This window comes from Pseudomonas sp. NFACC32-1 (assembly GCF_900101215.1).
Taxonomy (GTDB): Bacteria; Pseudomonadota; Gammaproteobacteria; order Pseudomonadales; family Pseudomonadaceae; genus Aquipseudomonas.
In genome coordinates this window covers 1-55,265 of the sequence record NZ_FMUL01000012.1, presented here as the reverse complement: position 1 = coordinate 55,265, position 55,265 = coordinate 1, and the positions used below count along the sequence as shown (strand labels likewise).

The 55,265-nt window shown below is 62.9% G+C and carries 53 protein-coding genes (1 of these 53 running past the window's edge); 32 read left to right on the top strand and 21 right to left on the bottom strand.

The features are described from left to right. From BLP99_RS18240 to BLP99_RS18225, 4 genes are all read left to right on the top strand, one after another. Positions 1–2,276, top strand: the 3' portion of a protein-coding gene (locus BLP99_RS18240) for a hybrid sensor histidine kinase/response regulator (protein ID WP_072395902.1). 109 nt of this gene lie to the left of the window's left edge; 2,276 of the gene's 2,385 nt are visible here — the last part of the coding sequence; the start codon falls outside the window, past its left edge; its stop codon occupies positions 2,274–2,276. 74 nt (positions 2,277–2,350) lie between these two features. After that, positions 2,351–4,000, top strand: a complete 1,650-nt coding sequence (locus BLP99_RS18235; protein WP_092181317.1) for an acyl-CoA dehydrogenase family protein — start codon at positions 2,351–2,353, stop codon at positions 3,998–4,000. Between the two features lie 123 nt (positions 4,001–4,123). Next, positions 4,124–5,623 (top strand): AMP nucleosidase, encoded by a 1,500-nt coding sequence (gene amn / locus BLP99_RS18230; protein ID WP_165887859.1) that lies wholly within the window; start codon positions 4,124–4,126, stop codon positions 5,621–5,623. A 138-nt stretch (positions 5,624–5,761) separates the two neighbouring features. After that, complete coding sequence (locus tag BLP99_RS18225; protein ID WP_176776517.1) at positions 5,762–6,328, top strand: pseudouridine synthase; 567 nt, start codon at positions 5,762–5,764, stop codon at positions 6,326–6,328. Here the strand turns inward: BLP99_RS18225 and BLP99_RS18220 are convergent. Both BLP99_RS18220 and BLP99_RS18215 read right to left on the bottom strand, forming a co-directional pair. Beyond that, positions 6,323–6,532 carry a DUF2788 domain-containing protein gene (locus BLP99_RS18220; RefSeq protein ID WP_039594082.1) on the bottom strand — a complete coding sequence of 70 codons (210 nt, stop codon included), beginning with the start codon at positions 6,530–6,532 and terminating at the stop codon, positions 6,323–6,325. The genes BLP99_RS18225 and BLP99_RS18220 overlap by 6 nt on opposite strands. 277 nt (positions 6,533–6,809) lie before the next feature. Beyond that, on the bottom strand, positions 6,810–7,289 hold the full coding sequence (locus tag BLP99_RS18215) for an Lrp/AsnC family transcriptional regulator (RefSeq protein WP_072395908.1): 480 nt from the start codon (positions 7,287–7,289) through the stop codon (positions 6,810–6,812). Positions 7,290–7,701: 412 nt separating this feature from the next. Between BLP99_RS18215 and BLP99_RS18210 the strand changes: the two genes are divergently transcribed. Further along, the gene (locus BLP99_RS18210) at positions 7,702–8,670 is read left to right on the top strand and encodes a DUF6515 family protein (protein WP_076406212.1); all 969 of its coding nucleotides are present in this window, start codon (positions 7,702–7,704) and stop codon (positions 8,668–8,670) included. 45 nt (positions 8,671–8,715) lie between these two features. On the opposite strand, the gene BLP99_RS18205 is transcribed toward BLP99_RS18210, so the two are convergent. Further along, on the bottom strand, positions 8,716–9,609 hold the full coding sequence (locus BLP99_RS18205; RefSeq protein WP_072395912.1) for a cation diffusion facilitator family transporter: 894 nt from the start codon (positions 9,607–9,609) through the stop codon (positions 8,716–8,718). A gap of 28 nt (positions 9,610–9,637) precedes the next feature. Continuing rightward, a complete protein-coding gene (locus BLP99_RS18200) occupies positions 9,638–10,057 on the bottom strand; it encodes a hypothetical protein (RefSeq protein ID WP_053151726.1) in 420 nt (139 codons plus the stop codon). Positions 10,058–10,311: 254 nt separating this feature from the next. Here BLP99_RS18200 and hrpB point away from each other — a divergent pair, with 254 nt between their 5' ends. Continuing rightward, positions 10,312–12,828 (top strand): ATP-dependent helicase HrpB, encoded by a 2,517-nt coding sequence (gene hrpB / locus BLP99_RS18195; protein ID WP_092181311.1) that lies wholly within the window; start codon positions 10,312–10,314, stop codon positions 12,826–12,828. 45 nt (positions 12,829–12,873) lie between these two features. Here hrpB and BLP99_RS18190 read toward each other — a convergent pair whose 3' ends face one another. Next, on the bottom strand, positions 12,874–13,953 hold the full coding sequence (locus tag BLP99_RS18190; RefSeq protein ID WP_072395916.1) for an endonuclease/exonuclease/phosphatase family protein: 1,080 nt from the start codon (positions 13,951–13,953) through the stop codon (positions 12,874–12,876). Between the two features lie 88 nt (positions 13,954–14,041). Then, positions 14,042–14,704 (bottom strand): YciC family protein, encoded by a 663-nt coding sequence (locus BLP99_RS18185; RefSeq protein ID WP_092181308.1) that lies wholly within the window; start codon positions 14,702–14,704, stop codon positions 14,042–14,044. A 178-nt stretch (positions 14,705–14,882) separates the two neighbouring features. Between BLP99_RS18185 and BLP99_RS18180 the strand changes: the two genes are divergently transcribed. The 3 genes from BLP99_RS18180 to BLP99_RS18170 all read left to right on the top strand — a co-directional run bounded on the left by BLP99_RS18180 (position 14,883) and on the right by BLP99_RS18170 (position 16,903). Then, entirely contained in the window at positions 14,883–15,650 is a 768-nt protein-coding gene (locus BLP99_RS18180; RefSeq protein ID WP_072395920.1) for a DUF2076 domain-containing protein, read from the top strand. Between the two features lie 139 nt (positions 15,651–15,789). Further along, positions 15,790–16,269 carry a LabA-like NYN domain-containing protein gene (locus BLP99_RS18175; RefSeq protein WP_072395923.1) on the top strand — a complete coding sequence of 160 codons (480 nt, stop codon included), beginning with the start codon at positions 15,790–15,792 and terminating at the stop codon, positions 16,267–16,269. Positions 16,270–16,291: 22 nt separating this feature from the next. Next, a complete protein-coding gene (locus BLP99_RS18170; protein WP_072395925.1) occupies positions 16,292–16,903 on the top strand; it encodes a 3'-5' exonuclease in 612 nt (203 codons plus the stop codon). 116 nt (positions 16,904–17,019) lie between these two features. Here BLP99_RS18170 and BLP99_RS18165 read toward each other — a convergent pair whose 3' ends face one another. Continuing rightward, positions 17,020–17,472, bottom strand: a complete 453-nt coding sequence (locus tag BLP99_RS18165; RefSeq protein ID WP_072431388.1) for an Lrp/AsnC family transcriptional regulator — start codon at positions 17,470–17,472, stop codon at positions 17,020–17,022. Positions 17,473–17,633: 161 nt separating this feature from the next. On the opposite strand from BLP99_RS18165, the gene yedA reads away from it, so the two are divergent. Beyond that, on the top strand, positions 17,634–18,527 hold the full coding sequence (gene yedA, locus BLP99_RS18160; RefSeq protein WP_072395936.1) for a drug/metabolite exporter YedA: 894 nt from the start codon (positions 17,634–17,636) through the stop codon (positions 18,525–18,527). Positions 18,528–18,585: 58 nt separating this feature from the next. After that, positions 18,586–19,923, top strand: a complete 1,338-nt coding sequence (locus BLP99_RS18155) for an RNA helicase RhlE1 (protein WP_092181305.1) — start codon at positions 18,586–18,588, stop codon at positions 19,921–19,923. A gap of 108 nt (positions 19,924–20,031) precedes the next feature. On the opposite strand, the gene BLP99_RS18150 is transcribed toward BLP99_RS18155, so the two are convergent. Then, positions 20,032–21,273, bottom strand: a complete 1,242-nt coding sequence (locus tag BLP99_RS18150; RefSeq protein ID WP_092181302.1) for a TIGR03862 family flavoprotein — start codon at positions 21,271–21,273, stop codon at positions 20,032–20,034. A 203-nt stretch (positions 21,274–21,476) separates the two neighbouring features. After that, positions 21,477–22,397 carry a histone deacetylase family protein gene (locus tag BLP99_RS18145; protein ID WP_092181298.1) on the bottom strand — a complete coding sequence of 307 codons (921 nt, stop codon included), beginning with the start codon at positions 22,395–22,397 and terminating at the stop codon, positions 21,477–21,479. A 73-nt stretch (positions 22,398–22,470) separates the two neighbouring features. On the opposite strand from BLP99_RS18145, the gene BLP99_RS18140 reads away from it, so the two are divergent. The 3 genes from BLP99_RS18140 to BLP99_RS18130 all read left to right on the top strand — a co-directional run bounded on the left by BLP99_RS18140 (position 22,471) and on the right by BLP99_RS18130 (position 24,603). Then, positions 22,471–23,040 (top strand): GNAT family N-acetyltransferase, encoded by a 570-nt coding sequence (locus BLP99_RS18140; protein WP_072395944.1) that lies wholly within the window; start codon positions 22,471–22,473, stop codon positions 23,038–23,040. Between the two features lie 103 nt (positions 23,041–23,143). Next, entirely contained in the window at positions 23,144–24,013 is an 870-nt protein-coding gene (gene tesB / locus BLP99_RS18135; RefSeq protein WP_072395946.1) for an acyl-CoA thioesterase II, read from the top strand. Next, entirely contained in the window at positions 24,010–24,603 is a 594-nt protein-coding gene (locus tag BLP99_RS18130) for an HAD family hydrolase (protein ID WP_072395948.1), read from the top strand. Before tesB ends, BLP99_RS18130 begins: the two co-directional genes overlap by 4 nt. Positions 24,604–24,624: 21 nt before the next feature. Here BLP99_RS18130 and BLP99_RS18125 read toward each other — a convergent pair whose 3' ends face one another. Both BLP99_RS18125 and ypfJ read right to left on the bottom strand, forming a co-directional pair. After that, complete coding sequence (locus tag BLP99_RS18125; RefSeq protein ID WP_072431384.1) at positions 24,625–25,572, bottom strand: alpha/beta fold hydrolase; 948 nt, start codon at positions 25,570–25,572, stop codon at positions 24,625–24,627. After that, positions 25,573–26,457, bottom strand: a complete 885-nt coding sequence (gene ypfJ, locus BLP99_RS18120) for a KPN_02809 family neutral zinc metallopeptidase (RefSeq protein ID WP_072395952.1) — start codon at positions 26,455–26,457, stop codon at positions 25,573–25,575. Between the two features lie 186 nt (positions 26,458–26,643). Here ypfJ and BLP99_RS18115 point away from each other — a divergent pair, with 186 nt between their 5' ends. Both BLP99_RS18115 and BLP99_RS18110 read left to right on the top strand, forming a co-directional pair. After that, the gene (locus BLP99_RS18115; RefSeq protein ID WP_072458843.1) at positions 26,644–27,420 is read left to right on the top strand and encodes an IclR family transcriptional regulator; all 777 of its coding nucleotides are present in this window, start codon (positions 26,644–26,646) and stop codon (positions 27,418–27,420) included. Positions 27,421–27,499: 79 nt separating this feature from the next. After that, positions 27,500–28,378, top strand: coding sequence for a DMT family transporter (locus BLP99_RS18110; RefSeq protein ID WP_072395974.1), 879 nt, complete (start codon positions 27,500–27,502; stop codon positions 28,376–28,378). A 90-nt stretch (positions 28,379–28,468) separates the two neighbouring features. Here BLP99_RS18110 and BLP99_RS18105 read toward each other — a convergent pair whose 3' ends face one another. Beyond that, positions 28,469–29,806 carry an MFS transporter gene (locus BLP99_RS18105; RefSeq protein WP_072458842.1) on the bottom strand — a complete coding sequence of 446 codons (1,338 nt, stop codon included), beginning with the start codon at positions 29,804–29,806 and terminating at the stop codon, positions 28,469–28,471. Between the two features lie 3 nt (positions 29,807–29,809). On the opposite strand from BLP99_RS18105, the gene BLP99_RS26440 reads away from it, so the two are divergent. The 3 genes from BLP99_RS26440 to BLP99_RS18095 all read left to right on the top strand — a co-directional run bounded on the left by BLP99_RS26440 (position 29,810) and on the right by BLP99_RS18095 (position 32,770). Then, positions 29,810–29,956, top strand: coding sequence for a hypothetical protein (locus BLP99_RS26440; RefSeq protein ID WP_176776515.1), 147 nt, complete (start codon positions 29,810–29,812; stop codon positions 29,954–29,956). 132 nt (positions 29,957–30,088) lie between these two features. After that, a complete protein-coding gene (quiC, locus tag BLP99_RS18100; RefSeq protein WP_072395997.1) occupies positions 30,089–31,990 on the top strand; it encodes a 3-dehydroshikimate dehydratase QuiC in 1,902 nt (633 codons plus the stop codon). A 102-nt stretch (positions 31,991–32,092) separates the two neighbouring features. Further along, entirely contained in the window at positions 32,093–32,770 is a 678-nt protein-coding gene (locus BLP99_RS18095) for a TetR/AcrR family transcriptional regulator (RefSeq protein WP_072458841.1), read from the top strand. A 137-nt stretch (positions 32,771–32,907) separates the two neighbouring features. Here the strand turns inward: BLP99_RS18095 and BLP99_RS18090 are convergent, their stop codons facing one another. The 4 genes from BLP99_RS18090 to BLP99_RS18075 form a co-directional block, all read right to left on the bottom strand. Then, a complete protein-coding gene (locus tag BLP99_RS18090) occupies positions 32,908–33,759 on the bottom strand; it encodes a shikimate dehydrogenase (RefSeq protein WP_172834634.1) in 852 nt (283 codons plus the stop codon). A 2-nt stretch (positions 33,760–33,761) separates the two neighbouring features. After that, entirely contained in the window at positions 33,762–34,205 is a 444-nt protein-coding gene (gene aroQ, locus BLP99_RS18085) for a type II 3-dehydroquinate dehydratase (protein WP_072396011.1), read from the bottom strand. A 299-nt stretch (positions 34,206–34,504) separates the two neighbouring features. Further along, positions 34,505–35,584: a tRNA (uridine(54)-C5)-methyltransferase TrmA gene (trmA, locus tag BLP99_RS18080; protein WP_092181295.1), complete on the bottom strand. Its 1,080-nt coding sequence runs from the start codon at positions 35,582–35,584 to the stop codon at positions 34,505–34,507. After that, on the bottom strand, positions 35,581–36,876 hold the full coding sequence (locus BLP99_RS18075; protein ID WP_092181292.1) for an NCS2 family permease: 1,296 nt from the start codon (positions 36,874–36,876) through the stop codon (positions 35,581–35,583). The genes trmA and BLP99_RS18075 overlap by 4 nt, the downstream gene beginning before the upstream one ends. 213 nt (positions 36,877–37,089) lie before the next feature. Here BLP99_RS18075 and BLP99_RS18070 point away from each other — a divergent pair, with 213 nt between their 5' ends. The 5 genes from BLP99_RS18070 to BLP99_RS18050 all read left to right on the top strand — a co-directional run bounded on the left by BLP99_RS18070 (position 37,090) and on the right by BLP99_RS18050 (position 42,235). Further along, entirely contained in the window at positions 37,090–37,536 is a 447-nt protein-coding gene (locus tag BLP99_RS18070) for a DUF4879 domain-containing protein (RefSeq protein ID WP_072396100.1), read from the top strand. A 126-nt stretch (positions 37,537–37,662) separates the two neighbouring features. Continuing rightward, complete coding sequence (locus BLP99_RS18065; protein WP_072396017.1) at positions 37,663–38,229, top strand: DJ-1 family glyoxalase III; 567 nt, start codon at positions 37,663–37,665, stop codon at positions 38,227–38,229. Between the two features lie 288 nt (positions 38,230–38,517). Continuing rightward, positions 38,518–39,051, top strand: coding sequence for a (2Fe-2S)-binding protein (locus BLP99_RS18060; protein ID WP_072396019.1), 534 nt, complete (start codon positions 38,518–38,520; stop codon positions 39,049–39,051). Beyond that, on the top strand, positions 39,048–40,037 hold the full coding sequence (locus BLP99_RS18055; RefSeq protein ID WP_072396021.1) for an FAD binding domain-containing protein: 990 nt from the start codon (positions 39,048–39,050) through the stop codon (positions 40,035–40,037). Before BLP99_RS18060 ends, BLP99_RS18055 begins: the two co-directional genes overlap by 4 nt. Further along, positions 40,034–42,235 (top strand): xanthine dehydrogenase family protein molybdopterin-binding subunit, encoded by a 2,202-nt coding sequence (locus BLP99_RS18050; RefSeq protein ID WP_092181289.1) that lies wholly within the window; start codon positions 40,034–40,036, stop codon positions 42,233–42,235. The genes BLP99_RS18055 and BLP99_RS18050 overlap by 4 nt, the downstream gene beginning before the upstream one ends. Before the next feature lie 86 nt (positions 42,236–42,321). On the opposite strand, the gene BLP99_RS18045 is transcribed toward BLP99_RS18050, so the two are convergent. Beyond that, on the bottom strand, positions 42,322–43,548 hold the full coding sequence (locus tag BLP99_RS18045; protein WP_072396025.1) for an MFS transporter: 1,227 nt from the start codon (positions 43,546–43,548) through the stop codon (positions 42,322–42,324). Between the two features lie 516 nt (positions 43,549–44,064). Here BLP99_RS18045 and BLP99_RS18040 point away from each other — a divergent pair. From BLP99_RS18040 to BLP99_RS18030, 3 genes are read left to right on the top strand one after another with little or no spacing between them, the layout of a single operon-like run. After that, entirely contained in the window at positions 44,065–45,504 is a 1,440-nt protein-coding gene (locus BLP99_RS18040; RefSeq protein ID WP_072396036.1) for a cytochrome ubiquinol oxidase subunit I, read from the top strand. Between the two features lie 3 nt (positions 45,505–45,507). Then, on the top strand, positions 45,508–46,515 hold the full coding sequence (cydB, locus tag BLP99_RS18035; protein WP_053151661.1) for a cytochrome d ubiquinol oxidase subunit II: 1,008 nt from the start codon (positions 45,508–45,510) through the stop codon (positions 46,513–46,515). 21 nt (positions 46,516–46,536) lie between these two features. After that, positions 46,537–46,701, top strand: coding sequence for a DUF2474 domain-containing protein (locus tag BLP99_RS18030; RefSeq protein ID WP_072396102.1), 165 nt, complete (start codon positions 46,537–46,539; stop codon positions 46,699–46,701). A gap of 39 nt (positions 46,702–46,740) precedes the next feature. Here BLP99_RS18030 and BLP99_RS18025 read toward each other — a convergent pair whose 3' ends face one another. After that, a complete protein-coding gene (locus tag BLP99_RS18025) occupies positions 46,741–47,865 on the bottom strand; it encodes a methyltransferase (protein ID WP_072396039.1) in 1,125 nt (374 codons plus the stop codon). Positions 47,866–48,046: 181 nt separating this feature from the next. Then, the gene (locus tag BLP99_RS18020; protein WP_092181286.1) at positions 48,047–48,760 is read right to left on the bottom strand and encodes an autoinducer binding domain-containing protein; all 714 of its coding nucleotides are present in this window, start codon (positions 48,758–48,760) and stop codon (positions 48,047–48,049) included. Positions 48,761–49,055: 295 nt separating this feature from the next. Between BLP99_RS18020 and BLP99_RS18015 the strand changes: the two genes are divergently transcribed. Then, positions 49,056–49,832: a ferredoxin--NADP reductase gene (locus BLP99_RS18015; protein ID WP_072396057.1), complete on the top strand. Its 777-nt coding sequence runs from the start codon at positions 49,056–49,058 to the stop codon at positions 49,830–49,832. Between the two features lie 41 nt (positions 49,833–49,873). Here BLP99_RS18015 and mscL read toward each other — a convergent pair whose 3' ends face one another. Further along, complete coding sequence (mscL, locus tag BLP99_RS18010) at positions 49,874–50,287, bottom strand: large-conductance mechanosensitive channel protein MscL (protein ID WP_072396058.1); 414 nt, start codon at positions 50,285–50,287, stop codon at positions 49,874–49,876. 281 nt (positions 50,288–50,568) lie between these two features. On the opposite strand from mscL, the gene katB reads away from it, so the two are divergent. From katB to radA, 3 genes are all read left to right on the top strand, one after another. After that, entirely contained in the window at positions 50,569–52,110 is a 1,542-nt protein-coding gene (katB, locus tag BLP99_RS18005) for a catalase KatB (protein ID WP_092181283.1), read from the top strand. 66 nt (positions 52,111–52,176) lie between these two features. Then, entirely contained in the window at positions 52,177–52,725 is a 549-nt protein-coding gene (locus tag BLP99_RS18000) for an ankyrin repeat domain-containing protein (protein WP_092181280.1), read from the top strand. A 59-nt stretch (positions 52,726–52,784) separates the two neighbouring features. Next, positions 52,785–54,152 (top strand): DNA repair protein RadA, encoded by a 1,368-nt coding sequence (radA, locus tag BLP99_RS17995; protein ID WP_072396084.1) that lies wholly within the window; start codon positions 52,785–52,787, stop codon positions 54,150–54,152. 192 nt (positions 54,153–54,344) lie between these two features. On the opposite strand, the gene BLP99_RS17990 is transcribed toward radA, so the two are convergent. Then, complete coding sequence (locus BLP99_RS17990) at positions 54,345–54,701, bottom strand: PilZ domain-containing protein (RefSeq protein ID WP_092181277.1); 357 nt, start codon at positions 54,699–54,701, stop codon at positions 54,345–54,347. Positions 54,702–54,861: 160 nt separating this feature from the next. Between BLP99_RS17990 and BLP99_RS17985 the strand changes: the two genes are divergently transcribed. Further along, on the top strand, positions 54,862–55,265 hold a 404-nt coding region (locus BLP99_RS17985), incomplete at its 3' end, for a carbon starvation CstA family protein (RefSeq protein WP_305367271.1).

The window sequence follows — 55,265 nt, the reverse complement described above, 5'->3', positions numbered from 1 at the left end:
AAGACGTCAACGGCACGGCCACCCTCGACGATGTCATGGCCCAGGCCGCAACCGGTGGCTTCAAGCCCCATGGCAAGGACACCCTCAACGCCGGTTATTCACGGTCGGCGTTCTGGCTGAAGATCGACCTGCACTACCGTCCCGAGAATCCCCAGGCCCAGCGCACCTGGCTGCTGGAGCTGGCGTATCCGCCGCTGGACCACCTCGACCTGTACCTGCCGGACGCCACGGGAGCGTATCGCCTGGTTCGCCGGACCGGCGATGCGCTGCCGTTCGCCGCCCGGGAAATTCGCCAGAACAACTATGTCTTCAGCCTGGACTTCAAGCCCGACCAGCGCCAGACCGTGTATCTGCGCCTGCAGAGCGAGGGGTCGATCCAGGCGCCGCTGACGCTGTGGTCCAGCACCGCTTACCTCGAACAGCAACCGGTGCGCCTGTATGTGTTGGGGATCATCTATGGCGTGTTGCTGGGGATGCTGGTCTACAACCTGTTCATCTACCTGAGCGTGCGAGACACCAGCTACCTCTATTACATCGTCTACATCGCTTCGTTCGGCCTCTATCAGTTGTCGGTCAACGGCGCGGCGGTGGAGTTCTTCTGGCCGGACAGCCCCTGGTGGGCCAACGCCGCGACGCCGTTCTTCATCGGTTGCGCAGGACTGTTCGGCAGCCAGTTCGCCCGCAGCTTCCTGCAGACCACCCAGTACTGCCGCTGGATGGACCGGCTGTTGCTGGCCTTGATCGCCTACAGCGCCGTGGTGATCGGCCTGTCTTTGATGACCAGCTACGCCCTGGCACTGCGTCTGGCGACACTACTGGCGCTGGTCTTCACCGTGGTGATCTTTGCCGCCGGGTTGTTCGCCTGGTGGCGCGGGTTGCGGGTGGCTCGTTACTTCATCATCGCCTGGTCGGCGTTCTTGGTGGGGGGCATCGTCAACACGATGATGGTGCTCGGCTACCTGCCGAACGTCTTCCTGACCATGTACGCCAGCCAGATCGGCTCGGCCATCGAGGTGGCGCTGTTGTCCCTGGCCCTGGCCGACCGCATCAACGCCATGCGTGAACAGCAGGCCCAGACGCTGTTCGACGCCGGGCAGAAACTGGAAATGCTCAACCAGCAGTTGGCCCAGGGCAACAAGCTCAAGGACGAATTCCTCGCCACCCTGACCCACGAGCTGCGTACCCCCATGAATGGTGTGATCGGTTCCCTGGAGCTGATGGAAACCGTCGAAATGGGGGAGGAGCTGATCCAGTACCAGCAGACCGCCGCCGGTTCGGCGCGGGACATGATGCGTATGGTCAACGGTATGCTCACCCTCACCGAGTTGCAGGCGGGCAAGCTCAAGGTTTCGCCGGCACCGTTCAGCCTTCGCGGGATGATCGATGCCCTGCAGGTGCAGTTCGGCAGCAATGCCGGGGCCAAGGGGCTGGATTTCAAGGTTGACGTGGCATCCGGCGTGGCGGATCGCCTGCTGGGGGACAGCGGCAAGCTGGCGCAATGCCTGGAGTGCCTGTTGGACAATGCCATCAAGTTCACCCGGGTGGGGGGGCTTGCGCTGCGAGTCAGTGGCAGGCCAACGGCGCTCGATCGATGGGCGCTGTCCTTCGCCGTGATCGATACCGGCATCGGCTTCACCGACCTGGGCGAGGCGACGTTGTACCAGCGGTTCTTCCAGCTCGACGGCTCGATGACCCGTGAGTTCGGTGGTCTCGGCGTCGGCCTGGCGATTTGCCGGCAACTGGTGGAGTTGCTCGGTGGCCGTTTGACCCATACCTCCGAGCCCGGCCGTGGCAGCCGTTTCCAGCTGGACGTCGAATTCGAGACGGCACTGCCCGTGTCCGTGCCCACGCCGTTTTCGTTCGGCGCTCGGCAGGGCGCTCGCCGGCCCCAGGACTGCACGGTGCTGTTGGCCGATGACAATAGCGTCGATCAGTTGGTCATGCGCGGCATGTTGCTCAAGCTTGGCTATCGGGTGCGTACGGTCGACAACGGGCATGCGGCACTGGAACTGTTGCAGCAAGACAGTTTCGATGCGGTGTTGCTCGACTGCCAGTCGACCCCGCTGGACGGGGCGGCGGTCTGCTGCCAGATCCGTACCCTGGCCGGGTGTGAAGATGTGCCGGTGCTGGTGGTCAGTCCCTCCCTGGAGCAGCCTTTCTGTCCCTCGGGTTCTTTGATCGATTACCTGAGCAAACCGGTGAAATTCGAGGTGTTGCAGACGATCCTGCAACGGCGGGTGCTTTGTCCGAAGCAGGGTGAAAGCGCCGATATTTAGGCAGGTATGACACTTTGTTCGGCCTGGAGGCGGTGCTTAACTGAAGGTCTGCTGGCCGACCGAGGAGCCCCGTCATGAACCTGCACCAGTTCGCCGAAACCCACGACGTCACCAATCAGCCCCCCTCCCTGGACGGTGCCAACCTGTATCGCATCGACCTGCCGCTGCAACAGTGGTCGCAGCGTTTTGGTGCTGGCTGGGCACAGGCGCGGATCGATGAGTACGGCGCGCTGGCCGGTGGGCCGTTGATGGAGGCGGGCTTCCTGGCCAACCAGAACAAGCCGGTGTTTTCCAGCCATGACCGTTATGGCCACCGCATCGACCTGGTGGAATTCCATCCCGCCTACCATCAGTTGATGCGCACCGCCATCGAGCATGGCCTGCCCAGTCTGCCTTGGGCCCATCCGCAACCCGGTGCCCACGTCGCCCGGGCTTCGATGACCTACCTGCATAGCCAGGCCGAAGCGGGCACCGGTTGCCCGTTGACCATGACCTTCGCCAGCGTGCCGGCGTTGCGCCTGCAACCGGACCTGGCCGAGCGCTGGCTGCCGAAAGTGCTCGCCACCGAATACGACCCGCGCAATGTCGGCATGGCGCACAAGGCCGGGGTCACCCTTGGCATGGCGATGACCGAGAAACAGGGCGGCACCGATGTGCGCGCCAACACCACCAAGGCCTATCCGGTGGGCGCCAGCGGTCCGGGGCAGGCCTATGAGCTGGTGGGTCACAAATGGTTCTGTTCGGCACCGATGTGCGATGCCTTCCTGACCCTGGCCCAGACCGACAAGGGGTTGAGCTGTTTCCTGCTGCCGCGCCACCGCCCGGACGACACCCGCAATCAGTTCTACATTCAGCGGTTGAAGAACAAGCTGGGCAATTGTTCCAATGCCTCCAGCGAAGTCGAGTTCCGTGGGGCCCTGGCCTGGATGATGGGCGAAGAGGGGCGGGGGGTACCGACCATCATCGAGATGGTTGCCATGACACGCTTCGATTGCATGGTCGGTTCCAGCGCCCTGATGCGCCAGGCCCTGACCCAGGCCAGCCATCATTGCGCGCACCGCCAGGTCGGCGGCCGGTTGCTGAGCGAGCAGCCGCTGATGCAGAACGTCCTGGCCGACCTCGCCCTGGAAAGCGAGGCCGCCCTGGCCCTGAGCCTGCGCATGGGCCGGGCGCTGGATCACTTGAGTGACGAGCACGAGGCCAGGTTCGCCCGGCTGGTGACGGCGGTGGGCAAATACTGGATCTGCAAGCGCGCCCCCGGAATGATCAACGAGGCCGCCGAATGCATGGGCGGTGCCGGTTACGTGGAAGACAGCATCCTGCCGCGCCTGTACCGGGAAGCGCCGGTCAACTCGACATGGGAAGGCTCCGGCAACGTGCAATGCCTGGATGTATTGCGGGCCCTGTCCAAGGAACCGGGGGTGCTGGAAGTGCTGTTCAGCGAACTGGGCGACGGCCACGGCGACAAACGCCTGGCCGCCCATATCGAGGGACTGCACACGGCGTTCAAGGACACCGACGACATCCAGTACCGCGCCCGGCAGTTTACCGAAGACATCGCCGTGGGCCTGCAAGCCAGGCTGTTGCTGGAGGCGGGGAACAGCGAGGTCAGCGATGCCTTCATCGCCAGTCGCCTGGGTTCGACCGGCCGGGCGTATGGAGCCCTGCCTCGGGGGTTGAATGTCGAGGCGATCGTGGCGCGCTCGACTCCGCATGGCTTTTAGAAACACCACCTCTCCCTGTGGGAGCGATCAAGCTGGCCTCCACAGGGGCTGAAGATCAATTGTGGGTGAATGATCGAGCGCGCCAATACGCCACTGTTCCCGTCGGGCGGCGATGCAGGCAAGATGAAGGCCTGCAAGTCAGAACACAGGAAGCTGATCGTGACCGAAGCGTTTATTGTCGTTCAAACCGCCGAGCAAGCCGTAGACCGGCTCGCGGCACTGCACGAGCGTGCGACCACCGCGCTGAACCAGGCGCTCATGCGTTACCTCAAGGATCGAATCGAACCGGATGCCGAGCAGCGGGCCTTGTTTCGCTATCCCGCCCTGCGCCTGACCTACCATTGCCACGGCGAAGTCCCACAAACCACCCGGGCCTACGCCAAGGTCCAGCTGCCGGGCACTTATTGCGTCACCGTTACCCACCCTGCCGCGTTCCGTAAATACCTGCTGGAACAGCTCGTCCCGCTGATGCATGACTTTACCGTCACCGTGGAAGTGGGTGTCAGCGAACAGAACATCCCGTACCCGTACGTGGTCGAGCAGGGTGACGAACTGGCCGGCTCCGGCGTGACGGCAGCGGTGCTGGCGCGGGTTTTCCCCAGCACAGACCTGTCGGCCGCCACCGACGGCATCGCCGACGGGCTCTATGACTGGGAAAATACCGACCCGTTGCCCCTGGCGCTGTTCGATGCCGCCCGCGTGGACTTCTCCCTGCGTCGACTGGTGCACTACACCGGTAGCGACTGGCGCCATGTGCAACCGTGGATCCTGCTGACCAACTATCACCGCTATGTCGACCAGTTCATCGTCCACGGCCTGGAGCAGTTGCGCAGCGATCCGCGTTTCGTGCGCATGGTCCTGCCGGGCAACGTGATCATCGACAAGAACATGGACCACGGCGAAGCCTCGGCCATCGCCGCCGGCGTGGTCTGGCACCGCTACCAGATGCCGGCCTATCACCTGCAGGCCAGCGACGGCCATGGCGTGACCCTGGTGAACATCGGGGTGGGTCCGTCCAACGCCAAGAACATTACCGACCACCTGGCGGTACTGCGACCGCATTGCTGGCTGATGATCGGTCACTGCGGCGGCCTGCGGCAGTCCCAGACCATCGGCGACTATGTCCTGGCCCACGCCTACATGCGCCGCGATGGCATCCTCGACCGGGTGGTACCGCCAAACATTCCGATTCCGGCCCTGGCGGAAGTGCAACTGGCGCTCCAGCAGGCCGCGGCGAATATCACCGGCGAGAAGGGCGACGAGCTTAAGAAGCGCCTGCGTACCGGCACGGTACTGACCTACGATGACCGCAACTGGGAACTGCGCTGGGCCCAGGAACGTCCGTTGATCAACCTGTCTCGTGCCGTGGCGGTGGATATGGAGAGCGGCACCATCGCGGCCCAGGGTTATCGCCTGCGGGTGCCGTATGGCACGTTGCTGTGCGTTTCGGACAAGCCGCTGCACAGCGAGATCAAGCTGCCCGGTTCGGCCAACGCGTTCTATGAACGGGCGGTCAACCAGCACCTGAAGATCGGCATCGCCGCGCTGGACCTGCTGCGCACCGAGCTGAACTCCTTGCACTCCCGCAAGCTGCGCAGCTTCGACGAGCCTCCGTTCCGCTGATGTGACGGTGGTTATTTAGCGGTCGGGCCACTAGCATTGGCGGCCCTGATCGCTAGATGCCGTGCCACTATGCCCCGTTCTCCTCGTCCCGCTTCCCGTCGTCCCGGCGCGAAGCCACAGGCAACCGCGCCGCGCCGCGTGGCCAAGGCCCCGCCGGCGGAGCCGAAGCTGATCCTGTTCAACAAACCCTTCGATGTGCTGACCCAGTTCAGCGATGGCCAGGGGCGGGCGACGCTCAAGGATTTCATCGACATACCGGGCATTTATCCGGCCGGGCGGCTGGATCGCGACAGTGAAGGGTTGCTGCTGCTCACCAACGATGGGCAATTGCAGGCGCGCATTGCCGACCCTAGGCATAAGCTGGCCAAGACCTATTGGGTGCAGGTGGAAGGCGAGCCGAGTGCCGGGCAGTTGCAGCGTCTGCGCGATGGCGTGGAGTTGAACGACGGCATGACCTTGCCGGCCGAGGCGCGGCAGTTGGATGAGCCGCAGCTGTGGCCACGCAACCCACCCGTGCGCTTTCGCAAGAGCGTGCCTACGAGCTGGCTGGAATTGGTGATTCGCGAGGGGCGCAACCGCCAGGTCCGGCGCATGACCGCTGCGGTGGGCTTGCCGACGTTGCGCCTGGTGCGGGTCAGGATCGGCGACTGGACGATCGAAGGGCTCGACCAGGGCCAGTGGAAGGAAGTGCCGGCGCGCTTATAGCGTCCCGGATTCGATCAGGCCGATCACCACGCTCTTGATGATGAACGCTGCCACGCCAAGGCCCAGCACGAAGAACAGGATGAACGAGCCGAAGCGTCCGGCCTTGGATTTCTTGGCCAGGTCCCAGACGATGAAACCCATGAAAATGATCAGGATGCTGACCAGGCCAGTCATCATCCACTCTTCGAAAACGGCAGGATCCATCGAAACACTCCGGCGTGGGCGGGGTTGAAAAGGCGCGGCGAGTATACGGCATGGTGCAAGCGCGGGGGATTGGCCTGCGGCGGTGTGTCGCAGCTATTCATCGCCTGGGCTGACGCGATCGCGAGCAAGCTCGCTCCCACGTTGGATTTATGACAAGCGCAATATCCATGCGCCCGGCCCCCCTGTGGGAGCGAGCTTGCTCGCGATGGCGGCATTACCGCTGTCAGTGATTTGGCCGGTCCACCGCCATCGCTTGCTCAGGATTTCATGGGGATATTCAGTTACGCAGGTGAGTCAACGGCAACTCGGTGCTGTTGAGCACCTGGTTCAGTACGAAGCTCGAACGCACGCTGGTCACGCCGTCGATCCGGGTCAGGTGTCCCAGCAGCAGCTTTTGGTAATGGTCCATGTCCGGTACCACCACCTTGAGCTGGTAGTCCGCGTCCATGCCGGTCACCAGGCTGCATTCCAGGACCTGCGGCAGGTTGCGGATGGCCGCCTCGAAATTCTCGAAACGCTCGGGCGTGTGGCGATCCATGCCGATCAGCACATAGGCCGTCAGGCTCAGGCCGAGCATCTTGCGATCGAGCAGGGCGACCTGGCGTGAAATATAACCGTCGTCTTCCAGCTGCTTGACTCGTCGCGAGCAAGGGGAGGGCGACAGACCGATGCGCTCGGCCAGTTCCTGGTTGGAGATCCGCGCATCGCGCTGCAATTCCGCCAATATGCTCAGGTCGTAACGGTCGAGTTTGCTCATCGGTCGGGCCTTTATCTTGATAATTGCGGCAGATTATCTCTCTGGGGTTAAAAATTGCGCAAGTGATGTTTAAACCAGCAATCTTCGCAATCATCTGTCGGCCCGTGAAGCCTATCCTTATCACCAAGATCACTGCTCGGACAAACAGTCCAGTGCAGCCCGCCGAATCAGGCCGGCTGCGGTCGCGGCACCCACCGGTGCCGGCAGGCCCCCGAGCTGCACACTGTCCAGAAGACGGCGTGAGGTGAGCCGACGTCAAAAGCGTCGAGCACGGACAAAATTCACAAGGGGAGGCCGACGGGCCTCCCTTTTTTATGCCTGCGAAATAAGCCCCGGGGCTGATAATCTGTGCAGAACCGGCCTGGGCTTTTCCAGTCTCATGTTCAGGCCCTGAACCCGTGTGAGGAATTTCATGAAGTCGCGCATCTGGCGTTTGGCAGGTGTTGGTCTGTTGTGGGCAAGTGTCAGTGCGCAGGGAATGGCCGACGATCAGCAGAATCGTGGCGGCCCGCAGGGTTACCCAGGCCAGCCCCGGCCCCAAGGCAACGAGATCATTCGTGGCGATAACAGTCGGCAGTTCGAGGTCCAGCCGCAGTACCCCAGTGGGCAGCAGGACGTTCGTCCACCTTACGATCCCAACGCCTACGGTCGCCCGCCGCAGCAGCAACCCGGCAACAACCTGCCGATCCAGGGCCGTCCCGACAGCGTGACCCAGACCCGGGAGCCGCAGCCGGGTTACTACCGCGATATTCCGCGCCGCAGCGAGGGTTACCCGGCCAATGGGTCGCGACCTGGCCATGACAGCCGTCCCGATCCGCACTGGGCCGGTAGACCGGACGGGCATGGCAACGGCTGGGGCCCAGGGCCGCAGTATCGTCCCGGGTATGTGATCGACCGTTTTCCGGACCGTCACTATCGCGTGCCCTATCGCGGCGAGGATTATTTCTATTCGGGTGGCTACTGGTATCGACCCCAGGGGCCGCGCTACGTCGTGGTGCAGCCGCCACGAGGCATTCGTACCCGTTATCTGCCCGATTACGCCCGGGAAGTGTGGATCGGCAGTTCGCTGTTTTTCCTCGCTGCCGGGGCCTATTACATCTATGAAGCCAACACCCGGGATTATGTGGTGGTCGACGCGCCGGTGGCCAACCCGCAGCCGCAGCCCCAAGGCAACGGTTTCGACGTGTTGGCTTATCCGGCCAACGGCCAGTCCCCCGAACAGGTCAACCAGGATGGCTACGAGTGCTATCGCTGGGCAGTGCAGCAGAGCGGCTTCGACCCGCGCAACTACACCTACCCGCCGGCACCGGAAGTGGTACAGACCTATCGCCAGGCCCAGGGTGGTTGCTTGAGCAGCCGTGGGTATCAGGTGACCTACTGATACCCACAACCGAATCAGCGTCGACACCTGCTTCTGTGTCCGGCATCAAGCGCTGGTGTGCTTCACCACTTCCGACGGATCGGCATGGACCAACACTTCTGCCTTCGGATAGGCCTGGTGGATGGCGTCGGCGGCCTGGTCGCTGAGGCCATGAGCCACGGACAGGGTCAGGTCCCCTGGTAACTCCAGGTGCAACTGCACGAACCAGTGGTTGCCGGAGATTCGCGTACGCAGGTCATGGGCACCGAGCACGCCCGGCACGGCGCAAGCCAGTTCCAGCATATGCTGGCTGACATCGGGCGGCAGTTCCTCGTCCATCAGCACCGCGAAGCTTTCCCGGGCGATCTGCACGGCGCTCCACAGAATGTACGCGGCGATGCCCAGGCCGAACCACGCATCGACCTGGAACCAGCCGAGCCCGGCCAGCACCAGTGCTACCAGGATGCTGCCATTGAGCAACAGGTCGGAGCGGTAATGCAGCGAGTCGGCACGCACCGCGTTGGAGCCAGTGGCACGGATGACTCGATGCTGCAACGCCAGCAGCGCCAGGGTCAGCACCAACGAAAACACGATCACACCGACACTCAGCCAGGGCGCATCCACCGGGACCGGCGCTTTCATGCGTTCGAACGCCTGCAGCGCGATGAGCACGGCACTGCCCCCGATGAACAGCGCCTGGGCCATGCCGGCCAGGGACTCGGCCTTGCCGTGCCCGTAGCGGTGGTCGTCGTCGGCGGGGCGCAGGGCGTAATGCACCGCCAACAGGTTGAGCAGTGAGGTGACACCGTCCAGCGCCGAGTCGGTCAGGCCGGCGAGCATGCTCACCGACCCGCTCAACCACCAGGCCAGGGCCTTGGCGACGATCAGGATCAACGCCACGGCCACCGAGGCGCGGGTGGCCAGGCGCAGCAAACGGGCATGCTCGGTGCTGGTAGTCATGACGCGCTCGTTCCTTCGGCGGCGCCCTTCATGCGGCAGGCTTGAGGCCGAAGGCAGCCAGTTGCTGGGCGCTGCCCTTGTGCTGGATCAGCCGTGGATCGTCCAGCGGGAAGCTGCGGCCCAGTTCGCTTTCCAGGATCGCTTGCAGCTTATGGTTGTCGACACTGCCGTCGGCGTTGATGGCCGGCTTGAGTTTCTCCGGGGCGATCTGGGCGCTCTTGCCCGGTTCGAAGTAGATGGCGCCGGTGGCAAAGTCCACGGCGAACGCGATCAGGCCGGGAATAATGTAGAACAGCAGGCCGACGGCATCGAGGGCGGCGATGGCCGGGTCGATCTTGCCATCGATCTGTCCACGGCGATCGGGATAGAAGATCGAGCCGCAGGCACTGAGCTGGGTCAGCAGGGTGGCGACCAGGACGCCGCCGATCACGCGAAATGGCATACGCATAACAATCTCCCGAGCAGGTAAAGGCGTTGCTGGTTGGAGTCCAGACCACGCGAAACAGTTCGCCGTTATACTCGGCCCTCCGTTCTGGAGCTAGTGGCCTGTGTGGCTAATTTGTGCACTCAACTTCGGCGCCAGAACTTGCCAGGCTGCGTTGCCAATCCTCGCCGTAGCGGGCTACGAGTCGTCATGCGCCTTGCCTGACAAGCCTTGGCACTCGAAGTTGAGCACTTGAATTAACCGTACAGGCCACCCGCATGATTTCTTTGCCGATTGATGAAGTTTTACCCGCCCTGCGCCAAGCCTTGGCATCGCGCCACGAAGCCGTGCTCGAAGCACCGCCCGGTGCCGGTAAAACCACCCGCGTTCCCCTGGCCTTGCTGAACGAGCCCTGGCTGGCCGGACAGACCATCCTGATGCTCGAACCCCGGCGCCTGGCGGCCCGGGCGGCGGCCGAGCGGCTGGCCAGCGAACTGGGGGAAAAGGTCGGTGAAACGGTGGGCTACCGGATTCGCCTGGACAGCAAGGTAGGCCCGAAAACCCGTATCGAAGTGGTCACCGAAGGCATCCTCACCCGCCGCCTGCAGGACGATCCGGCGCTGGAAGGCGTGGGCTTGCTGATTTTCGATGAGTTTCATGAACGCAGCCTCGATGCCGACCTGGCCCTGGCCTTGAGCCTCAACGGCCGGGAGCTGTTTCGCGAAGAGCAGCCGCTGAAGATCCTGCTGATGTCCGCCACCCTCGAAGGCGAGCGCCTGGCCGGGCTGCTGGATAGCGCGCCGATCCTGCGCAGCCAGGGGCGGATGTTTCCCGTGACGGTGCGTTGGGGCCGTCCGTTCCAGCCCGGCGAATTCATCGAGCCGCGGCTGGTGCAGACAGTGCTGCAAGCCCTGCACGATGAAACGGGCAGCGTGCTGGTGTTTTTGCCTGGGCAAGCGGAGATCCGCCGCGTCCATCAGCAATTGGCCGATGCCTTGGGCGAGAGCGGCGATGTGCTGCTGTGCCCGCTGCATGGCGAATTGGACCTGGCGGCCCAGCGCGCCGCCATCGACCCCGCGCCAGCGGGCCGACGCAAAGTGGTGCTGGCCACCAATATCGCGGAAACCAGCCTGACCATCGACGGCGTGCGGGTGGTGATCGATGCCGGACTGGCCCGAGTGCCACGTTTCGACCCGGGCAGCGGCATGACCCGCCTCGACACCCAGCGTATCTCCCGGGCCAGCGCCACCCAGCGGGCCGGTCGCGCCGGGCGGCTGGAGCCGGGGGTGTGCTACCGCTTGTGGTCCGAGGACCAGCACGAACAACTGGCGGCCTACGGCAGCGCCGAGATTCTTTCGGCGGATCTGGCCGGGCTGGCCTTGCAATTGGGACGCTGGGGCGTGGCGCCGCAACAGCTGGTCTGGCTCGACGTCCCGCCTGCCGCCGCATACGCCCAGGCCCAGGACCTGCTGCAACGCCTGGGCGCCCTGGAAGGCGAGCAACTGACGCGCCATGGCCAGGCCATGGCCGAGTTGCCGGCCCATCCGCGCATTGCCCATCTGCTGCTGCGCGGCCAGGCCTTGGGGCTGGCGGAGATGGCGTGCAACGTCGCGGCGCTGTTGGGTGAGCGAGACATTCTCCGGGGCGCCGGCGCCGACCTGCACAGTCGCCTGGCCCTGTTGTCCGGCGAAGAGCGTGCGGCACGCGGCGCCCAGGGCGGGGTGCAACGGGCGCGGCAACTGGCCCGGCAATATCGCGGCTATCTGCGGGGCAAGGCCGAAGAGGCCGTAGCCGACCCCGATCATCCGCGCTGGCTCGGTGCGCTGCTGGCGTTGGCCTATCCGGATCGCGTCGCCCAGCAGCGGCGGCCCGGTGGTGCGGAATATCGCCTGGCCAACGGCCGTGCCGCGCTGTTTGCCGAGGCTGACAGCCTGATGAAGCAACCGTGGCTGGTGATCGCCGACCTCGGCAGCCGCCAGGGCCAGCGGGAGGAGCGCATCTATCTGGCGACGGATTTCGACCCGACGCTGTTCGATTCGGTGCTGGCCGAGCAGGTTCGCACGGTGGATCAACTGGACTGGGATGAACGCGAAGGCGTGTTGCGGGCCGAGCGCCAGCGCAAGGTCGGTGAGCTGGTCCTCAGCCGCGAACCGCTGACCGGCCTGGACGAATCGGCGCGCAGCCAGGCGCTGGTGAACCTGGTTCGGCGCAAGGGCCTGGAGCTGCTGCCCTGGACCCCGGAGCTGCGACAATGGCAGGCGCGGGTTGCGCTGCTGCGTCGGCTCGACCTGGACGCCAAGGGCGAAAGCGAATGGCCCGATGTCAGCGACCGGGCGTTGCTGGACAGCCTCGAACACTGGTTGATGCCCTATCTGGGGCGAGTCTCGCGCCTCAGTCATTTCGCCAACCTGGATTTGTCCAGCATCGTTCACAACCTGCTGCCCTGGCCATTGCCGCAGCGCCTGGACGAGCAGGCTCCCCATCACTTGAGTGTGCCCTCGGGCTCGTCGATTCGCCTGGACTACAGTGAGCATCCGCCCATCCTGGCGGTGCGCTTGCAGGAGCTCTTCGGCCTGGCCGATACCCCGCGCATTGCCGGCGGACGCCAGGTGGTCAAGCTGCACCTGCTGTCGCCGGCACGCCGGCCGGTGCAGGTGACCCAGGACCTGGCCAACTTCTGGCGCAGCACCTATGTCGAAGTGAAGAAGGACTTGAAGGGGCGCTACCCCAAGCATTACTGGCCGGATGATCCGTTGGTGGCCGAAGCGACGGCACGGGTCAAGCCGCGCAAGTGAGCTGACCCCGGCGCAGGTCCAGTTGTGGCGGCGATGCGGCCTGGGTCAAGGCGATGCCGGCAGCAGGAACCGTGCAATCACCGGCAGATGGTCGGAAATGCGCAAGGTATCGTCCTGCCGCACCCTGGCTGCGACCCGCTTGATCTGCGGGCTGTAGAACAGGTAGTCGACGGTGCGGTCGGGGCCGTTGAGGCCGGGGTCGTTCGGATAGTGGGTCAGCCAGTGCTTGCGGTCGATGCCGCTGGCCTCGTTGTTGGTGGGAATCATCGGGTATTTGTCCCATAGCAGATGCAGCGGGCTGTCTGCGGAATAGGGCGTGCGTTGTTCGACCGGCAGGCGCAGGTACTGGCCCAGGGGCAGGAGGTTGAAGTCGCCGCCGATCATCCAGGGCGTGCCTGCCGATTCGAGCCTGTCCAGGGCCCTGGCCACGGCCGCGACCTGCTTGGGCAGGGTTTCATCCGACTCGTCAGCCCGTTCCAGATGGGTGTTGAGCACTGCCAACTGACCGCCACCGTTGAGTGGCAGGTAGCTCATGAGCAAGGCATTTTTGGGTTGGAACTGGCGGCTGACGACATTGGCGTTGGCAACGGGCAGTTGCACCCGTTCGGCGTGGTCGATGCGGTAGCGACTGAGCGTCGCCAGTTGCCGGCCGACGCTGCCGAAGATCCGCGGGTTGGGGATGAAGTCGGCTTTCCAGTCGAAGGCGCTGGTGCTGCATGGATAGAGATCGGCGAGCCGCTCTTGCAGCAACTTGAACTGGTTCTGGTAGTCGCTGGCCTTGGCGCCGTTGTCCAGCTCCTGGAGCAGGACAATGTCCGGCTGCTCGTCGCGGATGACACGTGCCACTTCATCGAGGCTGAAGGCCATGTCTTCCAGGGTCGGGCTTTCATCGTCGCCCCGGGCCAGGTCGTTCCAGAACACATAGCGTTTGCCCGCCAGGAACTGGACGTTCCAGGTCATCACCTTCAAGGCCTGGCCGGGCATCAGCGGCGCCGCATTGGCAGTGCAGCTGACCGGCAGGGTTTCCCGGTCCTGCGGACGCCAGGTCAGGCTGTAGATCGACAGGGCGGCCAGGCAGAGGATCGACAGCAGGCCCAGCAGGGTGTAGCGCAGTAAACGGGTCATGGCTCGGCTTTGGGCGGTACGCAAAAGTGATCCCGAGCATAACCGAGAGCGCTTCCCAGGCCCAACCCCGATACCTGCATGGCACCTGTCACGAGTTGTCGGTTTTTTCTTCGATCAGCATGAACATCCGGAACAGCACCACACTGGTGAACAGCTGCAGGAAGCTATGGACGCTGTCGATCAGCAAGGTGACCCAGGGGTTCTGCGGTGGCGGATACACCGAGACGCTGGCCCCCTTGAGCAGCCACAGCGGGCCCATCACGCCAAGAATGAACAACAGGATCCGCCAGAAGCGACCGCGGCTCATGCGCAGGCTTTGCTTCATCGCCGCCAGGGGCGCCAGGCCCCTGAGCACCAGCAGGTATTCGCTGAATGCCAGCGTCACCATCAGCCACAGGCCCGGCAGCAGGTACAGCGAGATACCCAGCAGGATCAGCAGCGTGTTGAGGGCTGTCAGCACGGCGAAGCGTGGCCACAGGGTGAGGGCGGCGGCCAGGAGGTCACGGGCGCGGGGCGATTCGCCGCGGCTGCGTGCATCGAGAAACAGGATCAGTGCAGCGGTGTACAGCGGATATACCAGCAGCCCGACGATCAGGCTGTAGCCAGGAAATCCGTCGGGACCGACGGCGCTGTCCACGCCTTGCTGCAGCACGGCTTCGAGTATCACCAGGGGCAGGCACAAGCCGGCAATCCGGCCCAGATGGCGCTTGAAGAAATACAGGGAGTCGCGCAGCACGTCTAACGGATTCATGGGTCGGTATCGCAGTTCAACAAAGCGGTCTGACACTTTAACCGATCAAGCCAGCGCACAAGCAAACGTAAACATCTGGTAAAGAGCATTGAAACCTTCCCGGCGAGCCCCATTACTGGCTGGCAGCGGTCCTGCGGGACCGGCATGGTTTTTTACCCGGCAATCTGATGAGGTCGCCATGAACAGCGAAGAACAAACCCTGATCGATGGACTGTTTTCACGGCTGCAACAGGCCGAAAAGGACTCAGCCCCGCGCGATGCCCAGGCCGAGGCGCGGATCAAGGAGCATATGGTCAACCAGCCGGCGGCGGGCTATTTCATGGCCCAGGCGATCCTGGTGCAGGAGGCGGCGATCAAGCGCCTCGACGAACAGAATCGGCAGCTCGCCCAGCAGGTGGAACAATTGCAGGCCGACCTGCAGAATGCCCGCAACCAGGGCGCGGCGCCCAGCGGCGGTGGTGGCTTTCTCTCGAGCATTTTCGGCGGCAACCGCGATTCCCGGCCGGCTCCGGCTCCGGTCGCTCCGGTCGCTCCGGCTTCCGGCGGCTGGCGCGAACCTGCGCGCCCGTCCTTCAATAGCGCCCCGGCCCAACAGGGCTTCGGCACGCCTGCGGCTGGCTACGGCGCGCCGCAGCAGCAGGCCCCGGCGACGAGCAGCTTCCTGGGCGGCGCCCTGAAAACCGCGGCGGGCGTGGCCGGTGGCGTGATGTTGGCACAGGGCATCAGCAGCCTTTTCCATAACAGCCAGCAGCCTCAGGAAATCGTCGAGATTCTCCAGCAAGAGCCGGCCCAGCCGGTCAATGACACCGGTGGCGGCGACAGCGGCTGGGGCGACGAGCAGCGCGTCGCCGACAACCAGAGCTGGGGCAGTGACCAGGACGGTTTCAGCGACGCGGACTACAGCGACGATTCGTCTTTCTTCGGCGACGACGATTCCTTCGTCTGAGCCCGCCATTCGTCCGGGGTGCCAGGCACCTCGGACCGATTATTCGCGGAACGATCCCCGGGGCTGGCATACTGGGCGCCTTTCGGGCCTGGTGGCCTGACCCAGAGCCTGCGCGCTTGTGCATTCAAGAGGATCCGCGGTGAAAAAAATCGCTGTGTTCGCCGATGTCCAGAACCTCTATTACACCGTCCGCCAGGCCTATGGCTGCCATTTCAACTATGCGGCCTTGTGGGCCGATGTCAGCAGGCAAGGTCAGATCGTCGAGGCCTATGCCTATGCCATCGACCGCGGTGACAGCAAGCAGCAGCAATTCCAGCAGATCCTGCGCAACCTGGGGTTCACCGTGAAACTCAAGCCCTACATCCAGCGCAGCGATGGTTCGGCCAAGGGCGACTGGGACGTGGGCATCACGCTCGACATCATGGACGCCGCCGACCACGTCGACGAAGTGGTGCTGGCTTCCGGTGACGGCGATTTCGACATGCTGCTCGAACGCATCATCCGCAAGCACGGCGTCCAGGCCGTGGCCTATGGCGTACCGGGGTTGACGGCCAACTCGTTGATCCGCGCCGCCAGTCGCTACGTGCCCATCGAAGGCGCGTTGCTGCTCAAGAATTGATCGTTACGGAGTTCACACGGGTTTGGAACGCATCGCAGTCATCGACTTTGAAACCACCGGTATCACCCCCAGCAGCAGTTGCCGGGCCACCGAGATCGCCGTGGTGATTCTCGAACAGGGCCGCATCGTCGACCGCTACCAGAGCCTGATGAATGCCGGTGTGCGGGTGCCCGCGTTCATCGAACAACTGACCGGCATCAGCAATGCCATGCTGCGCAGCGCGCCGCCGGCCGAGCGGGTGATGAACGAGGTCAACGAGTTCGTCGGCATCACGCCGCTGCTGGCCCATAACGCCGCGTTCGACCAGAAATTCTGGGATTTCGAATTGGGGCGGATCAAACGCACCCGCCTGCAGAACTTCGCCTGTTCGCTGTTGCTGGCCCGGCGCCTGATGCCGACGGCGCCGAACCACAAGCTGGGTACGCTCAACGCTTTCGCCGGCCTGCCCCATACCGGCCAGGCCCACCGGGCCATGGCCGACGCCGAAATGGCCGCCAACCTCACCGCGCACCTGGCCTCGGAGTTGCGACAAAAGCATGGGTTGCGGGAGTTGTCCCATGATTTGCTGTGCAGCTTGCAGAAAGTGCCGGCGGCGAAGATCAACGAGCATCTCAAGCGCCATCGCGGCTTTTAGGCACACCGCCGGACAACTATGGGAGCGAGCTTGCTCGCGATAGCGTCGGATCAGTCAGCTTCTCTGTAACTGACACTCCGCCATCGCGAGCAAGCTCGCTCCACAGTTGATCAGTGTCATTTCCCATTGCCTTCCAGGTGCCCCAACGGCACGCGCTTTTCAATGGCACTGGACAGCACGATCGAAGTCTTGCTGAAGCCGAACTTGGCGATACGGTTGATCAGCTCTTCCAGTTCCGGCATGGAGCCGACCGCCGCTTGCATGATGACGCATGGATCGCCGGTCACCCGGTGGCATTCGGTCAGTTGTGGGATCTTGCACAGCTCGTCGTAGGTCGATTGCTTGCCGTGCTGGTTCATGCGCAGTTCGATGACGCATTGCACCGGCAGGCCGATCTTGGCCATGTCCACCTTGGCCTGGTAGCCGGTGATCACGCCGCTGGCCTCCAGTTTGCTGACCCGTTCGGCCACGGCCGGGGCTGACAGGTTCACTTTGCGGGCCAGTTCGGCGTAGGACGCACGACCGTTTTCCAACAAGGCGCCAAGGAGCATGCGGTCGTATTTATCCACGGTTCGGCTTCCAGTTCGGGTGGCTTTCGAAAGCCTGGTTTATAGCGCCGATCTCCTTGCTTTGAAAAGTGTATGGCCTGGATAAACAGGTTTTGTAGCTTATTTTCCGTCCATCGCCTTTTTAGAATAGCGGCTCTCATTGTCCTGACTTCGAGCTCTCCATGCCTGGCACACGCCGTTTTTCCCTGCCGTTGATCGCAGCCTTCTTCGCCTTGTACGTCATCTGGGGTTCTACCTACCTGGTGATTCGCATCGGCGTCGAGCACTGGCCGCCATTGCTGCTGGCCGGGATTCGCTTCGTGCTTGCCGGGTCAATGATGTACGGCTTCTTGCGTTGGCGCGGTGCGCCGGCGCCGACCTGGGCGCAATGGAAGGCGGGGGCCATCATCGGTGTGCTGTTGCTGAGCTTCGGCAACGGCGCGGTGAGCGTCGCGGAACATACCGGCGTGGCCTCTGGTGTAGCGGCGTTGGCCGTGGCGACGGTGCCGCTGTTTACCTTGCTCTGCGGCTATTTCTGGGGCGCTCGTAATACGCGTCTGGAGTGGGCGGGGATTGTGCTGGGGCTGATCGGCATCGCGATGCTCAACCTGGGGTCCAACCTGCAATCGAGTCCCCTGGGCGCGACGTTACTGGTATTCGCGGCAGCATCCTGGGCTTTCGGCTCGGTGCTGAGCAAGCACTTGCCACTGCCGGCGGGGGCAATGGCCAGTGCCGTGGAGATGCTGGTGGGCGGCGTGGTGCTGTTGATCGGCAGTGTCGCCAGTGGCGAACACCTGGACCGCATGCCTCCCCTGGAAGGCTGGTTCGCCCTGGCGTACCTGACCTGTTTCGGCTCGATCATCGCCTTCAATGCCTACATGTATCTGCTCAAGCACGTGCGTCCGGCGGCGGCCACCAGTTATGCCTACGTCAACCCGGCGGTGGCGGTGCTGCTGGGAATCGTGTTTGCCGGTGAAAGCATCGGCATCGAAGAGACCGTGGCGATGCTGGTGATCATCAGTGCCGTGGTGTTGATTGGGCTTCCCCAGTGGCGCAAGCCCAAGCCCGCAGCCTGATTTGAGGTAAACTGCCGCGCATTGCACACCTTGCGCTGATTTTTCCTACGGTACTTCCATGACTTTCGCCACCCTTGGCCTGATCGAACCCTTGCTGCGCGCCCTCGAGACGCTCGGTTACCAGACCCCGACCCCGGTGCAGGCCCAGGCCATGCCGGCCGTGCTGGCCGGACGCGACCTGATGGCCGCGGCCCAGACCGGCACCGGCAAGACTGCCGGGTTCGCAGTGCCCTTGTTGCAGTTGCTGACCACTGAGGGGCCGAAAGTCGCCTCCAATTCCGTGCGCGCACTGATCCTGGTGCCGACCCGTGAACTGGCCGAGCAGGTTCACGAAAGCGTTCGCCAGTACGCCCAGCACCTGCCGCTGAGCACCTACGCGGTGTACGGCGGCGTGAGCATCAACCCGCAGATGATGAAGCTGCGCCGGGGCGTCGACCTGCTGGTCGCCACGCCGGGTCGCCTGCTCGACCTGTTCCGGCAGAACGCGCTGAAGTTCAACCAGTTGCAGACCCTGGTGCTGGACGAGGCCGATCGCATGCTGGACCTGGGGTTTTCCGAGGAACTGGCAAATATCTACAAGGCATTGCCGAAAAAGCGCCAGACGCTGCTGTTCTCGGCCACGTTCTCCGATGCGATCCGCCTGCTGGCCGGGCAGATGCTCAACGATCCGCTGAGCATCGAAGTCAGTCCGCGCAACGTGGCCGCCAATACCGTCAAGCAATGGGTGGTGACGGTGGACAAGAAGCGCAAGCCGGAACTGTTCGTGCACCTGATGCGCAAGAACAAGTGGAAACAGGTGCTGGTGTTCGCCAAGACCCGCAACGGGGTCGATGCGTTGGTGGAGAAACTCCAGGGCCTGGGCGTCAACGCCGATGGCATCCACGGCGACAAGCCCCAGGCTACCCGGCAACGGGCGCTGGACCGTTTCAAGCTGGGCGAGATCCAGATCCTGGTGGCCACGGACGTGGCGGCCCGTGGACTGGATATCGAAGACCTGCCGCTGGTGGTGAATTTCGACCTGCCCATCGTTGCCGAGGACTACATCCACCGTATCGGCCGTACCGGCCGGGCGGGCTCCACCGGGGAAGCGATTTCCCTGGTGTGCGCCGATGAGGTGAATCTGTTGTCGGCCATCGAGATGCTGACACGCCAGACCTTGTCGCGCCGGATGGAGCCGGATTTCGAGCCTGAGCACCGGGTGCCGGATACCGATGCCAGTGGCCAGGTCATCAAGAAGCCGAAAAAGCCGAAGAAACCGAAGGCCTCGGGCGGCGGTGGCAAGCGCAACCTGGGCAAGTGGGTCGACAGCGGCGACTCGGGGCCTGTGGAGCCGTCGATCAAGCCAGTGCGAAAAGTGCCGGTGTTCAATACCGGGCCGCGTAAGCGCAAGCCTTGATGTGCTTTGTCTGGTAGATCGCTATCGCGAGCAGGCTCGCTCCCACAGGGATCGCATACGCCGTCGAACTGTGGGAGCGAGCCTGTTCGCGATGGGCGCGTCGCGGTATCAATTCTTGCGCTGTAGCCACTCCAATATCCCCAACCCCGCTGCCCGGCCGCTGGCAAAACAGGCCGTCAGCAAGTAGCCGCCGGTCGGCGCTTCCCAGTCGAGCATTTCCCCGGCGCAGAACACACCGGGTATCCGCTTGAGCATCAGGCGTTCGTCCAGGGCTTCGAATGCCACGCCACCGGCACTGCTGATGGCCTCGTCCAGTGGACGGGGTTTTACCAGGGTGACGGGCAGAGCCTTGATGGCCTGGGCCAGGCGTGCCGGGTCAGCGAAGCATTCGGCGGGCGTAAGTTCGCGCAACAGCGCGGCCTTGAGCCCGTCGATCCCCAACTGACTGTGCAAGTGCTTGGCCATCGAGCGTGAACCGCGAGGTTTGCTCAGGGCCTGCTGGATCTTATCCACAGGTCGGCCCGGCAACAGGTCCAGATGAAGGGTCGCGCTGCCGTGTTGGTTGATCGCTTCGCGAATCGGTGCCGACAGGGCATAGATCAGGCTGCCTTCGATGCCGGTGGCGGTGATCACGCATTCGCCGAGGCGCGGTAGATCGTCGTTCAAACCGATGGCGATGTTTTTCAGCGGAGCGCCGGCGAATTTGCTGATCATCAGATCGCTCCAGGCCTGCACGTCGAATCCGCAATTGCTCGGTTGCAGTGGCTCAAGGGTGACACCGCGCTGTTCCAGGGGCAGCATCCAGGCGCCATCGGAGCCCAGGCGCGACCAACTGCCACCGCCCAACGCCAGCAGTGTCGCATCGGGCAAGAGGGTCTTTTCGCCGTCCGGGGCGGTCACGCGCAGGCTGCCGTCGGGGTTCCAGCCCAGCCAGCGATGGCGGGTATGAATCATCACCCCGGCATCGCGCAGGCGCTTGAGCCAGGCGCGCAACAGGGGGGCAGCCTTCATGTCGGTGGGAAACACACGGCCCGAGCTGCCGACGAAGGTGTCGATGCCCAGGCCGTGGATCCACCTGCACAGCTCATCGGTCCCGAAGGCCCGCAGCAAGGGGGCAAGGTTCGGCGCGCGTTCGGCGTAGCGGGACAGAAAGGCCGGGAAAGCTTCCGAGTGGGTGATGTTCATACCGCCGACACCGGCTAGCAGGAACTTCCTGCCCACCGAGGGCATGCCGTCGTACAGGTCGACCCGGACGCCGGCCTGGCTCAACACCTCGGCCGCCATCAGGCCGGCGGGGCCACCGCCGATGATGGCAATGTTGGGTGTGTCGGATTGGGGGGCTTGGGTCATGGCGATTGGTGAGGCTGGGGGATAAGCCGCGCATTCTATCAGCACAGATCCTTGTGGGAGCGGGCTTGTACTGGGTGTTCTCGGGAGGCGTGATCAAAAAGTAGCCAGGCGTGCGCAAGCTACAGGCGACATAGCCTGTAGATCATTTCACTCAGGTTATCCACAGGCCGCTCCACAGGCATTGTGGGTAACGCGCCCAGCATTCAATGACAGCCTGATGACACCCAGACCTTTTGTGCGCTGTGGTGCAGGATGCCATGGCGTCGGGCGAGGGCCTTGCGGTCCTTGCTGTAGCCGCCACCGATCACGCCGACCACCGGGATGTCGCGTCCCAGGCAGTGGCGCATCACGCTTTCGTCACGGGCGGCGAGGCCTTCGTCGGTCAGCTTCAGGTAGCCGAGGGCATCGTCCTTGTGCACATCGACGCCGGCGTCGTAGAGCACCAGGTCCGGCTGGTAGAGCGGCAGCAGATAATTGAGGGCGTCGTCCACCACGCTCAGGTACGCGGCATCTCCCATTCCCATCGGCAGCGGGATGTCCCAGTCGCTGTGGGCCTTGCGGGCCGGAAAATTCTTTTCGCAGTGCAAGGAAACTGTTACCGCGTCCGGCGTGTCATGGAGTATTCGAGCCGTTCCGTCACCCTGGTGCACATCGCAGTCGAAGATCAGCACCCGCGAGACGCGACCGCTGGCCAGGAAATAACGACTGATGACCGCCAGGTCGTTGAAAATGCAGAAGCCGGCCGGGTGATCGTAATGGGCGTGGTGGGTGCCGCCGGCCAGATGACAGGCCAGTCCGTGTTCCAGAGCCTGTTCGGCCGCCAGCAGCGAACCGCCCACGGCGCGTACCGTGCGGCGGGCCAGGGCTTCGCTCCAGGGCAGGCCGAGCCGCCGTTGGTCTTCCCGAGACAACTCGCCCCCCATGTAGCGTTCGATATAGGCGCGGTCATGGGCCAGGGCCAGGATCTGCGGCGGACACAGGGGCGGGCGCAACAGGTCCGCGTCGCGGGTCAGGCCGCTGTCCACCAGGTGATCGCGCAACAGGCGAAATTTGTCCATGGGAAAACGGTGTTCCGCCGGAAATTCGGGGCTGTAGTCTTCGTGATAGATCAGTGGCAGTGACATGGGTGTTTTCGGCGGCAATTGAGCAATGAATCCTACCAGCGATGTAGACTCTGAGCATGGAAAGGGAGTGAAGATGGAGCTGATACTGGAACTGGAAAGCCCGCGACTGTTGTTGCGGCAATGGCGCGACGAGGACCTGCCGGAATTCGCCGCCATGTCCGCCGACCCGCAAGTGATGCGCTATTTTCCGGCGCCCCTGAGTCGGCTGGAAAGCGCCGCGCTGATCGGCCGGGTGCGGGGCCATTTCGCCGAGCACGGCTTTGGCTTGTGGGCCCTGGAGCGCAAGGACACCGGCGCCTTCATCGGGTTTACCGGCCTGGGCGTGGTCGGGTTCGACGCCCATTTCACGCCCGCCATCGAGATCGGCTGGCGCCTGGCCCGGGAGCATTGGGGCCTGGGCTATGCCAGTGAGGCGGCCTGGACGGCGCTGCGATGTGGGTTCGACCAGTTGCAGCTGGAGGAGGTGGTGGCATTCACCGCCGTGGATAACCTGCCGTCGCAGAAAGTCATGCAGGCCATCGGCATGCACCATGACCCGGCCGATGATTTCGAGCATCCAAAACTCGCGGTCGGTCATCCATTGCGTCACCATGTGCTTTATCGCATCAATCGCGAGCAGTGGCTGGAAACCCTGCACGGTTAGCCGACACGGACGTTTACAATGCCCGCCAGAGTGGCCCGGGCCAACAATCGATCCACCGCCGCAGCACAGACTGCGCGGTATGTGCTGTGTGAGGAAAGTCTGAATGAGCCACGTGTTGGAAGATCTGGTCGACCTGCTGACCCTGGAACCGATCGAAGAAAACCTGTTTCGCGGTCGTAGCCAGGACCTGGGGTTCCGTCAGTTGTTCGGCGGCCAGGTGCTGGGCCAGTCGCTTTCGGCCGCCAGCCAGACCGTGGAAGAAGCGCGCCATGTGCATTCGATGCATGGCTATTTCCTGCGCCCCGGCGACGCGGCGTTGCCTGTGGTCTACCAGGTGGACCGGGTGCGTGACGGCGGCAGTTTCAGTACCCGTCGGGTCACGGCGATCCAGAAGGGCAATCCCATATTCACCTGCAGCGCCTCGTTCCAGTACGACGAGCAGGGCTTCGAGCACCAGAGCACCATGCCCCAGGTGGTGGGGCCGGAAAACCTGCCGTCCGAACTGGAACTGACCCAGCAGCGCGCGCACCTGCTGCCCGAGCACATGCGCGAAAAACTGCTGTGCCCCAAGCCGATCGAAGTGCGCCCGGTCACCGAGAAAGACCCCTACAACCCGCAACCGGCCGATCCGATCAAATACGTGTGGTTCCGGGCCGATGGCGCCCTGGCGGACTCGCCGGCCCTGCACAAGTACCTGCTGGCCTATGCCTCGGATTTCGGTTTGCTGACCACCTCGATGCTGCCCCATGGCCGGTCGGTGTGGCAGAAGGATATGCAGGTCGCCAGCCTCGATCACGCTCTCTGGTTCCATGCCGATCTGCGCGCCGACGACTGGCTGCTCTATGCCATGGATAGCCCCTGGGCCGGTAATTCCCGCGGGTTCTCCCGCGGCAGCGTGTTCAACCGCGCCGGGCAGCTGGTGGCCTCGGTGACCCAGGAAGGCCTGATCCGTCATCGCAAGGACTGGGCATGAGCCTGGCCGATGTGCGCCACTGGGTATTCGACATGGATGGCACGCTGACCGTCGCGGTGCATGATTTCGCGGCGATTCGCGTGGCCCTGGCGATTCCTCCCGAGGACGACATCCTGACGCACCTGGCGGCGTTGCCGGCGGACGAAGCCGCGGCCAAGCATGCCTGGCTGCTGGAGCACGAGCGAGACCTGGCGCTGGGCTCGCGGCCCGCCCCCGGCGCGGTCGAGCTGGTGCGCGAACTGGCCGGGCGTGGCTATCGCCTGGGAATCCTGACTCGCAATGCCCGGGAGTTGGCCCATGTGACCCTCGAAGCCATCGGCCTGGCCGACTGTTTCGCCGTGGAGGACGTGCTGGGGCGTGACGAGGCACCGCCCAAGCCGCATCCCGGTGGCCTGTTGAAGCTGGCCGAGGCCTGGCGCGTCGCGCCCGAGGCGATGGTGATGGTGGGCGATTACCGCTTCGACCTGGACTGCGGCCGCGCTGCGGGCGCACGGACGGTGCTGGTGAACCTGCCGGACAATCCTTGGCCGGAGTTGGCTGACTGGCATGCGCGCGATTGTTTCGAGTTGCAGCGCCTGCTTTTGGCTTGAGGAGGGCGGTCTCCTCGAGACTCACTGCCCGAACAACACCTTCAGTCCCTCAGGCGAGGTCAGCATCCCATCGCCGTCATGCCCCACCCCGGGTACTTCGATCAGCCGCTGGTTCAGGCCAACGGGATGACGTCGGGTCAGATAGTCGAAGAAGAAGTGCCCGCGCAGCAGGCGATACGGGCCCTGGGTCTGGGCCTCGCAGCCTTTGTCCAGCGCCGGATGCTCCGGGTCGGTGTCCTGCTGTCCCAACAGATAGACGATGTCGCGTTTGATGTAGTGCTCTTCCAGCTGGGCGGGCGTCTGCCCGGCGGCATAGGCGGGCAGGTTCTGCAGGCCATATTTCCACTGGTCGAAGCCGGGGCAGCTGGCGGGGGCGAAGGCCATGGGCCGTTGCGCATCGAAATAGGCATAGGAAGACGGGTTGGCGACGACGAAGCGCGGGGAAATCCGGAACGGCCCCCGGGCGAGCAGGGCGTAGCGCTGGACCACCTGGGCCCCGCCGGAATGACCTGCGATGACGATCTCCTTCACGTCGGGAAACTGCTGCCGGTCACTGACCCGGGCCACGATGTCGTCGAGCACCTGGAAGGAGCTCAGCGGATGCGGCCCCGTGGACAAGCCGCCGGCCATCCATTCATTGCCTTGCCAGCGCAGGAGTTCGGCGGGCAGTTGGTGGCGCAGCACATCCTGTTCGTTGAGAAACTGCGGGGCGATGATCAAGGTCGTGGCCAGTTGCCCGGCCTGCCCGGCGGCTTTTTCGGCGCTGTGCAGATAGGTCTCGGCATTGCGCAGCCGGCCGTGGACGATGATCAGCACCCGTTGGATGGAGGCCGGAGGCGGGCCCACGGCCACGACCATGGCGCCCCCCTTGAGTTGCAGTCGCCCTTGAGCGACTGCGTGCACGGCGTGTTCGTCTGCCTGGGCGAGAGTGCCGCTCAGCACCAGCGCGATCAATGCGATCCACTTCATCTACAGGTTTTTCGCCGCGAAGGTGTCGCACTGGCTGACCTGGCCCTGGGCGAACCCGGCCTTGAACCAGCGCACCCGTTGCGCCGATGTGCCGTGGGTGAACGAATCCGGTACCACGCGGCCCTGGCCTTGCTGCTGCAATCGGTCATCGCCGATGGCATTGGCGGCGTTCAAGGCTTCCTCGACGTCTCCCGGCTCAAGCCAGTTCAGGCGCTTTTGCGCATGGTTGGCCCAGACGCCTGCCAGGCAATCGGCTTGCAATTCCTGACGCACCAGCAGACCGCCGTCCCCTTCCATCTGCCGACCTTGCTGGCGGGCTTCCTGGATTTTCGCCGACACCCCCAGCAGCGTCTGTACGTGGTGCCCGACTTCATGGGCGATGACATAGGCCTGGGCGAAGTCGCCGGCGGCCGCAAAGCGCTGGGACATTTCCTTGAAGAAACTCATGTCCAGGTAGACCTGCCGGTCCGCCGGGCAATAGAACGGGCCGGTGGCCGAGGACGCCAGGCCGCAGGCCGAATTGACCCGACCGCTGAACAGCACCAGCTTGGGTTGCTGGTATTGCCGCCCGGCCTGCTGGAACACCTGGCCCCAGGTGTCTTCGGTGTCGCCGAGGATCGAGCGTACGAACTCCGCTTCTTCATCGTTCGCCGGTGGCGCCTGGCGGGTCTGGGAGGAGGGCGGTGCCGTCTGGTCCATCTGCCCGGCCAGTTGTCCGAGGATCTGCATGGGGTCCTGGCCGGTGATCCAGCCGATGCCGACGATCAGCAGGACGGCCGTCAGGCTCAGTCCCTTGCCACCGCCGAAACGCATTCCGCCTGAGCTGCCCCCATCACCACGGGCGTCCACCACGTTGTCACTGCGGCGACCTTTTTTCCATAGCATGTGGGAATCCTCTGATTGACCGTGTGCAGAGTGTTGTCGCTGGGCAGGTTTACCGCCAGTGCTCTCTGAAGCTTTCAGGCAACCATTGCCGGTTTTGGTTCATCGACACGAACCTCTACCCGGTTCCAGAATTTGAATTAAACTCCGCATATTTTAGAATCGACCAATCTTTCATCTGGAACCCCCATGGCCGGAAGTCAAATCGAACGGGTCTTCAATGTGCTGGAAAGCCTGGCCAGTGAACCTCGAGGCTGGCCGCTCCAGGGCCTGGCCGAAGAACTGCAGATACCGAAAAGCGCCACCCACCGCCTGCTTGCCGAGCTGATGCGCCTGGGTTATGTGCGGCAGAATCCCGAGAACCTGCGTTATCACGTGTCGACCCGGCTGGTCGCCCTGGGGTTTCGCTACCTCTCCCGTAGCGGTGCGGACATCGTGCAGCCAGTGCTTGATCGTCTGGCCCGGGAAAGTGGCGAACTGGTGCGCCTGGGCGTGATCGAAGGGGATCGCCAGACCTGGATCGCCAAGTCCCAGGGCGCACGGTCCGGCTTGCGCTACGACCCGGACATGGGCCGTGAGGCTCCGCTGTCCTATACCGCGTCGGGACATGCCTGGCTGGCGAGCATGAGCGACATCGAGGCCCTTGGGCTGGTGGAACGCCAGGCGGCGCCGGTACCGGCACAGGTGGGGCCGAACGCTCCGCGCAGCCCGGCTGAGCTGCTCGAATACCTGCGCAAGGCCCGAGAGCAGGGGTACGCCTGTGTCGAGGAAAGCTCGGCGGTCGGTACGTCGGCCATTGCCGCCGTGGTGCGACATCCGTTGGACGGTCGGGTCGTCGGCGTGCTCAGCGTTGCAGGGCCCAGCGCGAGGATGACGCGGGCGCGGCTGCATGAACTGGCCCCGACCTTGCTGGCATTTGCCGAAGAGTTGTCGCAAGCGAGCCAGGCATCGGAGTTGTTCAGCTGAGTGCGTACTCGCAGGCGGGGCTCCGCATCGGCGTACCGACACGCCGTGTTTTCCATTTCACGCAACGCAGGGTATCCACATGACCGTCAGCACCCCGCTTTCCGGCGTCAACCAGGCCTTCAAGGGCATCCTGCTGATTGTCTGTGCCACCTTTCTGTTTTCCAGCCACGACGCCTTGTCGAAATACCTCTCGGGCTTCTATCCGATCGTCATGGTGGTGTGGGCGCGCTACGTGGTGCATACCCTGCTGATGGCGGGAATCTTCCTGCCGCGTTCCGGGCTGCGTGTCCTGCGCACCAGACGTCCGCTGTGGCAGTTGGCCCGGGCCCTGTGCCTGCTGGGGACCAGCCTGTTTTTCACCACGGGGCTGCAATACATCCCGTTGGCCGAAGCGACCGCGGTCAACTTCCTGGCCCCGGTGCTGGTCACCGCATTGTCGGTGCCGTTACTGGGCGAGCGGGTGACGCGAGGCCAATGGATCGCGGTGATCTTCGGCTTCATCGGCGTGCTGATCATTGTCCATCCCGGCGGCGACCTGTTCACCCCTGCGGTACTGCTGCCGTTCTGTTCGGCGCTGTTTTTCTGCTTCTACCAGCTGCTCACTCGCAAGCTCAGTGAGATCGACAGTCCCACCACCAGCAATTTCTTCGCGGGGTTGTGCAATACCATCGTGATGAGTGCGCTGGTGCCGTTCTTCTGGCAAGTGCCGAGCCTGCTCCATGGCGCGATGATGCTGGCGCTGGGCGCCTGCGGGATGACGGCGCACCTGATGCTGACCCAGGCCTTCCGTTTTGCCGCCCCGGCACTGCTGGCGCCTTTCGGATACTGCCAGATCGTGTTCGCCGGTCTGCTGGGCTGGCTTTTGTTCAGCCATACGCCGACCCTGACCACCGTGGCGGGGATCGTGCTGATCTGCTTGAGTGGGTTGGCGGCGGCGTGGCAGCAGCGGAGCAAGTAGATGCACCTGCCCGGAACGGGGAACGATGGGCTCTGTGGTGACGGGATAAATCCCCTCGCCACAGAGTGGGGTTCCAGTCTCGATGGCTAATCAGTTTTCCAGGGTTGGCACCTTGCGCGGCGCCATGAAGTACATCCAGATCAGCGCGATGAAGTACATGGCGGGGATCAGGGTGAACAGCACGGTGTAGTTGTTATGGGTCACCGTAAGGATGTGACCCACCAGCTGGGTCATGAACATCCCGCCGATGGCGGCGCACATGCCGCCGAAGCCGAACACGGTACTCATCATGTGCTTGGGGGTGTAGTCCATCACCAGGCTCCAGATGTTGGCGGTCCAGGCCTGGTGGGCGCCAATGGCCAGGGAGATGGCGAACACCGCCATCCACAGGTTGCTCGCACCGGCGGCCATGATCACGCCGACGATGCAGCAGGCGAACAGCAGCATGGAAACCAGCCGCGCCTTGATCGGGTCGAGGCCGCGGCCGATCAGGAACGAGGAGAGGATGCCGCCGCCCACGCTGCCGAAGTCGGCGGTGAGGTAGATGATGATCAGCGGGATGCCCATCTGGGTCACGTTGATGCCCAGGTTGTATTGCTGGTTCAGGAACGGTGGCAGCCAGTAGAGGTAGAACCAGAACACCGGAGCCGTGATCGAGTAGGCCAGGGCGAAGGCCCAGGTGCCGCGCATGCGCAGGATCCGGGAAAACGGTACGCGGACCTGGGGCGGTTCGACTTCGCGCTGGATGTAATCCAGTTCCGACTGTCTGACCGTGGGGTGGTCTTCAGGATTGAAGTATTTCAGGCCCCAGAACAGCAGCCAGATGCCGCCCAGCGCGGCCATGCACAGGAATGCGGCCTGCCAGCCCCATACGTGCAGCACCAGCGGTAGCAACATCGGGGTGAACATGGCGCCGACGTTGGTACCGGCGTTGAAAATACCGGTGGCCACCGCCCGTTCGCCCGCCGGGAACCACAGCCGCGTGGTTTTTACACAGGCCGGGTAGTTGGCGGCCTCCGTAAGGCCCAGGATGAACCGGCAGACCATGAAGCCCACTGCCGAAGTGGCCAGGCCATGAGCGCCGGTGGCCAGGCTCCAGAGCAGCACGGCGCAGAAGAACACGCGCTTGACTCCGATCCGGTCGATCAACCGTCCCTGCAGCACGAACCCTACGGCATAGCCCACCTGGAACCAGAAGTTGATGTTGGCGTAGTCCATCGCCGTCCAGCTCATTTCCTTGGCGAGGATCGGCTGCATGACGCCCAGGGCGGCGCGGTCGATGTAGTTGAGGGTGGTGGCGAAAAATACCAGCGCGAGCATGCCCCAACGGGTCTTGCCCACGGCCATGGCGCCGCGGATCTTGGCGCCGATGCCGCTGGTCGTGTCCCTCAGGCCGGCAGTCAGGAGGGAGCTTTGGGAAGGATTCATAGCATGTACCCGTTTTTGAAATTCTTATGGGTGAACGTATTGACCGTTGATTCCGACGTTCTGGCCGGCATCGACGTGGGGCCGATGGTGCGCAGTGGACAAAAAATCGTCAATTCGGTGATCGGCATTTCGTTCGATAATCGCACATAAAACTAACTGAATGGTACGTATTGAATTGCCGAATGAAGGGGGGCGTCCAATAATCGGCACACTAAAAAGGCGCCACGAGCGCTGTTCCAAGCGGCGCATTCTGTCGCCCATGCCTGTCCGGGAGCCCAAGCCATGCAGCGTTCCATTGCCACCGTTTCCCTGAGCGGTACCCTGCCGGAAAAACTCGAGGCCATCGCCGCCGCCGGTTTCGACGGGGTGGAAATCTTCGAGAACGACCTTCTCTATTACGATGGCAGTCCTCGGGAAATCCGGCAGATGTGCGCCGACCTCGGCATCGCCATTACCTTGTTCCAGCCGTTCCGTGATTTCGAAGGCTGCCGTCGCGATCGCCTGGCGCGCAACCTGGAACGAGCCGAGCGCAAGTTCGACCTGATGCAGGAATTGGGCACCGATCTGGTGCTGGTGTGCAGCAACGCCTCGGCCGACAGTGTCGGCGATGAGCGGATTCTGATCGATGACCTGCGCTTGCTGGCCGAACGGGCCGGCGCACGGGGTTTGCGCATCGGCTACGAAGCGCTGGCCTGGGGCCGGCACGTGAATACTTATCAACAGGTCTGGAACATCGTGCGCCAGGCCGATCACCCCAGCCTTGGCGTGCTGCTGGACAGTTTCCACACGCTGTCTCTCAAGGGCGATCCGCGGGCGATCGCCGAGATTCCTGGCGACAGGATTTTCTTCGTACAGATGGCCGACGCGCCGATCCTGGCGATGGATGTCCTGGAATGGAGTCGGCATTTCCGCTGCTTCCCGGGGCAGGGCGAGTTCGACTTGCCGGGCTTCCTGGCGCCGATCATCAAGAGTGGCTACACCGGACCGCTGTCCCTGGAGATCTTCAACGACGGCTTTCGCGCCGCGCCGCCACGGGCCAATGCCGCCGATGGCTTGCGCTCATTGTTGTACCTGGAAGAGAAGACCCGCCAGCGCCTGGCTGAAGAAGCCGCGCCCGCGAGCAATACCGATATTCTCTTCGCCACGCCGCCGGCCAGTGACTACAACGGCATCGAATTCCTCGAGTTCGCCGTGGACGACGCCCTTGGGGCCAAGCTGGCTCACTGGTTGGAACGGCTGGGCTTCGTCAAGGCCGGCCAGCATCGCTCCAAGAACGTCAGCCTGTTGCGCCAGGGCGATATCAACCTGATCCTCAACTGCGAACCCTATTCCTTTGCCCACAGCTTTTTCGAAGCCCACGGCCCCTCGCTGTGCGCCACCGCCCTGCGGGTCGACAGCAGCGCCAGCGCCCTGGCCCGGGCGGTGGCCTACAAAGGCCAGCCCTATCGCGGGTTGGTGGGGCCCAACGAGCTGGAACTGGCGGCGGTGCGGGCGCCGGATGGCAGCCTGATCTACCTGGTGGATCGGGGAACGGATGTCTATGCCACCGATTTCAACCTGCAACCCGGCGCGGTCATCGGGGCCGGGCTCAAGCGTATCGACCACATGGCCATGGCGTTGCCGGCGGACAGCCTTGACAGTTGGGTGCTGTTCTACAAGAGCCTGCTGGATTTCGAGGCGGACGACGAAGTGGTGCTGCCTGACCCCTATGGCCTGGTGAAGAGCCGGGCCCTGCGCAGTCGCTGCAGTTCGATTCGCTTGCCGCTGAACATTTCCGAGAACCGCAACACGGCGATCTCACATGCGCTGTCGAGTTATCGCGGTTCCGGGGTGCATCACATCGCCTTCGACTGCGACGACATCTTTGCCCAGGTCAGTCGTGCCAAGGAAGCTGGCGTGCCGCTGCTGGATATTCCCCTCAACTATTACGACGACCTGGCGGCACGGTTCGATTTCGATGACGAGTTTCTCAGCGAGCTGGCGTATTTCAACGTGTTGTATGACCGTGATGCCCAGGGAGGCGAGTTGTTCCACGTCTACACCGAGCCGTTCGAGGGACGCTTCTTCTTTGAGATCATCCAGCGCAAGAACGGCTATACCGGCTACGGTGCGGCCAATGTCGCGGTGCGGCTGGCGGCCATGGCCAAGTCCCGCAGCGGCGGTTTGCGGCACGCCAAGTTGTAGGTAAATCGTAACCGCGACGGTAAACGGCGACCCCGTGGCTTCCTTCACTGCACGGAGCGGCCCATAATCGCCAGCCTGTGCAGTGATGGCCGTGAGCCCACAATGACTATGAATTCAGAACTTCCCGCTGGACTCGACGAGCCTGTCGTCGTGCCGCGCAAGAGTCGCAAGAACAACCCGGAGAAAACCCGGGAGAACATTCTCCAGGAAGCCATCGTCGAGTTCGTCCAGCAAGGCCTGGCTGGTGCCCGGGTCGACGCCATCGCCGAGCGCATCCACACTTCCAAGCGCATGATCTACTACTACTTCGGCAGCAAGGAGCAGTTGTATGTCGAGGTGCTGGAAAAACTCTACGGCGACATCCGTAATACCGAGAGCCGCCTGCACCTGGCGGAGCTGGCACCGGTCGACGCGATCCGGCGCCTGGTGGAGTTCACCTTCGACCACCATGATCGCAATGTGGATTTCGTGCGCATCGTCTGCATCGAGAACATCCATAACGCCGAATACGTGAAACAGTCAGGCGCGATCAAGGCGATGACCAGCACTATCCTCGACTCCCTGGGTGTGATCCTGCGCCGGGGCGCGGAAGAGGGTGTGTTCCGCGCCGGTCTCCAGCCGCTGGATGTGCACCTGCTGATCAGTTCGTTCTGCTTTTACCGGGTGTCCAACCGCCAGACCTTTGGCGAGATCTTCCAGATCGATCTGTCGGACGAGAAGATCAAGCAGCGGCATCGCGAGATGGTCTGCGAGTCGGTGTTGCGCTACCTGCAACCCTGACCTCTTCTGGAAGCGAGCTTGTGTGGGAGCGAGCTTGCTCGCGATAGCGGTCGATCTAGCCACACTGATTGCGGCCAGCACCCCTCATCGCGAGCTCGCTTCCACAACTAATTTCCACAAGCAATTATCACCAGGCTTTAGTGATTCATGCTTTGGAAGTGCTCCAGCATCCGCTGCGCATCCGGGGCCACGCCACTGAACAGTTCGAATGCCTTGACCGCCTGGAATACCGCCATGTTGCCACCATCCAGGGTGCGGCAGCCCAGGGCGCGGGCGTTGCGCAGCAGTTCGGTTTCCAGCGGGAAGTAGACGATTTCCGCGACCCACAGATCGCCCCTCAGCAAACCGGCCGGCACCGGCGTGCCGGGCAGCTTCGCCATGCCCATGGGGGTGGTATTCACCAGGCCATCCGCCTCGGCCATGGCGCTGGCCAGATCGTGGCCGACCCGGGCTCGATCAGCGCCGAAGTGCTGGTTCAGGTTGTTCGCCAGGGCTTCGGCACGGCTGGCGTCCACATCGAAGAGGCTCAATGTCTGTACGCCTTCGGCCAACAACGCATGGGCGACAGCCGCACCGGCGCCACCGGCGCCCATCTGTACCACGCGTCGACGCGAAACATCGTTCAAGCCGCGGCGAAATCCTTCGGCGAACCCGAGGCAATCAGTGTTGTGCCCGATGCGCTTGCCATCCTTGAGCACCACCGTATTCACGGCGCCGATACCCCGGGCCTCGCAAGACAGCTCATCCAGCAGCGGGATAATGGCCTGTTTGCAGGGAAAGGTGATGTTCAAACCGGTAAAGCTCATGCGTTCGGCCGCCGTCAGCAGGTCAGGCAGGGCGCCGCTGTCGAGTTTCAATGCATCGAGGTCGATCAGGCGATACAGGTAGCGCATGCCCTGGGCATCGCCTTCGCGCTCATGAAGGGTCGGCGTGCGGGAAGCCTGGATGCCCGCACCGATCAGGCCGGCCAGTACGGTGGTGTTCGACATGCTCATTGCCCCTTCAACCGCTGACTGAAATGTTCCAGGGCCATCCGATAGCCCTGGCTGCCGAAACCACACAGCACGCCGATGGCCACCGATGAGACGAAGGAGTGATGCCGGAAGGCCTCCCGGGCATGGACGTTGGACAGGTGCACTTCGATCACCGGGACTTCACTGGCGACCAAGGCGTCGCGGATGGCGACCGAGGTGTGGGTCCAGGCCGCCGGGTTGATGACGATACCGGCGCAGCGGCCGCGGGCGCCGTGGATCCAGTCCAGCAGTTCGCTCTCCTGGTTGGTCTGGCGAAACTCCACCGCCAGGCCGAGTTCGTCAGCGGTGCGCCCACACAACGCCGAGATATCCGCCAGGGTCTCGTGTCCGTAGGTAGCCGGCTCACGGGTGCCGAGCAGGTTCAGGTTCGGGCCGTTGAGCACCAGAACGATCGGAGGCATCGCAATTTCTCCACATTTTTATTGTTGGCGTCGGCCGGGTTTCAGCCGCTGGAGATAAATTGTACTAGATGGTTAATTTGGTCAAACAAAGCCGACGTCGTCGGCCATTAAGTGTTCGATGATCGAACAAAGGCCATTACCGGTTTGGCGGGGGGCAAATTGTGGCGAGGGGATTTATCCCCGCTCGAGCGCGCAGCGCTCGCAAGCTTTTGCAGGACTCAAGAGCTTGGGGCTGCTTCGCAGCCCAGCGGGGATAATCCCTTCGCCACAGGGTGGTCCTTCACCACAAGAGGAAGGACTTACCGTCGGGTCAACAACACCCCGGATTCCATATGATGGGTCCAAGGAAATTGATCGAACAACGCACAACGCACGATGCGATGGGTGTCGTGCAGTTGCGCGATATTGGCGGCGAGGGTTTCCGGATTGCAGGAGATGTACAGGATGTTCTCGAACCGCCGGGTCAGTTCGCAGGTGTCCGGGTCCATGCCGGCGCGGGGCGGGTCGACGAAGACGCTGCCGAATTCGTAGCTTTTCAGGTCGATGCCTTGCAAGCGGCGGAACGGGCGGACGTCGTTCAGGGCTTCGGTCAGTTCCTCGGCCGAGAGGCGCACCAGGGTGACGTTATCCACCGCGTTTTCGCTGAGGTTGCTCAATGCCGCGTTCACGGAAGTCTTGCTGATCTCGGTGGCCAGCACCTTGCGCACGCGGGTCGCCAGGGGCAGGGTGAAGTTGCCGTTGCCGCAGTACAACTCCAGCAGATCGTCGGTGCGATCTCCCAGTGCATCGTAAGCCCAGTTGAGCATTTTCTGGTTCACCGTGCCGTTGGGCTGGGTGAAGGCACCTTCTGGCTGGCGATAGCTGAACGTACGGCCGGCCACGTCGAGTTTTTCCACCACATAGTCATGGCCGATCACTTCCCGCTTGCCCTTGGACCGACCGATGATGCTCACGCCCAGGTCGCTGGCCAGTTTCGAGGCGGCTGCGTGCCAGTGTTCATCCAGGGGACGGTGATAGCACAGGGTGATCATCGCGTCGCCGGCCAGGGTCGTCAGGAACTCCACCTGGAACAGCTTATGGCTCAGCGGTGCGCTGGCTTGCCAGGCGGCCTTGAGTTGCGGCATCAACTGGTTGATGCGCAGGCTGGCGATGGGGAATTGCTCGATGAGGATCGGCGTGCGCTTGTCGTCCTGGGAGAACATCGCGTAATGCCGTTCGCCGGCTTCGCGCCACAGGCGGAACTCGGCCCGCAGGCGGAAATGCTGCAAGGGGGAGTCGAACACCTCGGGCTGCGGTGCATCGAACGGAGCCAGCAGGTCGCGCAAGCGAGCGACCTTGTCCTGGAGCTGGCCGGCGTAGGCCTGGGAATCGAAAGTCATGCGTTGAACCAACCCAACTTGATCACGAACAGAATCGACAGGATGACCAGCGCCGGGTTCAACTCACGGCCACGACCGGACGCCAGCTTGATGGCGGTCCAGGCGATGAAACCGAAGGCGATGCCATTGGCGATGGAATAGGTGAACGGCATCGCCAGTGCGGTGATCACCACCGGTGCGGCAACGGTGATGTCGTCCCAGTCGATTTCCGCCAGGCCGGAGGTCATCAGCACGGCCACGAACAGCAGGGCCGGCGCGGTGGCGAAGGCCGGGACGCTGGCGGCCAGCGGCGAGAAGAACAGTGCCAGCAGGAACAGGACCGCCACGACGATGGCGGTCAGGCCGGTGCGGCCGCCGGCGCTGACGCCTGCCGCCGATTCGATGTAGCTGGTGGTGGTGGAGGTGCCCAGCAGCGAACCGGCCATGGCGGCGGTGCTGTCGGCGATCAGCGCACGGCCCATCTTCGGCATGTGCCCGTCCTTGCCCATCAGCCCGGCGCGCTTGGCGACGCCGATCAGGGTACCGGAGTTGTCGAACAGGTCGACGAAGAGGAAGGCGAAGATCACGCTGACCAGGCCGATGTCCAGGGCGCCCTTGATGTCCAGTTGCAGGAAGGTCGGGGCCAGGGACGGCGGAGCGGAAACGATGCCGCCGAACGGGGTGAAACCCATCAGGATCGAGACGATGGTCACTGCCAGGATGCCGATCAGCACCGCGCCGCGCACTTTCAGTGCCTCAAGGCCCACGATCAGGATGAAACCGAGGGTGGCAAGGATCGGCGCGGGCTGTTTCAAGTCGCCGAGGCCGACCATGGTCGCCGGGTTCTTGACCACGATGCCGGCGTTGTTCAGGGCGATCAGCGCCAGGAACAGGCCGATACCAGCGGCGATGGCCGAGCGCAGCGGCAGCGGGATGCTGTTGATGATCCATTCGCGGATGCGAAAGATCGACAGCAGGAAGAACAGCACGGCGGAAACGAAGACCGCGCCCAGCGCCACCTGCCAGGTATGGCCCATGTGCAGGACCACTGTATAGGTGAAAAAGGCGTTCAACCCCATGCCCGGCGCCAGGGCGATCGGGTAGTTGGCGATCAGGCCCATGACCGTCGAGCCGATGGCCGCCGCCAGGCAGGTGGCGACGAACACCGCGCCCTTGTCCATGCCGGTCTCGCCGAGGATGCTCGGGTTGACGAACAAGATGTAGGCCATGGCCAGGAAGGTCGTGACGCCCGCCAGGATCTCGGTCCGCACGTTGGTGTTGTGTGCCTTGAGTTGAAACAGCCTTTCCAGCATGTCTGCTCCCCGTGGCGCGCCGGGCGCCGTGAATGTATCGACCCCAACAGCAAAGCACAGGTCGCCGATGGCGCCCGTGAATTTGCTGCGGGTCGGAAAAAGCCGCGCATCATACCAGCAGGATGGCGTTATGGCTGTGATCGTCGCCGATGTTTTGCCAAGGCAATAAGTGGGCCATACTGCCCGCGGTTCCGGGAGATCTCTATGCATCGCATGAAAACAAACCTGGCGATTGCCATGGCTTGCACACTGGGCCTGTGGTGGCCCGCACAGGCGGCCAATGCCGCGTCGGCCGCGCCCTTGAGCGAGGTCAAGGTGCTCAAGGTCGAATCGCCGGCCTGTGGCTTCGAGGATATTTCGCAAGGACAGGCCCAGACCCGTTGCGACCATCGCGCGCCGAACATCAAGGTCTACGTGCTGGAGGTCGGCTATGGCCATCAGCCCCATGTCACGCTGGACGGCTTCGAGGTCGACGGCACTCGCTCGCCGGTATGCGCGTACAGCAACGGCAATCTCAACGATTGCACCGCCAGCACCAAGGTGGTCGGCTATCTGTACGTCTTCGACCTCAAGGACAAGCAGGAGGGCACCTTCAGTTTCAGCAACACCTCGATCAACGCACCGGGCAACCGCCTGTCGACCCAGTTGTACATCAAGTAATCTCGCCTGGCCGCGCAGGGCTGCCGAGGCTGCGATTTCCTTGCAAGGGCCCTGGGCCCGATCAAAAGATCGCCACCTTTGGCAGTGCCTACTAGGCTTTCAAGAGTCACCCAGCGGAGAGTCACCATGATGCCTGGAACCAGGATTCCCAGAGCCTTGATTGCCGTCGCCGAAGGCGTCGACGACCTGCAGGCGGTCACCCTGATCGATGTGTTGCGTCGGGCCCAGGTCGAAGTGGTCGTGGCGAGTATCGAAGGGCGGCGAATGCTCACCTGCGCCCGCGGTACCCGACTGACTGCCGATGGCATGCTGGTGGATATGCTGGTGCAGGATTTCGACCTGATCGTGCTGCCTGGCGGCATCATCGGCGCCCAGCACCTGGCGGCTCACCAGCCTTTGCAGCAGTTGGTCAAGGACCAGGCCGCCGCCGGGCGTTTCTTCGCCGCCGTCGCCGAAGCCCCGGCGCTGGCGCTGCAAGCGTTCGGTGTGCTGCGCCAGCGCCGCATGACCTGTCTGCCCGCCGTGAGTCAGCAATTGTCCGGATGCACCTTTGTCGACCAACCAGTGGTGGTGGACGGCAACTGCATCACCGCCCAGGGCTCGGCGGCCACCCTGGCGTTTGCCCTGACGCTGGTGGAACAGCTTTGCGGCAAGGGTGTACGGGCAGTAGTGGCGGCGGAGTTGCTGGCCTGAAGAATTTTCCTGGCGAGGGGTTTTATCCGCTGGGCTGCGAAGCGGTCCCGGGGTCGCTGGCAACAACATCGGCGAGCGCTGCGCACTCGATCGGGGTGGCGCGATGTTTCGCTCAAGCCCCTCGCCGCAAAAACCATGGACAGCGACGTTCACTCTGACTGGCCGGCATCGGGCAAGTCCTGCAGGTCTTCGCAATCGCCTTGAACGCTCTGCCTCTCGCTGAAGTCGTACCCCTTATGACGGCGGTTTCCCAAAACGCCGCGTGTACGACCAACCGTGAGGTGTCCCATGAGCGCGACCCTGTCCGAAGCGACGCAGGCGTCCTTCGTCCATCATCCGATTCGCCTGGTACTCAACGGCCAGGCGCGTGAACTGCAAGTCTTGCCCTGGACCACGCTGCTGGACCTGCTGCGCGAGCAGCTGGACCTGGTAGGCAGCAAGAAAGGCTGCGACCACGGCCAGTGTGGAGCCTGCACCGTGCTGCGCGACGGTAAGCGGATCAACGCCTGCCTGACCCTGGCGGTGATGTGCGATGGCGCCGAGCTGACCACCATCGAAGGCTTGGCCGGCAATGGCCTGCTGCACCCCATGCAGCAGGCGTTTATCGAACATGACGCCTTTCAGTGCGGCTATTGCACCCCGGGGCAGATCTGTTCGGCGGTGGGACTGGCCAACGAAGGCCGGGCGCGCAATCGTGGGCAGATCAGCGAACTGATGAGCGGCAACCTTTGCCGCTGCGGCGCCTACAACAACATCCGCGACGCCATCGAAGAAGCCTTGCCGCTCTGTCCCCGCCCGGAAAACCAGAGGGACGATCAATGAATCCTTTCCAGTACAGCAAGCCCGACACCGTGCAGGCGGCCATCGACCTGGCGAGCCCGACCTCACGCTTCATCGCCGGCGGCACCAACCTGCTGGACCTGATGAAGGAAAACCTCACCCGCCCCGCACACCTGATTGACATCACTGGCCTGCCACTGGCAGACCTCAGCGAAACCGCTTCCGGCGGGGTGATGATCGGTGCCTTGGTCAGCAATGCCGACCTGGCCTGGCACCCTTGGATCGAGCGCCGTTATCCACTGCTCTCCCAGGCGATTCTGGCAGGCGCATCGCCCCAGTTGCGTAATATGGCGAGCACCGGCGGCAACCTGTTGCAACGCACCCGTTGCTACTACTTCTATGACGCCGGCGCACCCTGCAACAAGCGCCAGCCCGGCAGCGGCTGTCCGGCCCGGAACGGCTTGAACCGGATCCACGCGATTTTCGGCGCCAGTGACCAATGTGTCGCGACGCATCCCTCCGACATGTGTGTCGCCCTTGCCGCGCTGGAAGCGGTGGTGCATGTCCTGGGCCGGGGCGGGGCGCGGACCATTGAGTTCGCCGATTTCCATCGCCTGCCCGGCGAGGCACCGGAGCGGGATAACCAGTTGGCCGACGATGAGCTGATCACCGGGATCGAATTGCCCGCCGCCGGTTTCGCCGGGCATAGCCATTATCTGAAGATCCGGGACCGTGCTTCCTACGCCTTCGCCCTGGTCTCGGTAGCGGTGGCGCTGGAGTTGGACGGGCCGATGATCCGCGAGGCGCGCCTGGTGCTGGGAGGCGTGGCCCACAAGCCCTGGCGCGACCGTGCCGTGGAGAATTGGCTGCGGGGCCAGGCCGTGAGTCGCGAGACCTTCACGGCCGCCGCCGATGCGCTGCTGCAAAACGCCGAGCCGCTGGAACATAACGGCTTCAAGGTCAGACTGGCGCGTCGGGCGGTTGTCCGGGCCCTGAGCGACGCCGCATTGGGAGGGCAAAGCCGATGAACACTTCGAGCAGATCCATGGGGCAACCGCTGGACCGGGTCGACGGCTTGCTCAAGGTCACGGGGCAGGCCCGCTATGCTGGCGAATACCCCGAGGACGGCCTGCTGCATGGCAGCGTCGTCTCTGGTACGATCGCCCGCGGCCGGGTGGTGCGCATCGATGCGTCCCGGGCCTTGGCGCTGCCCGGCGTGGTGGCGGTGATCGACCATACCAACCGCCCGAAGATCGCCAGCTACGACGAGCCCTACCAGGACGCCGATGCGGCGGACGGTTCGCCGTTCCGGCCCCTGTTCAACGATCAGGTCCTGTACAGCGGGCAACCCTTGGCCCTGGTGGTCGCGCAAAACCTGGAACTGGCCCGCTACGCCGGTTCGCTCGTTGAAATCGAATACGAGGCCCAGGAGCATCAGACCGACCTGGCCACCCTGCAAAACGAAGCCCATCCGGCGCCAGCCGAACTGCCCAAGCCCCGTGGGAATTTTCAGGGCGAATATGCGAGTGCAGCCATCAGTGTGGATGTCTCCTACAGCACCCCGGTGGAGCATCACAATCCGATGGAGCCCCATGCTTCCACGGTGCTGTATCAGCCTGACGGCAGCCTGCATATCCACGACAAGACCCAGGGCACGCAGAACTGCCAGGCTTATGTGCAGAAAGTCTTCGGCCTGGAGAAAGAACAGGTGCGGGTGTTCGCCGCCTTTGTCGGTGGCGCTTTCGGCTCCGGATTGCGACCCCAGTATCAATTGCCCCTGGCGGTGATGGCCGCGCTGGCGCTCAAGCGATCGGTGCGGGTCAGCCTGACGCGCCAGCAGATGTTCACCTTTGGCTACCGGCCACGGACCTTCCAGCGCCTGCAGTTGGGCGCAGCGGCCAACGGGCGTTTGCTGGCAGTGGCCCACACCGCTATCGGCCAGACGTCGCGTTTCGAAGACTTCACCGAACACGTGGTGGAATGGAGCGGCATGCTCTACCACTGCGACAACGTGCAGTTGACCTACAAGCTGGCGCCACTGGATGTCTACACGCCACTGGACATGCGCGCTCCCGGTGCGGCCCTGGGTTTGATCGGCCTGGAGTGCGCCATGGATGAACTGGCTTGCGCACTGGCGATCGATCCGGTCCAGTTGCGCTTGATCAATTATGCCGAGCGTAACGAGAACGAAGGCAAGCCGTATTCCAGCAAGCAATTGCGTGAGTGCTACGCCGAAGGCGCTCGCCGGTTCGGCTGGGGCCAACGCAATCCGGAGCCGCGCAGCATGCGCGAAGGCCGGCAACTGGTGGGCTGGGGCATGGCCAGTGGTGTCTGGGAAGCGATGCAACAGAAAGCCAGTGCCCGTGCATCCCTGGACGCCGAGGGCAAATTGACGGTCAGCAGCGCCACCACGGATATCGGTACGGGCACCTATACGGTCATGACCCAGATTGCCGCAGAGACGTCAGGCGTTTCCCTTGAAGATGTCACCTTTGTCCTCGGTGACTCCTCACTGCCGACCGCGCCGTTGCAGGGTGGCTCGTTCACCGTTTCGTCGGTGGGCACCGCGGTGCAACAGGCGTGCGCAGCCTTGAAGGAAAAGCTGCTGGCGGTGGCCCGACAAACCTGTCCGGACTTCAGCGGCGCGACAATCGAGCAAGTGACGTTCGCCGACGGCCAGCTTCGCCTGGGCGAAGCCAGCGTGTTCTTGGCGCAGTTGGCGCGCGACAGTGGCGAGACGCCGCTGCAGGCACAGGTCACCGCCGAGCCGGATGAAAAACGCCAGGCTTATGCCACCGCGACGCATTCGGCGGTGTTCGTCGAGGTGCTGGTGGATGAAGACCTGGGCACGGTCAAGGTCAACCGGGTGGTGAGTGCCATCGCCGCCGGGCGGGTGATCAACCCGAAGACCGCCCGCAGCCAGATCCTGGGTGGCGTGGTGTGGGGCGTCGGCATGGCCCTGCATGAAGAAACCCTGACCGATCATGCCCTGGGCCGGCACATGAACCACAACCTGGCCGAGTACCACGTGCCGGTCAATGCCGACATCGGCGACATCGACGTGGTGTTCGTCGATGAGCACGACGAAATCGTCAACGCACTGGGTTCCAAGGGCGTTGGCGAAATCGGCATTGTCGGTGTGGCGGCGGCCGTGGCGAATGCGATCTATCACGCCACGGGCAAGCGGGTGAGGGATTTTCCCATCACGCTGGACAAACTGCTCTAGGCTCAGTAGGCAAAAGGCCTGCGCGACGATCATGCAGCGTTTAAAACCGGCTCGCCTGATCGCCGCCCGGCGACTTTTCGCAGGGCCTAGTCCTTCGGCTCGTGCATCCGGTCGCGGTTGGCCAGGGTCGGGAACAACTTGATCCACACGCCAGTCACCAGCAGCGTGCCGACCCCGCCCATGACCACTGCCGGCACGGTGCCGAACCAGTGGGCGGTGAGACCGGACTCGAATTCGCCCAACTGGTTCGAGGCGCCGATGAACAGGCCATTCACCGCACTGACCCGGCCGCGCATTTCATCCGGGGTTTCCAGTTGTACGAAGGAGGCGCGGATCACCATGCTGATCATGTCCGCCGCGCCCAGGACCACCAGCACCGCCAGGGAAAACCAGAAGGACGTGGAGAGGCCGAATGCGATGGTGGCCACGCCGAACACGCCTACGGCGGTGAACATCACACGGCCGACCTTGCGTTCCACGGCGAACCGCGCCAGCCACAGCGACATCAGCAAGGCGCCCACCGCCGGCGCCGAGCGCAGCAGGCCCAGGCCCCAGGGGCCGGTCAGCAGAATGTCCTTGGCAAACACCGGCAACAAGGCCGTCGCGCCTCCCAGCAGCACCGCGAACAGGTCCAGGGAGATGGCCCCGAGGATGTCCGGGCGGCTGCGAATGAAGCGAATCCCGGCCAACAATGAATCCAGGGTGGCCTTGCCTTTGTTCAATGGCGTCTGGCGGGCGGGCAGGTTGAGCATCAGGCAGCAGGCGATCAGGTAAAGCACCACGGTCGGTCCGTAGACCCAGACACTGCCAAAGGCGTAGAGCAAGCCTCCCAGCGCCGGAGCGACGATGGTGGCCGATTGCTGGGCCGATTGTGCGGCGGCCACGGCACGGGGGAAGAGCTCGGCAGGCACGATGCTGGGCAGCAACGCCTGGGTGGTCGGCATTTCGAAAGAGCGGGCGGCCCCCAGCAGGAACGCGAGGATGAAGATCATTTCCCGGGTGACCTGGTCGGTGGCGCTGCCGATGACCAGTGCCAGGGCGATCATCGCCTGCACTGTCTGACAGATCGCCGCGACCTTGCGTCGGTCATAACGGTCGGCCACATGACCGGTGTGAAGCATGAACAGCACCCGTGGCGCGAATTCCACCAAGCCCACGAGCCCAAGGTCCAGGACATTGCCGGTCAGTTGGTAAAGGTTCCAGCCAATGGCGACGGTGAGCATCTGGAAGCCGCTGGCAGTGAAGATCCGGGCCAGCCAGAAGGCGATGAAGGGGCGATGGTGACGGAGCAGCAAGGGCGCTTGGCTGGGCATCTATGACGGGTCCGGTGATGAGGGCATCGAGATTATCACCAAGCTGTAACCGGAAGTTGCGGTTGCCGGAAAAAATAGTTAGCCAAGCATCAATCTTCCACACGCCACCGCTTTCTGTGGGCGAGGGGATTTATCGTGGCGAGGGGATTTATCCCCGTTCGAGTGCTTAGCACTCGCCAACTGGCTGAAATGGATGGGGGCTTTCTCGCAACCCAGCGGGGATAAATCCTCTCGCCACAAGGGACTTCACCATGCCCACAGCTCTGATCGGGCACTGAGACAACCTGTCACGCGACAAAAGACCACGCCGTTCATCGGCAATAATGCGACTACTCTTTGAGCATTGCTTGATCCAGATCAACACCGCTCCGAGGCGTTGGCCTGGAGGCCATCTGGCCAGATACCTGCGTCGTGACGGTTTTAAAAAGAACGATTTGAAAGGCATCGCACTCCATATCCGAGGGGCCGTGATGCAGGCCCCACCCGCAGCCGGTTTTACCTGACAGAGGAAGACTTATGTTCGGTTTGGAGGCGCTCGATCTCGCCCGGATCCAGTTTGCATTCACGATCTCGTTCCACATCCTGTTCCCGGCCATCACGATCGGCCTGGCGAGTTACCTGGCGGTGCTCGAAGGGCTGTGGCTCAAGACCCGCGACGACACCTATCGTGACTTGTACCACTTCTGGTCGAAGATCTTCGCCGTCAACTTCGGCATGGGCGTGGTGTCCGGATTGGTCATGGCGTATCAGTTCGGGACCAACTGGAGCCGGTTCTCGGACTTCGCCGGTGCGGTCACCGGGCCGCTGCTGACCTACGAGGTGCTCACGGCATTCTTCCTCGAAGCGGGCTTCCTCGGCGTGATGCTGTTCGGCTGGAATCGCGTCGGCCGTGGCCTGCATTTCTTTTCCACGGTGATGGTGGCGATCGGCACGCTGATCTCCACCTTCTGGATCCTGTCCTCCAACAGTTGGATGCAGACGCCGCAGGGGTACGAAATCGTCGATGGCCGGGTGATTCCGGTGGACTGGCTGGCGGTGGTGTTCAACCCGTCATTCCCTTACCGCTTGCTGCACATGTCTACGGCGGCGTTTGTCGCCACGGCATTCTTCGTTGGCTCCTCGGCTGCCTGGCACCTGCTGCGCGGTCGCGACAACCCGGCCATCCGCCGCATGCTGTCGATGGCGATGTGGATGGCGTTGCTGGTGGCGCCAATCCAGGCGGTCATCGGTGACTTCCACGGGCTCAACACCCTCAAGCATCAACCGGCGAAGATCGCGGCCATCGAAGGCCACTGGGAGAACGTCGGCAATGAGCCAACCCCGCTGATCCTGTTCGGCTGGCCGGACATGAAGGAAGAACGGACCAGGTTCGCGGTAGAGATTCCCTACCTGGGCAGCTTGATCCTGACCCACAGCCTGGACAAGCAGGTGCCGGCCCTCAAGGAATTCCCGCCCGAGGATCGCCCGAATTCGACCATTGTGTTCTGGTCGTTCCGGATCATGGTGGGCCTGGGGCTGCTGATGATCTTCACCGGTCTGTGCAGCCTCTGGCTGCGTCGTGGCGGCCGGCTCTATCAGTCGCGACCGTTCCTGCACATGGTGCTGTGGATGGGCCCGTCCGGGTTGATCGCGATCCTGGCGGGCTGGTTCACCACCGAAATCGGTCGCCAGCCCTGGGTGGTCTACGGCCTGATGCGCACGGCCGATGCTTCGTCCGGTCACAGCTTCGCCCAGATGAGCATCACCCTGGTGCTGTTCGTGGTGGTGTACTTCGCGCTGTTCGGTGCCGGCCTGAGCTACATGATGCGTCTGGTACGCAAGGGCCCGGTGGCCCACGAAGCCGAGCCGACCGATGGCGGCCCGGGCCAGAAACGCACCCCGGCCCGGCCACTGTCAGCCGCCAACGAAGGTGGCGACGATGTGGACCACAACGACCGCTCGAACAAGGGGAATTGAGTCATGGGTATTGATCTTCCGCTGATCTGGGCCGTGGTCATCATCTTCGGCATCATGATGTACGTGATCATGGACGGCTTCGACTTGGGGATCGGTATTCTCTTCCCCTTCATCAAGGGCGAGCGCGACCGCGATGTGATGATGAACACCGTGGCGCCGGTCTGGGACGGTAACGAAACCTGGCTGGTGCTGGGCGGCGCCGGTCTGTTCGGGGCGTTCCCGCTGGCTTATTCGGTGGTGCTCTCGGCGTTGTACCTGCCGTTGATCCTGATGCTCATCGGCCTGATCTTCCGGGGCGTTGCCTTCGAATTCCGCTTCAAGGCCAAGGCCGACAAGCGCCACCTCTGGGACAAGGCCTTCATCGGCGGCTCGCTGGCGGCCACTTTCTTCCAGGGGGTAGCGCTGGGCGCGTTCATCGACGGCTTCGAGGTAGTCAATCGTCAGTATGCCGGGGGCTCCCTGGACTGGTTCACGCCGTTCACCGTGTTCTGCGGCCTGGCACTGATCGCTGCCTATGCCTTGCTCGGTTGCACCTGGCTGATCATGAAGACCGAAGGCAAGCTGCAGGAACAGATGCACGACCTGGCCCGGCCGCTGGCGTTCGTGGTGCTGGCGGTGATCGGTATCGTCAGCATCTGGACACCGTTGGCCCACGCCGATATCGCGGCCCGCTGGTTCACCCTGCCGAACCTGTTCTGGTTCCTGCCGGTGCCGATCCTGGTGCTGGTAACCATGTACGGGCTGTTCCGGGCGGTGGCCCGCAACGCCAACTACACACCGTTCATCCTGACCCTCGTGCTGATCTTCCTTGGCTACAGCGGCCTGGGGATCAGCCTGTGGCCGAACATCGTGCCGCCTTCCATTTCGATCTGGGATGCGTCTTCACCACCCCAGAGCCAGGGGTTCATGCTGGTCGGGACGCTGTTCATCATTCCGTTGATCCTGGTGTACACCTTCTGGAGCTACTACGTGTTCCGGGGCAAGGTGACCCATGATGACGGTTACCATTGATTGACCTGCGAGGTGTTGCGGATGGCCAAGCCAGAGCTCAAAGACATCGAAGCCGCTGAAAAGAAGCCGCTCTGGCAGCGGCTTGGCTGGCTGGTGGGGATCTGGGCGGGCAGTGTGCTGGCGTTGTTCATCGTCGCCAGCCTGATGCGCATGTTCATGAACGCCGCCGGCCTGACCACCCATTGATCGCCGATGGGAGCGAGTCGGGCTCGCATCCCGCGGTCGCTATTTGCGGGCTTTGAGAATGACGAATTTCGGCGTCGCGGCCACTTGCTCGACGCCCCGGAACAGCCGCGCCAGTTTGCTGTGATAACCCAGGTGCCGGTTGCCGACGATGTACAGCGCGCCGCCGACCACCAACGCCTCGCGAGCCTGCTGGAACATCCGCCAGGCCAGGAAGTCGCCCACCACCTGTTGTTGATGGAAGGGTGGATTGCACAGCACCACGTCCAATGACTGCGCAGCTTGCCCGGCCAGGCCGTCACCGGCCCGCACGGTCATCTCGCGCTCGCCCAGGGCTGCCCGCCAGTTCTCGGCGGCCGATTGCACGGCCATGTAGGATTCATCCACCAGGGTGTAGTGGGCCTGTGGGTTCTGCAGGGCGCTGGCAATGGCCAGCACGCCGTTGCCGCATCCCAGGTCCGCGACTTGGGCGGCCCCCAGGTTCTTCGGCAGATGCGGCAGGAACGCCCGGGTGCCGATGTCCAATCCTTCCCGGCAGAACACGTTGGCGTGATTGAGCAGTTCGATCTTCGGTTCTTCCAGCAGGTAGCGGGTAGGGTAGGGCGATACCGCTGGCGCTCTGTCGGCTGGCGTGGCGATCAGCAAGCGGGCTTTCTTCACCGCCAGCGAGGCCTGCACCGGGCCGATGTAGCGCTCCAGCAGATCACCCGCGGCCCGAGGCAGGTGCTTGACCATGGCTGCGGCGATCACCTGGGCGCCGGGCGCCAACTGACCTTGCAGGCGGATCAGTTGTTCTTCCAGCAGGGCCAGGGTCTTCGGCACTTTGATCAGGACACGGTCGAAGGGCCCGACCAACGGTTCGCTGGCCGGCAATGTAGGCACCGCATCGAAAGCGCGTCCATTGCGCACCAGGTTCTTTTCCAGTGCCTGCAAGGCCAGGAACGAGTCGCTGCTGCTGATCACATCGACCTTGCCGGCCAGGCTGGCGGCCAGGGCACCGAAACCGTCATTGAGCACCAGGACCCGGGTACTCGTGGCCGGTTGCTGCTCGGCCAGATGAGCGAGCAGATATTCATCGGCCGCATCGAAGGCCTGCAGCGGTTCGTTCTGCTGTTCGGGCTGGCGGATCAGGTCGAGCTGGGCGAAGGGGCTGTCAAGCAGGGGCATGGCTGGGGACTCTGGCAATCGACGGATGTCCCGCTGCCCTGGGGCAGGTGTTCGCAGCGGGACCGCCTGAATGAACTGCGTCGCGTGCTAGGCGCGTCATCATTCAAGTGGAGCCGTGAATGGTACGTTTTTTTGCTGTGCAATACTCGTGGGTTTTCAGGCTGACGGTGTGGGTTCGCTCTCAAATCACATGAATGTGGGCCGCCTTGGCGACGGCTGAAATCTTCTTGCTGACGTTCAGTTTGCGCATGCAACTGCACACATGAAAGTTAACGGTGCGTTCGGAAAGGCACAGGATTCTGCCCACTTCCGACGCGGTCTTTCCTTCGGCGGACCACCTGAGCACTTCGATCTCCCTGGGCGATAAATGGCATTTATGCGTGGTTTCGGCGACATCCGACATTTTTTTACTGGCCAGTGCATGCAACCGCTGACTGGCGAAAATGGCGTAGCCGAGATTCCCGTAATGCTCCTCTATATCGATCGGACAATGAGTCCGGGCAAGACTGAACAGGCTACAATAAACACCGTGATCGTCATGGACGGACTGAGTCCAGCCGTACCTGAGGCCTTGTCGGTTAAGTTCGTGCCATAACTTGGGCGCTTGGGCGAAGAGGTTTTCATCCCAGAGGATTGGAAGGGGTGATTGATTGCAGTGTGCTACTATCGGATCGTTCGAAGCATACCCGTTCTGTTCATATAATCGGTCCCATCCATAGGGATAGTTATTCAGGTTTACCTTGGTGGTATGGTTGCTGGGGCTGCCGAGATAGGCCGCAAATGCGCAAAACTCAAATCCTTGATTGTTAAAGAAATTCAAGACCAGGCGATAGGCGGCCTGGAGGTCTTTTTCGCAAGATAACTTCCTCAACTGTAAGTCCTTCCACTTGTCCATCACACTCTCCTGGGTTGACGTTCAGCTGCGTGGATCCAATCTTGGGGGTGCGAAAGAACAGTGTAGGACTTTTCCTAACTTGTAGTTAGATTTTTTAATGTTGCTTACACGAAGCTACGTTGGATTAAACACTTTGAATAATTGTTACCGTTACAGGCTCGTATATTTGTATAACTTCTGTATACGAGCTGAAGAGCTGGCAATGAGTTTATGACTAAATGCCACTACTCTCTGTCGGTGGTTACGGCGCTCACTTTGCGGGACACTGTGGCCTCTCGTTCCTTTGGAGTGGCTCATGACCGACAGCGCAGAGAAGTTCACCCGCCAGACCTTGCTGGAGGTGCGACCATTGACGCCTCATCTGTTTACCCTGCGGACGTCCCGGGATCGTGGCTTCCGTTTCACGGCAGGTCAATTCGCCCGGCTGGGAGTCGTCAAGGCGGATGGCAGCACCGTCTGGCGCGCCTATTCCATGGTCTCTTCGCCGTTCGACGAGTTTCTCGAATTTTTTTCCATTGTCGTTCCCGGCGGTGAATTCACCAGCGAACTCAGCCGCCTGGAACCGGGTGACAGCCTGCTGGTGGAGCGCCAGGCCTTTGGCTACCTGACATTGGACCGCTTTGTGGACGGCAGGGACTTGTGGCTGTTGTCCACCGGAACAGGGGTCGCGCCGTTTCTTTCGATTCTCCAGGATTTCGAGGTCTGGGAAAGATTCGAGCGGATCGTCCTGGTGTACAGCGTCCGCGAAGCGCGGGAGCTGGCGTATCAGGAGCTGATCGACGGGCTGGCTCGGCGCGATTACCTGGCCGAGCACGCGCACAAGTTTCGTTTCATCGCGACGGTCACCCGCGAGCAGCATCCGGGCACGCTCAATGGGCGTATTACCACGCTGATCGAAAACGGTGAGCTGGAGCGGGCCGCCGGTGTCGCGCTGACCCCGGAGCATTCGCGGGTCATGCTGTGCGGCAACCCGCAAATGATCGACGACACGCGCAAGCTGCTCAAGGCCAGGGGGCTGCAACTGAGCCTTACCCGCCGGCCGGGCCAGGTGGCAGTGGAGAATTACTGGTAGGAACAAGGCGTCGCCAGGACGCCTCGTTCAATGCCGATCGATCAGGGCCGTTCGTTCTGGGCCTTGAGCAGGTCGCGGATTTCGCTCAGCAATTGTTCTTCCTTGGTGGGTACCGGCGGCGCGCTGGGTGCCACGGCCTCTTCGCGCTTGAGACGGTTGATCGCCTTGACGCCCAGGAAGATGGCGAAGGCGACTATGATGAAGTCCACGGTGGTCTGGAGGAACTTTCCGTAGGCCAGCACCACGGCCGGGGCGTCGCCCTGTGCGGCCTTGAGGGTGATGGCCAGGTTGCTGAAATCCACGCCGCCGATCAGCAGGCCGATGGGAGGCATGATCACGTCGCCAACAAATGAAGAAACAATCTTGCCGAACGCAGCCCCGATGATGATCCCGACGGCCATGTCGACGACATTGCCTTTGACCGCGAAGGCCTTGAACTCGCTTAGCACGCCCATGAGTGATTCCTTGTGACTGATGAGGTTGGGTGGCAGTGTAATTCAGCCGGATGCGTCTCGCTCGAAACGCCTGCTTACAAAACACTTCGTTATCGACCCGGTTCCGGCCTGAAAGTTTACAAAGTGCCATCAATCGCGCGTGATACGCGCTTTCCCGTCGGTTCCCCATAACGTTTTTTCTATCGGAGCGGTATGGCATTTCTATTTAGGTTTTGCTTTTTCGGGCACTAGCCTCTGACAAGCGCACATGGATGCGCTCTATAACATCAGAGGAAATTCCTATGAATACTTCCCTTGGCGGCGGGGCTCTTTCCCACCGTCGCGCCCTTTTTGCACTGACCGCCGGCCTGCTGTCCCTTTCCGTCAATGCGGCCACCCTGACCCGGGATAACGGGGCGGCAGTTGGCGACAACCAGAACTCGCAGACGGCGGGTCCCAACGGCCCAACCCTGTTGCAAGACGTGCAACTGATCCAGAAACTCCAGCGCTTCGATCGGGAACGCATTCCAGAGCGCGTGGTCCACGCCCGTGGCACGGGTGCCCATGGCACCTTCACAGTGTCCAACGACCTCAGTGACCTGACCAAGGCGAAGGTCTTCGCGGCAGGCCAGACCACGCCGGTATTCGTGCGTTTTTCGGCCGTGGTGCATGGCAACCATTCGCCGGAAACCCTGCGCGACCCCCGTGGCTTCGCCACCAAGTTCTATACGGCCGACGGTAACTGGGACCTGGTGGGGAACAACTTCCCGACCTTTTTCATCCGCGACGCCATCAAGTTTCCCGATATGGTCCATGCGTTCAAACCCGACCCAAGAACCAATCTGGATGACGATTCACGTCGTTTCGACTTCTTCTCCCATGTTCCCGAGGCGACGCGTACCCTGACCGAGCTGTATTCCAACTCCGGCACGCCGGCCAGTTACCGTGAAATGGACGGTAATGGTGTTCATGCTTACAAACTGGTGAATGCCAAGGGTGAAGTTCATTACGTCAAGTTTCATTGGAAAAGTTTGCTAGGTCTGAAAAACCTCGACCCGAAAGAAGTTGTGAAAGTTCAGGGGCAGGATTACAGCCACATGACCAATGACTTGGTCACGCATATTAACAAGGGCGACTTCCCCAAGTGGGACCTGTATGTCCAGGTGCTCAAGCCGCAAGAGTTGTCCAAGTTCGATTTCGATCCGCTGGACGCCACCAAGATCTGGCCGGGAGTGCCGGAGCGTAAAGTCGGGCAGATGGTTTTGAACCGTAACCCGGCGAATGTCTTCCAGGAAACCGAACAGGTGGCCATGGCGCCTGCCAACCTGGTGCCTGGTATCGAACCTTCCGAGGACCGTCTGTTGCAGGGTCGGGTGTTCTCTTATGCCGATACCCAAATGTACCGGGTAGGCGCCAACGCATTGCAGTTGCCCATCAACGCACCCAAGGTTGCAGTGAACAACGGTAACCAGGACGGCGCGATGAACCTTGGCAGCACCAGTACCGGCGTCAACTATCAACCGAGCCGCCTGATGCCTCGCGACGAGCAGCCTTCGGCACGCTACAGCCAGACCGCGCTTGGCGGCAGCACCCAGCAGGCGAAGATCCAGCGTGAGCAGAACTTCAAGCAGGCCGGTGACCTGTACCGCTCGTTCAACCAGAAGGAGCGCAACGACCTGATCGAAAGCTTCGGTGGGTCGCTGGCGACCACCGATGACGAGAGCAAGCACATCATCCTGTCCTTCCTCTACAAGGCTGACCCTGAATATGGCACCGGCGTGGCCCGGGTTGCCAAGGGCGATCTGGCCCGGGTCAAGGCACTGGCGGAAAAACTGACCGACTGATCCACCTGCGCAAAACCTGTGGGAGCGCGTTCGCTCCCACAGTCACAGGCCCAAGGAGTCGCGCCGATGCGTCTGTTTCTCTTATCGCTGCTCGCCGCCTGGTCATTGAACGGGTGGGCCGACCAACCCGTGCCTACCGACCCGGTGGCGGTGCAGGAACAATTGCAGGCTTATTATTTCGACGCCGCCCGGCGGGGTGACGTGCCGATGCTCGAGACCTTCATCGAAGCCGGTTATTCGCTCGATACCCAGGATGAAAAAGGTTACACCGCCCTGATCCTGGCGGCTTATCACGGCCATGGCCCGGCGGTGGAACGGTTGCTGGCCGCTGGCGCCGATGCCTGCGCCCAGGACAAGCGGGGAAATACCGCACTGATGGGCGCCATCTTCAAAGGCGAGGTGCAGATTGCGCGTCGTTTGCTGTCTACCGATTGCAGTCCGGACCAGCGCAACGGCGCGGGGCAGACCGCGGCGATGTACGCCGGCCTGTTCAAGCGTGCCGAATTGCTCGAGGCCTTGAAGGGCAAGGGGGCGGACCTCGAGGCCCGGGACCCTTTGGGCAATACGGCTGCGGATCTGGCCAAGGGTGAAATCAGAATGCCGGCCCCACGTTGACGAACTGGCCGTTCGGGTCGTCGTCTGGGCTATCATCACGGTTTTTACCCGGAGTTCAGATGGCCAAGGCAAAGCGCATGTATGGCTGCACCGAGTGCGGCGCGACCTTTCCCAAATGGGCCGGCCAATGCAGTGAATGCGGTGCCTGGAATACCCTGACCGAAACCATGGTGGAAAGCGGCGGTGCCGCGGCGCCCACAGGGCGTACGGGCTGGGCTGGCCAGCAGGCGCAGATCAAGACCCTGGCCGAAGTCAGTGTCGAGGAAATCCCGCGCTTTTCCACGGCGTCCGGTGAGCTGGACCGCGTATTGGGAGGCGGACTGGTGGACGGTTCCGTGGTGTTGATCGGCGGGGACCCCGGCATCGGTAAATCCACGATCCTGCTGCAAACCCTGTGCAACCTCGCCACCCGCATGCCTGCGTTGTATGTCACCGGCGAGGAATCCCAGCAACAGGTCGCCATGCGGGCCCGACGCCTGGGCCTGCCCCAGGATCAATTGCGGGTCATGACCGAGACCTGCATCGAAACCATCATCGCCACGGCTCGCCTGGAAAAGCCCAAGGTGATGGTGATCGACTCGATCCAGACGATCTTCACCGAACAATTGCAATCGGCACCGGGGGGCGTGTCCCAGGTGCGGGAAAGCGCGGCGCTGCTGGTGCGTTACGCCAAGCAGAGCGGTACGGCGATTTTCCTCGTGGGCCATGTCACCAAGGAGGGCGCGCTGGCGGGGCCGCGCGTGCTGGAGCATATGGTGGATACGGTGTTGTACTTCGAGGGTGAGTCCGATGGGCGGCTGCGTTTGTTGCGGGCGGTGAAGAACCGCTTCGGCGCCGTCAACGAGCTGGGTGTGTTCGGCATGACCGACAGGGGGCTGAAAGAAGTCTCCAACCCTTCGGCGATCTTTCTGACGCGCGCCCAAGAGGAAGTGCCGGGCAGCGTGGTCATGGCGACCTGGGAAGGCACCCGCCCGATGCTGGTGGAAGTGCAGGCGTTGGTGGATGACAGCCATCTGGCGAACCCACGCCGGGTCACCCTGGGCCTGGATCAGAACCGGCTTGCCATGTTGCTGGCTGTCCTGCATCGCCACGGAGGTATTCCTACCCATGACCAGGATGTTTTCCTCAACGTGGTGGGCGGCGTCAAAGTGCTGGAAACCGCTTCCGACCTGGCCTTGATGGCGGCGGTTATGTCCAGCCTGCGCAATCGACCGCTGCCCCACGACCTGCTGGTGTTCGGTGAAGTGGGGCTGTCAGGTGAGGTTCGGCCGGTGCCCAGTGGGCAGGAGCGGCTCAAGGAAGCGGCCAAGCACGGTTTCAAGCGCGCCATCGTGCCCAAGGGCAATGCGCCCAAGGAAGCACCAGCGGGGTTGCAGATCATCGCGGTGACACGCCTGGAACAGGCGCTGGATGCGTTGTTCGAGTAACCCGGGAGGCTGAGGGGACTGTGTGTGGTAAGGGGAGTTATCTGTGGCGAGGGGATTTATCCCCGCTGGGCTGCGAAGCAGCCCCCCGAATAAGCGACGCCAATCGACCTGAAGCACCGGGTTGTCAGGTTTTAGGGCCGCTGCGCAGCCCAACGGGGATAAATCCCCTCGCCACAAGGGATCGGCGCTGATTCAGATATGGATCAGCGCCCCCAGTTCCCGCTCCAGCTCATCATTATCGGCCAGGTTCAGTTCCACCAGCCGGCGCAGATGGGCGATGGAGTCCAGGTCGATATGCTCGCAGACGAAGCCCAGGTGGCCGTGGTCGTCATGCATCAACCGGACTTCCATCTTCACCTTCACCTCGTTGCTCAGGTGAATGTCGGCGGTAAAGGTTTGCTCGGGATCTCCCAGCCAGGGTTCGGGCTTTTCGATCAGCAGGCCCTTGAGGGACAGGTCCAGCAGTTCCACCGGCCATTTGTTGGACCCCTGGATCAGTTCGGTCCGGGCATGGAATTCAATTCGTACGAAGCGGCGGCGATCGCTCATTACGCTTTCCCTCTCGAAGATTCATTGACTATAGACGCCAACGGACGGGGCATCGCCACCGTTCGCCCGCCGGCAGACGAATGTCGGGTATGGCCTTTGTCCGGGTTAGCGCTAAACTCCTGTGGCTGTCTTTCTTGTCCACCCTGGCTGGAATATAAAAATGAAAAACAATAATAGCCCGCTGCGCCATCTGCCCTGGCTACTGCTGGCCGTCGTGGGAGCGTGCGCCCTGGGCGTCGTGGCCTTGCGTCGAGGCGAGGCGATCAACGCCCTCTGGATCGTCGTCGCAGCCGTGGCCATCTACCTGGTCGCCTACCGCTACTACAGCCTTTTCATCGCCAACAACGTGATGCAACTCGACGCGCGCCGGGCCACTCCCGCCGTGCTCAATAACGATGGCCTGGACTATGTCCCGACCAACAAGCACATCCTCTTCGGCCACCACTTCGCGGCGATTGCCGGCGCGGGGCCGCTGGTCGGGCCGGTGCTGGCGGCGCAGATGGGCTACCTGCCCGGCACGCTCTGGCTGATCGCCGGCGTGGTGCTGGCCGGTGCGGTGCAGGA

Excerpts from the sequence above, each read along its gene's own strand:
- BLP99_RS18235 (WP_092181317.1), top strand. The coding sequence starts at position 2,351 with ATGAACCTGCACCAGTTCGCCGAAACCCACGACGTCACCAATCAGCCC.
- amn (WP_165887859.1), top strand. The coding sequence starts at position 4,124 with ATGAAGGCCTGCAAGTCAGAACACAGGAAGCTGATCGTGACCGAAGCG.
- BLP99_RS18220 (WP_039594082.1), bottom strand. The coding sequence starts at position 6,532 with ATGGATCCTGCCGTTTTCGAAGAGTGGATGATGACTGGCCTGGTCAGC.
- BLP99_RS18215 (WP_072395908.1), bottom strand. The coding sequence starts at position 7,289 with ATGAGCAAACTCGACCGTTACGACCTGAGCATATTGGCGGAATTGCAG.
- BLP99_RS18210 (WP_076406212.1), top strand. The coding sequence starts at position 7,702 with ATGAAGTCGCGCATCTGGCGTTTGGCAGGTGTTGGTCTGTTGTGGGCA.
- BLP99_RS18205 (WP_072395912.1), bottom strand. The coding sequence starts at position 9,609 with ATGACTACCAGCACCGAGCATGCCCGTTTGCTGCGCCTGGCCACCCGC.
- BLP99_RS18200 (WP_053151726.1), bottom strand. The coding sequence starts at position 10,057 with ATGCGTATGCCATTTCGCGTGATCGGCGGCGTCCTGGTCGCCACCCTG.
- hrpB (WP_092181311.1), top strand. The coding sequence starts at position 10,312 with ATGATTTCTTTGCCGATTGATGAAGTTTTACCCGCCCTGCGCCAAGCC.
- BLP99_RS18190 (WP_072395916.1), bottom strand. The coding sequence starts at position 13,953 with ATGACCCGTTTACTGCGCTACACCCTGCTGGGCCTGCTGTCGATCCTC.
- BLP99_RS18185 (WP_092181308.1), bottom strand. The coding sequence starts at position 14,704 with ATGAATCCGTTAGACGTGCTGCGCGACTCCCTGTATTTCTTCAAGCGC.
- BLP99_RS18180 (WP_072395920.1), top strand. The coding sequence starts at position 14,883 with ATGAACAGCGAAGAACAAACCCTGATCGATGGACTGTTTTCACGGCTG.
- yedA (WP_072395936.1), top strand. The coding sequence starts at position 17,634 with ATGCCTGGCACACGCCGTTTTTCCCTGCCGTTGATCGCAGCCTTCTTC.
- BLP99_RS18155 (WP_092181305.1), top strand. The coding sequence starts at position 18,586 with ATGACTTTCGCCACCCTTGGCCTGATCGAACCCTTGCTGCGCGCCCTC.
- BLP99_RS18150 (WP_092181302.1), bottom strand. The coding sequence starts at position 21,273 with ATGACCCAAGCCCCCCAATCCGACACACCCAACATTGCCATCATCGGC.
- BLP99_RS18145 (WP_092181298.1), bottom strand. The coding sequence starts at position 22,397 with ATGTCACTGCCACTGATCTATCACGAAGACTACAGCCCCGAATTTCCG.
- BLP99_RS18140 (WP_072395944.1), top strand. The coding sequence starts at position 22,471 with ATGGAGCTGATACTGGAACTGGAAAGCCCGCGACTGTTGTTGCGGCAA.
- tesB (WP_072395946.1), top strand. The coding sequence starts at position 23,144 with ATGAGCCACGTGTTGGAAGATCTGGTCGACCTGCTGACCCTGGAACCG.
- BLP99_RS18130 (WP_072395948.1), top strand. The coding sequence starts at position 24,010 with ATGAGCCTGGCCGATGTGCGCCACTGGGTATTCGACATGGATGGCACG.
- BLP99_RS18125 (WP_072431384.1), bottom strand. The coding sequence starts at position 25,572 with ATGAAGTGGATCGCATTGATCGCGCTGGTGCTGAGCGGCACTCTCGCC.
- ypfJ (WP_072395952.1), bottom strand. The coding sequence starts at position 26,457 with ATGCTATGGAAAAAAGGTCGCCGCAGTGACAACGTGGTGGACGCCCGT.
- BLP99_RS18115 (WP_072458843.1), top strand. The coding sequence starts at position 26,644 with ATGGCCGGAAGTCAAATCGAACGGGTCTTCAATGTGCTGGAAAGCCTG.
- BLP99_RS18110 (WP_072395974.1), top strand. The coding sequence starts at position 27,500 with ATGACCGTCAGCACCCCGCTTTCCGGCGTCAACCAGGCCTTCAAGGGC.
- BLP99_RS18105 (WP_072458842.1), bottom strand. The coding sequence starts at position 29,806 with ATGAATCCTTCCCAAAGCTCCCTCCTGACTGCCGGCCTGAGGGACACG.
- BLP99_RS26440 (WP_176776515.1), top strand. The coding sequence starts at position 29,810 with ATGTACCCGTTTTTGAAATTCTTATGGGTGAACGTATTGACCGTTGAT.
- quiC (WP_072395997.1), top strand. The coding sequence starts at position 30,089 with ATGCAGCGTTCCATTGCCACCGTTTCCCTGAGCGGTACCCTGCCGGAA.
- BLP99_RS18095 (WP_072458841.1), top strand. The coding sequence starts at position 32,093 with ATGACTATGAATTCAGAACTTCCCGCTGGACTCGACGAGCCTGTCGTC.
- BLP99_RS18090 (WP_172834634.1), bottom strand. The coding sequence starts at position 33,759 with ATGTCGAACACCACCGTACTGGCCGGCCTGATCGGTGCGGGCATCCAG.
- aroQ (WP_072396011.1), bottom strand. The coding sequence starts at position 34,205 with ATGCCTCCGATCGTTCTGGTGCTCAACGGCCCGAACCTGAACCTGCTC.
- trmA (WP_092181295.1), bottom strand. The coding sequence starts at position 35,584 with ATGACTTTCGATTCCCAGGCCTACGCCGGCCAGCTCCAGGACAAGGTC.
- BLP99_RS18075 (WP_092181292.1), bottom strand. The coding sequence starts at position 36,876 with ATGCTGGAAAGGCTGTTTCAACTCAAGGCACACAACACCAACGTGCGG.
- BLP99_RS18070 (WP_072396100.1), top strand. The coding sequence starts at position 37,090 with ATGAAAACAAACCTGGCGATTGCCATGGCTTGCACACTGGGCCTGTGG.
- BLP99_RS18065 (WP_072396017.1), top strand. The coding sequence starts at position 37,663 with ATGATGCCTGGAACCAGGATTCCCAGAGCCTTGATTGCCGTCGCCGAA.
- BLP99_RS18060 (WP_072396019.1), top strand. The coding sequence starts at position 38,518 with ATGAGCGCGACCCTGTCCGAAGCGACGCAGGCGTCCTTCGTCCATCAT.
- BLP99_RS18055 (WP_072396021.1), top strand. The coding sequence starts at position 39,048 with ATGAATCCTTTCCAGTACAGCAAGCCCGACACCGTGCAGGCGGCCATC.
- BLP99_RS18050 (WP_092181289.1), top strand. The coding sequence starts at position 40,034 with ATGAACACTTCGAGCAGATCCATGGGGCAACCGCTGGACCGGGTCGAC.
- BLP99_RS18045 (WP_072396025.1), bottom strand. The coding sequence starts at position 43,548 with ATGCCCAGCCAAGCGCCCTTGCTGCTCCGTCACCATCGCCCCTTCATC.
- BLP99_RS18040 (WP_072396036.1), top strand. The coding sequence starts at position 44,065 with ATGTTCGGTTTGGAGGCGCTCGATCTCGCCCGGATCCAGTTTGCATTC.
- cydB (WP_053151661.1), top strand. The coding sequence starts at position 45,508 with ATGGGTATTGATCTTCCGCTGATCTGGGCCGTGGTCATCATCTTCGGC.
- BLP99_RS18030 (WP_072396102.1), top strand. The coding sequence starts at position 46,537 with ATGGCCAAGCCAGAGCTCAAAGACATCGAAGCCGCTGAAAAGAAGCCG.
- BLP99_RS18025 (WP_072396039.1), bottom strand. The coding sequence starts at position 47,865 with ATGCCCCTGCTTGACAGCCCCTTCGCCCAGCTCGACCTGATCCGCCAG.
- BLP99_RS18020 (WP_092181286.1), bottom strand. The coding sequence starts at position 48,760 with ATGGACAAGTGGAAGGACTTACAGTTGAGGAAGTTATCTTGCGAAAAA.
- BLP99_RS18015 (WP_072396057.1), top strand. The coding sequence starts at position 49,056 with ATGACCGACAGCGCAGAGAAGTTCACCCGCCAGACCTTGCTGGAGGTG.
- mscL (WP_072396058.1), bottom strand. The coding sequence starts at position 50,287 with ATGGGCGTGCTAAGCGAGTTCAAGGCCTTCGCGGTCAAAGGCAATGTC.
- katB (WP_092181283.1), top strand. The coding sequence starts at position 50,569 with ATGAATACTTCCCTTGGCGGCGGGGCTCTTTCCCACCGTCGCGCCCTT.
- BLP99_RS18000 (WP_092181280.1), top strand. The coding sequence starts at position 52,177 with ATGCGTCTGTTTCTCTTATCGCTGCTCGCCGCCTGGTCATTGAACGGG.
- radA (WP_072396084.1), top strand. The coding sequence starts at position 52,785 with ATGGCCAAGGCAAAGCGCATGTATGGCTGCACCGAGTGCGGCGCGACC.
- BLP99_RS17990 (WP_092181277.1), bottom strand. The coding sequence starts at position 54,701 with ATGAGCGATCGCCGCCGCTTCGTACGAATTGAATTCCATGCCCGGACC.